Annotated in this window: 62 protein-coding genes (2 of these 62 cut by a window edge); 42 read left to right on the top strand and 20 right to left on the bottom strand. The window is 50.0% G+C overall.

Annotated elements, in window-relative coordinates; translation table 11 throughout:
- From odhB to AC14M5_RS03435, 14 genes are all read right to left on the bottom strand, one after another.
- On the bottom strand, positions 1-234 hold the 5' portion of the coding sequence (gene odhB / locus AC14M5_RS03500; protein WP_484028245.1) for a 2-oxoglutarate dehydrogenase complex dihydrolipoyllysine-residue succinyltransferase. Its footprint begins 1,077 nt before the window's first position; the window shows 234 of its 1,311 coding nt (coding positions 1-234); the start codon lies at positions 232-234; its stop codon lies off the left edge, out of view.
- A gap of 1 nt (position 235) precedes the next feature.
- Positions 236-2,386 (bottom strand): 2-oxoglutarate dehydrogenase E1 component, encoded by a 2,151-nt coding sequence (locus tag AC14M5_RS03495; protein ID WP_484028244.1) that lies wholly within the window; start codon positions 2,384-2,386, stop codon positions 236-238.
- Entirely contained in the window at positions 2,289-3,011 is a 723-nt protein-coding gene (locus AC14M5_RS03490; RefSeq protein WP_484028243.1) for a hypothetical protein, read from the bottom strand. The genes AC14M5_RS03495 and AC14M5_RS03490 overlap by 98 nt, the downstream gene beginning before the upstream one ends.
- A gap of 85 nt (positions 3,012-3,096) precedes the next feature.
- A complete protein-coding gene (locus AC14M5_RS03485) occupies positions 3,097-4,503 on the bottom strand; it encodes an FAD-binding protein (RefSeq protein WP_484028242.1) in 1,407 nt (468 codons plus the stop codon).
- Between the two features lie 11 nt (positions 4,504-4,514).
- A complete protein-coding gene (locus AC14M5_RS03480; protein WP_484028241.1) occupies positions 4,515-5,921 on the bottom strand; it encodes an FAD-binding protein in 1,407 nt (468 codons plus the stop codon).
- A 273-nt stretch (positions 5,922-6,194) separates the two neighbouring features.
- Entirely contained in the window at positions 6,195-7,598 is a 1,404-nt protein-coding gene (locus tag AC14M5_RS03475; protein WP_484028240.1) for an FAD-binding protein, read from the bottom strand.
- 15 nt (positions 7,599-7,613) lie between these two features.
- Complete coding sequence (locus AC14M5_RS03470; RefSeq protein WP_484028239.1) at positions 7,614-9,017, bottom strand: FAD-binding protein; 1,404 nt, start codon at positions 9,015-9,017, stop codon at positions 7,614-7,616.
- A 136-nt stretch (positions 9,018-9,153) separates the two neighbouring features.
- The gene (locus tag AC14M5_RS03465) at positions 9,154-10,134 is read right to left on the bottom strand and encodes an LLM class flavin-dependent oxidoreductase (RefSeq protein WP_484028238.1); all 981 of its coding nucleotides are present in this window, start codon (positions 10,132-10,134) and stop codon (positions 9,154-9,156) included.
- Entirely contained in the window at positions 10,131-11,897 is a 1,767-nt protein-coding gene (locus AC14M5_RS03460; RefSeq protein WP_484028237.1) for a cyclic nucleotide-binding domain-containing protein, read from the bottom strand. Before AC14M5_RS03460 ends, AC14M5_RS03465 begins: the two co-directional genes overlap by 4 nt.
- A complete protein-coding gene (locus AC14M5_RS03455; protein WP_484028236.1) occupies positions 11,890-12,813 on the bottom strand; it encodes a hypothetical protein in 924 nt (307 codons plus the stop codon). Before AC14M5_RS03455 ends, AC14M5_RS03460 begins: the two co-directional genes overlap by 8 nt.
- 186 nt (positions 12,814-12,999) lie before the next feature.
- On the bottom strand, positions 13,000-14,523 hold the full coding sequence (locus AC14M5_RS03450; protein WP_484028235.1) for an aminotransferase class V-fold PLP-dependent enzyme: 1,524 nt from the start codon (positions 14,521-14,523) through the stop codon (positions 13,000-13,002).
- Positions 14,524-14,791: 268 nt separating this feature from the next.
- A complete protein-coding gene (locus tag AC14M5_RS03445; protein ID WP_484028234.1) occupies positions 14,792-14,992 on the bottom strand; it encodes an Os1348 family NHLP clan protein in 201 nt (66 codons plus the stop codon).
- A gap of 80 nt (positions 14,993-15,072) precedes the next feature.
- A complete protein-coding gene (locus tag AC14M5_RS03440; protein WP_484028233.1) occupies positions 15,073-15,873 on the bottom strand; it encodes a phytanoyl-CoA dioxygenase family protein in 801 nt (266 codons plus the stop codon).
- A gap of 334 nt (positions 15,874-16,207) precedes the next feature.
- Positions 16,208-16,840, bottom strand: coding sequence for a uracil-DNA glycosylase (locus tag AC14M5_RS03435; protein WP_484028232.1), 633 nt, complete (start codon positions 16,838-16,840; stop codon positions 16,208-16,210).
- A gap of 481 nt (positions 16,841-17,321) precedes the next feature.
- On the opposite strand from AC14M5_RS03435, the gene AC14M5_RS03430 reads away from it, so the two are divergent.
- The 41 genes from AC14M5_RS03430 to AC14M5_RS03230 all read left to right on the top strand — a co-directional run bounded on the left by AC14M5_RS03430 (position 17,322) and on the right by AC14M5_RS03230 (position 42,531).
- The gene (locus tag AC14M5_RS03430; protein ID WP_484028231.1) at positions 17,322-18,908 is read left to right on the top strand and encodes a PAS domain S-box protein; all 1,587 of its coding nucleotides are present in this window, start codon (positions 17,322-17,324) and stop codon (positions 18,906-18,908) included.
- A 46-nt stretch (positions 18,909-18,954) separates the two neighbouring features.
- Positions 18,955-19,602 (top strand): response regulator, encoded by a 648-nt coding sequence (locus AC14M5_RS03425; protein WP_484028230.1) that lies wholly within the window; start codon positions 18,955-18,957, stop codon positions 19,600-19,602.
- Between the two features lie 183 nt (positions 19,603-19,785).
- Positions 19,786-20,169 (top strand): response regulator, encoded by a 384-nt coding sequence (locus AC14M5_RS03420; RefSeq protein ID WP_484028229.1) that lies wholly within the window; start codon positions 19,786-19,788, stop codon positions 20,167-20,169.
- Between the two features lie 81 nt (positions 20,170-20,250).
- Positions 20,251-20,490, top strand: coding sequence for a CsbD family protein (locus tag AC14M5_RS03415; RefSeq protein WP_484028228.1), 240 nt, complete (start codon positions 20,251-20,253; stop codon positions 20,488-20,490).
- Between the two features lie 94 nt (positions 20,491-20,584).
- A complete protein-coding gene (locus AC14M5_RS03410; RefSeq protein ID WP_484028227.1) occupies positions 20,585-20,842 on the top strand; it encodes a GlsB/YeaQ/YmgE family stress response membrane protein in 258 nt (85 codons plus the stop codon).
- A 244-nt stretch (positions 20,843-21,086) separates the two neighbouring features.
- Positions 21,087-21,500 carry a hypothetical protein gene (locus AC14M5_RS03405; protein ID WP_484028226.1) on the top strand — a complete coding sequence of 138 codons (414 nt, stop codon included), beginning with the start codon at positions 21,087-21,089 and terminating at the stop codon, positions 21,498-21,500.
- Positions 21,501-21,570: 70 nt separating this feature from the next.
- Positions 21,571-21,921, top strand: coding sequence for a YtxH domain-containing protein (locus AC14M5_RS03400; RefSeq protein ID WP_484028225.1), 351 nt, complete (start codon positions 21,571-21,573; stop codon positions 21,919-21,921).
- A gap of 110 nt (positions 21,922-22,031) precedes the next feature.
- Positions 22,032-22,178 (top strand): hypothetical protein, encoded by a 147-nt coding sequence (locus tag AC14M5_RS03395; RefSeq protein ID WP_484028224.1) that lies wholly within the window; start codon positions 22,032-22,034, stop codon positions 22,176-22,178.
- 216 nt (positions 22,179-22,394) lie between these two features.
- On the top strand, positions 22,395-23,045 hold the full coding sequence (locus tag AC14M5_RS03390) for a rhomboid family intramembrane serine protease (RefSeq protein ID WP_484028223.1): 651 nt from the start codon (positions 22,395-22,397) through the stop codon (positions 23,043-23,045).
- 184 nt (positions 23,046-23,229) lie between these two features.
- Complete coding sequence (locus AC14M5_RS03385) at positions 23,230-23,379, top strand: lmo0937 family membrane protein (protein WP_484028222.1); 150 nt, start codon at positions 23,230-23,232, stop codon at positions 23,377-23,379.
- A gap of 83 nt (positions 23,380-23,462) precedes the next feature.
- Positions 23,463-23,741, top strand: a complete 279-nt coding sequence (locus tag AC14M5_RS03380) for a hypothetical protein (protein WP_484028221.1) — start codon at positions 23,463-23,465, stop codon at positions 23,739-23,741.
- A gap of 273 nt (positions 23,742-24,014) precedes the next feature.
- Positions 24,015-24,452, top strand: a complete 438-nt coding sequence (locus AC14M5_RS03375; RefSeq protein ID WP_484028220.1) for a CBS domain-containing protein — start codon at positions 24,015-24,017, stop codon at positions 24,450-24,452.
- 232 nt (positions 24,453-24,684) lie between these two features.
- Complete coding sequence (locus AC14M5_RS03370; protein ID WP_484028219.1) at positions 24,685-26,202, top strand: RNB domain-containing ribonuclease; 1,518 nt, start codon at positions 24,685-24,687, stop codon at positions 26,200-26,202.
- 99 nt (positions 26,203-26,301) lie between these two features.
- Complete coding sequence (locus tag AC14M5_RS03365; protein ID WP_484028218.1) at positions 26,302-27,891, top strand: GAF domain-containing sensor histidine kinase; 1,590 nt, start codon at positions 26,302-26,304, stop codon at positions 27,889-27,891.
- The gene (locus tag AC14M5_RS03360) at positions 27,888-28,547 is read left to right on the top strand and encodes a response regulator (protein WP_484028217.1); all 660 of its coding nucleotides are present in this window, start codon (positions 27,888-27,890) and stop codon (positions 28,545-28,547) included. Before AC14M5_RS03365 ends, AC14M5_RS03360 begins: the two co-directional genes overlap by 4 nt.
- 28 nt (positions 28,548-28,575) lie before the next feature.
- Positions 28,576-28,710: a hypothetical protein gene (locus AC14M5_RS03355; RefSeq protein ID WP_484028216.1), complete on the top strand. Its 135-nt coding sequence runs from the start codon at positions 28,576-28,578 to the stop codon at positions 28,708-28,710.
- Positions 28,703-29,587 carry a hypothetical protein gene (locus AC14M5_RS03350; RefSeq protein ID WP_484028215.1) on the top strand — a complete coding sequence of 295 codons (885 nt, stop codon included), beginning with the start codon at positions 28,703-28,705 and terminating at the stop codon, positions 29,585-29,587. The genes AC14M5_RS03355 and AC14M5_RS03350 overlap by 8 nt, the downstream gene beginning before the upstream one ends.
- A gap of 264 nt (positions 29,588-29,851) precedes the next feature.
- Positions 29,852-31,663 (top strand): hypothetical protein, encoded by a 1,812-nt coding sequence (locus AC14M5_RS03345; RefSeq protein ID WP_484028214.1) that lies wholly within the window; start codon positions 29,852-29,854, stop codon positions 31,661-31,663.
- A gap of 249 nt (positions 31,664-31,912) precedes the next feature.
- Positions 31,913-32,461 (top strand): hypothetical protein, encoded by a 549-nt coding sequence (locus tag AC14M5_RS03340; protein WP_484028213.1) that lies wholly within the window; start codon positions 31,913-31,915, stop codon positions 32,459-32,461.
- 140 nt (positions 32,462-32,601) lie between these two features.
- Positions 32,602-32,928, top strand: a complete 327-nt coding sequence (locus tag AC14M5_RS03335) for a hypothetical protein (RefSeq protein WP_484028212.1) — start codon at positions 32,602-32,604, stop codon at positions 32,926-32,928.
- 36 nt (positions 32,929-32,964) lie between these two features.
- Positions 32,965-33,171, top strand: coding sequence for a dodecin family protein (locus AC14M5_RS03330; RefSeq protein ID WP_484028211.1), 207 nt, complete (start codon positions 32,965-32,967; stop codon positions 33,169-33,171).
- 50 nt (positions 33,172-33,221) lie between these two features.
- Positions 33,222-33,602, top strand: a complete 381-nt coding sequence (locus tag AC14M5_RS03325) for a GlsB/YeaQ/YmgE family stress response membrane protein (protein ID WP_484028210.1) — start codon at positions 33,222-33,224, stop codon at positions 33,600-33,602.
- 80 nt (positions 33,603-33,682) lie between these two features.
- Positions 33,683-34,069: a response regulator gene (locus tag AC14M5_RS03320; RefSeq protein WP_484028209.1), complete on the top strand. Its 387-nt coding sequence runs from the start codon at positions 33,683-33,685 to the stop codon at positions 34,067-34,069.
- Positions 34,070-34,160: 91 nt separating this feature from the next.
- On the top strand, positions 34,161-34,400 hold the full coding sequence (locus AC14M5_RS03315; RefSeq protein WP_484028208.1) for a CsbD family protein: 240 nt from the start codon (positions 34,161-34,163) through the stop codon (positions 34,398-34,400).
- Between the two features lie 68 nt (positions 34,401-34,468).
- Positions 34,469-34,726 (top strand): GlsB/YeaQ/YmgE family stress response membrane protein, encoded by a 258-nt coding sequence (locus AC14M5_RS03310; protein WP_484028207.1) that lies wholly within the window; start codon positions 34,469-34,471, stop codon positions 34,724-34,726.
- A gap of 159 nt (positions 34,727-34,885) precedes the next feature.
- Complete coding sequence (locus tag AC14M5_RS03305; RefSeq protein ID WP_484028206.1) at positions 34,886-35,299, top strand: hypothetical protein; 414 nt, start codon at positions 34,886-34,888, stop codon at positions 35,297-35,299.
- Positions 35,300-35,314: 15 nt separating this feature from the next.
- Entirely contained in the window at positions 35,315-35,485 is a 171-nt protein-coding gene (locus tag AC14M5_RS03300) for a hypothetical protein (RefSeq protein ID WP_484028205.1), read from the top strand.
- A 95-nt stretch (positions 35,486-35,580) separates the two neighbouring features.
- On the top strand, positions 35,581-35,934 hold the full coding sequence (locus AC14M5_RS03295; protein WP_484028204.1) for a YtxH domain-containing protein: 354 nt from the start codon (positions 35,581-35,583) through the stop codon (positions 35,932-35,934).
- A gap of 220 nt (positions 35,935-36,154) precedes the next feature.
- Complete coding sequence (locus AC14M5_RS03290) at positions 36,155-36,307, top strand: hypothetical protein (protein ID WP_484028203.1); 153 nt, start codon at positions 36,155-36,157, stop codon at positions 36,305-36,307.
- Between the two features lie 87 nt (positions 36,308-36,394).
- Complete coding sequence (locus AC14M5_RS03285) at positions 36,395-36,547, top strand: lmo0937 family membrane protein (RefSeq protein WP_484028202.1); 153 nt, start codon at positions 36,395-36,397, stop codon at positions 36,545-36,547.
- 16 nt (positions 36,548-36,563) lie between these two features.
- Complete coding sequence (locus AC14M5_RS03280; RefSeq protein ID WP_484028201.1) at positions 36,564-37,214, top strand: rhomboid family intramembrane serine protease; 651 nt, start codon at positions 36,564-36,566, stop codon at positions 37,212-37,214.
- Between the two features lie 137 nt (positions 37,215-37,351).
- Positions 37,352-38,317 (top strand): hypothetical protein, encoded by a 966-nt coding sequence (locus tag AC14M5_RS03275; RefSeq protein ID WP_484028200.1) that lies wholly within the window; start codon positions 37,352-37,354, stop codon positions 38,315-38,317.
- A gap of 134 nt (positions 38,318-38,451) precedes the next feature.
- Positions 38,452-38,610 (top strand): lmo0937 family membrane protein, encoded by a 159-nt coding sequence (locus AC14M5_RS03270; RefSeq protein ID WP_484028199.1) that lies wholly within the window; start codon positions 38,452-38,454, stop codon positions 38,608-38,610.
- Between the two features lie 177 nt (positions 38,611-38,787).
- On the top strand, positions 38,788-39,225 hold the full coding sequence (locus AC14M5_RS03265; RefSeq protein WP_484028198.1) for a CBS domain-containing protein: 438 nt from the start codon (positions 38,788-38,790) through the stop codon (positions 39,223-39,225).
- Between the two features lie 46 nt (positions 39,226-39,271).
- Positions 39,272-39,580, top strand: a complete 309-nt coding sequence (locus tag AC14M5_RS03260; protein WP_484028197.1) for an HU family DNA-binding protein — start codon at positions 39,272-39,274, stop codon at positions 39,578-39,580.
- A gap of 76 nt (positions 39,581-39,656) precedes the next feature.
- The gene (locus tag AC14M5_RS03255) at positions 39,657-40,367 is read left to right on the top strand and encodes a hypothetical protein (RefSeq protein WP_484028196.1); all 711 of its coding nucleotides are present in this window, start codon (positions 39,657-39,659) and stop codon (positions 40,365-40,367) included.
- Between the two features lie 57 nt (positions 40,368-40,424).
- Entirely contained in the window at positions 40,425-40,616 is a 192-nt protein-coding gene (locus tag AC14M5_RS03250; RefSeq protein ID WP_484028195.1) for a hypothetical protein, read from the top strand.
- On the top strand, positions 40,597-41,256 hold the full coding sequence (locus tag AC14M5_RS03245; protein ID WP_484028194.1) for a hypothetical protein: 660 nt from the start codon (positions 40,597-40,599) through the stop codon (positions 41,254-41,256). Before AC14M5_RS03250 ends, AC14M5_RS03245 begins: the two co-directional genes overlap by 20 nt.
- Positions 41,257-41,329: 73 nt before the next feature.
- Complete coding sequence (locus AC14M5_RS03240) at positions 41,330-41,530, top strand: hypothetical protein (protein ID WP_484028193.1); 201 nt, start codon at positions 41,330-41,332, stop codon at positions 41,528-41,530.
- A gap of 53 nt (positions 41,531-41,583) precedes the next feature.
- Positions 41,584-41,748: a hypothetical protein gene (locus tag AC14M5_RS03235; RefSeq protein ID WP_484028192.1), complete on the top strand. Its 165-nt coding sequence runs from the start codon at positions 41,584-41,586 to the stop codon at positions 41,746-41,748.
- Between the two features lie 36 nt (positions 41,749-41,784).
- Positions 41,785-42,531 carry a hypothetical protein gene (locus AC14M5_RS03230; RefSeq protein WP_484028191.1) on the top strand — a complete coding sequence of 249 codons (747 nt, stop codon included), beginning with the start codon at positions 41,785-41,787 and terminating at the stop codon, positions 42,529-42,531.
- 143 nt (positions 42,532-42,674) lie between these two features.
- On the opposite strand, the gene AC14M5_RS03225 is transcribed toward AC14M5_RS03230, so the two are convergent.
- The 6 genes from AC14M5_RS03225 to AC14M5_RS03200 all read right to left on the bottom strand — a co-directional run bounded on the left by AC14M5_RS03225 (position 42,675) and on the right by AC14M5_RS03200 (position 56,097).
- Positions 42,675-45,716 (bottom strand): HEAT repeat domain-containing protein, encoded by a 3,042-nt coding sequence (locus tag AC14M5_RS03225; protein WP_484028190.1) that lies wholly within the window; start codon positions 45,714-45,716, stop codon positions 42,675-42,677.
- Positions 45,717-45,835: 119 nt separating this feature from the next.
- The gene (locus AC14M5_RS03220) at positions 45,836-46,252 is read right to left on the bottom strand and encodes an ester cyclase (RefSeq protein WP_484028189.1); all 417 of its coding nucleotides are present in this window, start codon (positions 46,250-46,252) and stop codon (positions 45,836-45,838) included.
- 112 nt (positions 46,253-46,364) lie between these two features.
- On the bottom strand, positions 46,365-49,919 hold the full coding sequence (locus AC14M5_RS03215) for an AAA family ATPase (protein WP_484028188.1): 3,555 nt from the start codon (positions 49,917-49,919) through the stop codon (positions 46,365-46,367).
- A gap of 348 nt (positions 49,920-50,267) precedes the next feature.
- Positions 50,268-51,836 (bottom strand): serine/threonine protein kinase, encoded by a 1,569-nt coding sequence (locus AC14M5_RS03210; protein WP_484028187.1) that lies wholly within the window; start codon positions 51,834-51,836, stop codon positions 50,268-50,270.
- 112 nt (positions 51,837-51,948) lie between these two features.
- Positions 51,949-52,896, bottom strand: a complete 948-nt coding sequence (locus tag AC14M5_RS03205; RefSeq protein ID WP_484028186.1) for a hypothetical protein — start codon at positions 52,894-52,896, stop codon at positions 51,949-51,951.
- A gap of 6 nt (positions 52,897-52,902) precedes the next feature.
- The gene (locus AC14M5_RS03200; protein WP_484028185.1) at positions 52,903-56,097 is read right to left on the bottom strand and encodes an FHA domain-containing protein; all 3,195 of its coding nucleotides are present in this window, start codon (positions 56,095-56,097) and stop codon (positions 52,903-52,905) included.
- Between the two features lie 383 nt (positions 56,098-56,480).
- Here AC14M5_RS03200 and AC14M5_RS03195 point away from each other — a divergent pair, with 383 nt between their 5' ends.
- Positions 56,481-57,671, top strand: partial view of an amino acid adenylation domain-containing protein gene (locus AC14M5_RS03195; protein ID WP_484028184.1) — the 5' end (the start) only. The gene runs 8,661 nt beyond the window's last position; the window shows 1,191 of its 9,852 coding nt (coding positions 1-1,191); it begins with the start codon at positions 56,481-56,483; its stop codon lies off the right edge, out of view.

The raw sequence follows: 57,671 nt of genomic DNA, 5'->3' as shown, positions 1-57,671 counted from the left end.
TTCATCGATCATCCCTAGAACATCGCCAACTTTAACATCTCCGCCCTCTGCCACGTTGATCTTCGCGAGCACGCCGGGGCTTTTGGCTCCCACCTCCAGGTTGACTTTGTCGGTCTCCAACTCAACCAATACATCGCCCACTCTTACAGCATCGCCTTCCTTTTTAAGCCAGCGGGAAACTGTGGCATCCAGGACCGACTCGCCCAATTCGGGTACTAGAATTTTTACAGCCATTTCAACCTCTCTCTTTGACCACACTTTTAATGCGCGTCTTCTTTTCGAAATCAAATGCCTGTTCGATCAATTCCTGTTGATTGATCCGATACAAAGTTGTGGAACCTTCCGCGGGACTGGAGCTTTCCGGCCTGCCAATATAATGAAGCGACAGGTCATTTCCGATCAATTCACGCAGGCGCGGGCGCAGATAATTCCAGGCGCCCATGTTCGATGGCTCCTCCTGTACCCACAGCACACGTTCGAAATTTCGATAACCGGTAATCAGTTCCTGTATCTCCTCTTTCGGGAATGGGTAAAGCTGTTCGACCCGTGCAATCGCATCATCTCCGTTTTCCTTACGCTTGTCACTGCTGACCAAGTCAACGTAGATGCGGCCGCTACAGAGGATCAGGTTCTTTACGTCCTTTGCTTTCCCGGGCAGGCCTGAATCATCGATGACAGGTTGCCAGTTTCCTTCGGTCAACTGATCGAAGACCGAGGCGGTGAGTGGATGCCTTAACAATCCTTTGGGAGTAAAGACCACCAGAGGTAGAGGGTCGGTTTTCAAGAGCAGAGCCTGCCTTCGCAGGAGATGAAAATACTGTGCTGCTGTCGAAGGGTAGGCGATGCGTACATTTGTTTCAGCCGCCAATCCAAGGAATCGTTCGATGCGGCCGCTTGAATGGTCTGGTCCCATGCCTTCGTTCCCGTGCGGGAGTAATAAAACCAGTGAAGGCGTGAATCCCCATTTGGCACGGCCCGAGAGTAGGAATTCATCGATCATGATCTGGGCAATGTTGATGAAATCTCCGTATTGCGCTTCCCATAAAACCAATCGCTCCGGTGCCTGGACGTTGTAACCAATCTCAAACCCCACCGCGCCCGCCTCGCTCAATGGGCTATTGACCACTTCAAAAGAAGCTTTTGCTTGAGGCATAGATTGCATCGGAATAAAGCTTTGGTTCGTTTCCACATCATAGAATGCGGCATGACGCTGGCTGAAAGTTCCGCGTACGCTGTCTTCACCGGTCAAGCGGATGGGGATGCCATCTTCGAGGATCGAAGCGAAGGCCAATTCCTCTGCAGCGGCCCAGTCGATCTTTCCATTTTTAGAATCCTCAAAAAGTTTGCGTCTTCTATCGACCGATTTCTCCAGCTTGGGATTGAGATGAAAATTTTCAGGGAACTGCATGAGCGATGAATTGAGTTCTTTCAATCGCTTTAGAGTGATTGCTGTTTTTGATTTTTGTGCTGCACCGCGCGGAGGCGTTCGGGGGATGGGCTCACTGAGTGAACCTTCTTCATCCAGTTTGTCATTCAGGTCTTGCAGGGCTTTTATATGGGTTTCAAACAACTCATCGACTTTTGTTGAATCGATCAGACCCTTCTCCACCAAACGGGAAGCCCAGAGTTTTCTCACCGAAGGGTGATGGTCTATTTTCTGATACATAAGCGGCTGGGTAAAACGCGGTTCATCTCCCTCGTTGTGACCATAACGCCTGTAGCCGATCAGGTTGATCACAAAGTCCTTGTGGAATTTTTGTCGATATGCAAATGCAGTGCGGGCTGCTTCCAGGCAGGCGTGTGGGTCATCTGCATTGACGTGCAGGATGGGTACTTCAAATCCCTTTGCGAGGTCACTGGCGTGCAAACTGCTACGTGACTCGTTTTCTGTCGCGGTATAGCCCAATCTATTATTGGTAATGATATGCAGGCTGCCGCTGGTTGAATAACCTGTCAGACGGGAAAAGTTGAAAGTCTCAGAAACAATTCCCTGTCCGGGAAAAGAGGCATCGCCGTGAATCAGGATCGGAAGCGAAGCGTTGTCAAAATATTTGGGCGCGCCCGGAACATCCACTTTTGTATTGGCGGCTCTTGCCATGCCTTGAATGACCGGGTCGATATGTTCCAAATGACTGGGGTTGGCCGGGATGCGAATGACCAGATCGATCCCTTTGTCCTGGGTGGGCGATTTGTATCCGCCCATGTGGTACTTCACATCCCCGGTCCATCCGAGTTCATCCCAGGTTGTTGCCCGGCCCTTGGGATCCCTGAATTCAGCGAGGATCTGATCATAGGGTTTGTGCAAAACATGCGCCAGCACATTCAAGCGTCCGCGATGTGCCATGCCGATCAGAATGGCGCAGATGCGCGCGCGCTGCCGACTCAACGATTTCATCCAACATGGGGATGAGCAGGTCCACACCTTCGATGGAGAAGCGCGTCTTGCCTGGGTATTGACGATGGAGAAAAAGTTCGAAGGCCTCCACCTGGGTCAGGCGTTCCAATAATTTTTTCTCATCAATCGTTTGTTGAGGATCTCGAAAGCGGCCAGACTCGGCGGCCTGATATAACCAATTCCGTTCTGCCGGGTTGCGGATATGCCCGTAATCGTAACCAATTTTTTGGGAATAAATGGAGCGCAGAGCTGCGATGGCCTGGTATGCGTTCTCTTTAGGATCTTCCCCGGAGATGTTCACAATGCTGGCAGGCAGACCGATCAGAACATCTTCACGCAGTTGATGAAACTCCAAAGAAAGCAGCGGATCATCGTTGGCGGGAGTGCCGAGCGGATCAAGGTCGGCGGCTAAATATCCATGTGAACGAATCGCTTGTGCAAGATTTATCGCCCCCACCAATCCCTGCAGATCGGCCTCCAACAAGCCTGCCGACTTCTTTTGCTCGAAGTATTTGCGGGTTGCCTCGTCAACAGTTTCAGGATGCTCCCGATACTGCTCGTAGAGTTCCAAAACGTATCCGAGGTTGGGGCCATGGAAATCTTTTTCCAATGTCATGCTTTGTCCTATGGCTTGTGTAAGATGCTTTTTTTGTTCGCTAATCCACGCTAATCTGCGCGAATTTAAGATCGAACCGTCCGAGTTAAAAAATGCCTGGGGATGGAGTCAGGATGCGGTCGGGGTCGAAGTGCTGCTTTGCTTCCAAAAATTGCTCCCAGTATGGATCATAATGCTGTTGCCAATCTGCTTGTGTTAGCGGAATCGAGCCAATGGGATAAAGCCTGCCGCCCAATTCCCGCGTGCGCTCATATAACTTGAAGTTCTGATCGATCATTCGTTTCGCGGCATTGGGGTCGGGAATTGTGTTCAGAAGATTCAGCAGGAAAGCCACTGGTTCGTTGGGGAGGCGAAACAAAGGGCGGGTACAAAGCTCAGTATTGAATGGAAAGAATTCGATTGGGAAATCTGTTTCCATCTCTGAAGGGTTGAGCATGGCGAGGATCTCTGTTGCGAATTCGTCGGTGGTGGAATCTGGCATGAAGACATTGAACCAGGGATGGGGAATGTTAATGCGCCCATTGGCCCTCAACTCTGCGATATGCTGCGAACCGAGATCGGCACGCTCGAAAAATGGGAAGATGTTCACGCGTTCAAATCCATGGATGTGATGCAAGCCAGCACATAAAATATTTTTATCGGGTTGCGCTGGGGGGGTGAAATTAAGACCTGCTTGTGTGTAATAAATCCATTTGCCAGAGGAGGATGGTGTGACATAACTTGATATTCTGTCAAAGCGACCTTCAGCCATCACGAAACGCTGGTCTGCCAGCATGGTTGATAAATCTTTATAGAACAATTGCATAAAGAATGTATGAGTCTCGGCTGAAATCAAACGAAGAGTAGCGCGCAGGATGATCGCACATTGACCAAGCCCCGCCAATACAGCTTCGAATAACTGCGGCATATGTGTGGCCGAGCAGGTTTCGATACGGCCCTCACCTGTTACAACTTTCAGTTCCAAAACATTATCCACTTGCGCGCCATAAAGGAAACTTCCGCCATCGATGCCGCCCACAGAAAGTGTGCCGCCCACGGATAGCACGGTGTTATGAGTCAATACGAGAGGTTTCAATCCGCGCTCGAGCGTAGCCGCGAGTACTTCACGCCAGGTCATCCCCGCGCTGACCTCCACCCAATCATCACCGAAAAGTGGAGGCTCATGAAGTGTGTTCATCTTAATCACAATGCCGCCCTCTACTTGTGATTGCCCAAAGGATGTATATCCGCCGCCACGCGGCACGACCTTGATTCCATGTTCGCGCGCGAAGTTGATGATATTGACGATGTCGGAATATGAACCAGGCTCCAGCACAGCGATTGGCAGGTAGTGGCGCAAGTGGCCGAAATCATCTGCAATCAGATAAAGGGATTCTGGATCAACCAGGAGTCTGCCGTCGAGGGGTGGGATGTGCGCCACCGATCCGCCCTTGCCCTCGCTTCTCCATAATCTGTTAGCTGTATCAAATCCAATCGCATTTGCCTCGCCCATGCTTAATCCTCCTAAAAAATACCGGGCCCGGGCGTTAGAACGTTATCAGGATCGAAGCGGCGCTTGGCTTTCTCGAATTGTTCCCAGTGAGGGTTGAAGTGCCCCTGCCAATCCTCGCGGGTCAACGGGATGGCAGTGATGGCATAATGTTTGCTGCCCATCTCTCGTGAATGCTCGAAGAAACGGCGGTTGCGTTCAATCACTTTTTTTGCCTGATCCTGGTTGGAATACGTGCTCATGATATCCAACAAGAAAGCAATCGGTTCATCGGGAAGCCTGAACAGCGGACGTTTGCATAACTCGGTGTAGAACGGATAGAACTCGATTGGAAAATCCGCTTCGAGTTCTCGCGGGTCTATATTGGCGAGCACCTCAGCCCCAAACTCATCCACAGCGGAATCAGGGATGAATGTGTCAAACCAGGGATGAGGGTGATTGATGCGGCCATTGGCTATCAGTTCGGCTAAATGTCCCGAGCCGCGATCTGCACAATCAAAATAGGGATCAACGTAGACCCGTTCAAAGCCGCGATGATGATTCAGTCCGGTTAGTAGTGCTTCCCGATCTGGCTGGGCGGGGGCTGTGAAATTACATCCCAATTGCATGAAGTATTGCCAGCCTCCAGCGGGGGAAGGCAACAGATGCGCAGAGACGCGGTCAAAGCGTCCATCCACGATCAGCCAGCGTTCCTCTGCCAGCATGGTTGGAAGGTCGCGATAAAGCAATTGAAAAAAGAGAGTATGGGTTGGGGCGGGAATCAGTTTTAAAGTTGCGCGCACGATGATGCCGCATTGCCCCTGCCCGGCCAGCATCGCATTGAAAAGCTCGGGCAATTGCGTATCCGAACATCTTTCGAGTTTGCCTTCACCCGTGGCAACCAGCAACTCCAGCACATTATCCACTTGCGACCCATAACGATAACTTCCGCCATCGATACCGCCGACAGATAAAGTGCCGCCAACCGACAAGCCCAAATTATGAGTCAACACCGGCGGTTTCAACCCGTGTTCGAGAGTCACGGCCAGCACCTGACGCCAGGTCATACCCGCACTCACCTCCACCCAATCCTCACCGAAAATTGGAGGTTGATAGAACGCGCCCATTTTGACAACGATGCCTCCCTCCACTAGTGACTGCCCAAAAGTATTGTGCCCTGAACCGCGAGGACCGATCTTAATTCCCTGCTCGCGTGCAAAGCCGATCATTTGGATAATATCCTTGTTCGACCCCGGTTCGAGCACAGCAATCGGCTGGCGATGCCGCAAGTGACCGAAGTCCTCAGCCACCGAGTTGAGCGACGCTTCATCAATAAGCAAAGCCCCGCTCAGTTCTGGAATTTGAACTGCTGACCGCTCCCCGGCCTGGGTCACCCACGATTTGTTTTGCCTATCAAAAGCAAGTGCCATAACATCTTTCATCGCAAGCTCCTTGAAAATAATCAGTTAATCATAATTGCCTTATAAATTTTGGCTGTGCGGCGACTTGAGCAGGAAGAATGAATAATCCCGAAGGGATGGTAGGGTGATAGAAAATTTGAAATGTGAATTCAAATCCCAAAGGGATGACATGATTTTTGTGCAATCATGACACCCCTTCGGGGTTGAACACCATAAATCTCATTGTCTATAATCATTTGACCCCTTCGGGGTCTCAGGATATTTGCATAAGATGAATGAGTAATGAAACACATTCTAAAAAATGCCTGGTCCCGGAGTCAAAATATGATTGGGGTCAAAGCGGCGTTTGGCATTCACGAACTGATCCCAGTGTGGGCCAAAGTGTTCCTGCCAGTCCTGTTTTGAGAAAGGCAATGAGTTGATTGGGTATTGTTTTCCACCCAACTCGCGGCCTCGCTCAAAGAATTGGCGGTAGCGGTCGATCATCTCTTTCGCCTTCTCGTGATCTGGAAGTGTGCCCATTAAATGAAAGAGGAAGACAGAGCGCTGCTCGGGCAGCCTCAGCAGGGGGCGAGTGCAGAGCGATGTATCCAATAAAAAGAATGTGACTGGGAAATCAATGCCTATGTCGGCTGGCATTAGGGTCGCAAAGGTATCAGCCAGGAATTGGTCAATGACGGATTCGGGGAGAAAGATATTCAGCCAGGGATGCGGCAACTGGACCTCGCCGCTGGTTCTTATGTCGGTAAAGTGTGGGTTGCGAACCACGCAGTCATAATAAGAGAGGGTGTATATCTTTTCAAAACCACGGATGTGACGCAACTGCGCTGGAAGCAATTCCTTGCCCGGTGAATCAGGCGGCCTGAAGTTGTGTTCCGCCTGGATGTAATAAGTCCATCTTCCGCTGACGGATGGACGGATACAGCCGGAGATGCGGTCAAATTTTCCGCTGGCAATCAATAAGCGCTGATCGGCCAACATGGTGAAAAGATCTGAGTAAAGTATTTCGAATATGCGGGCTTGAGGCTGAGCGGGGATCAATTTCAATGTGACACGCAGGATAATGCCGCATTGACCCTGCCCGGCAAGGACTGCGTTAAAAAGTTCAGGCAGGTGCGAGGCTGAACATCTCTCTAACTTTCCCTCACCAGTTACGACCTGTAACTCAAGAACGTTATCCACCTGCGCGCCATAGCGAAAGCTTCCACCATCAATACCGCCAAAAGAAAGTGTGCCGCCTACGGTAAGCTCCAAGTCATTGGTTAATACTGGAGGTCTTAGTCCATGCTCAAGCGTGATAGCCAGCACTTCACTCCAACTCATCCCCGCGCTGACCTCAACCCAGTCCGGGCCGAAGATGGGCGGCTGGATAAAGGTGTTCATCTTGATGACGATTCCGCCCTCCACCTGTGATTGACCGTAGACACTAAAGCCCCAGCCACGTGCTCCGATTTTGATTCCCTGCTCGCGTGCAAAGTTAATTATCTTTATTACATCATCGTTCGATTTTGGTTCAAGCACAGCGATGGGTCTGAGATGGCGCAGATGTCCGAAATCATCCGCAGCCTCTTCAAGGGATGCATCGTCGATCAGCAAGCGGCCATCCAATTCTGGGATGCGGATGGTTGACAGCCCGTTCGCCTCCGTGACCCATGACCTGCTCACCGCGTCAAACCCGAATGTGTTCATCTGATTCATTGTTAAGCCTTTTGCTTAGAAAATACCCGGTCCTGGTGACAGGATGAAATCGGGATCGAAGCGTTGTTTGGCGTTCGCGAATTGTTCCCAGTAAGAGTCGTAGTGTTCCTGCCAATCCTCTTTGGTCAATGGCATGGCACTGACGGGGAGGTGTTTACCACCGACCCCACGCGCCTGATCGAAAAACTGACGGTTACGCTTGACCATTTGTTCGGCAGCCTCCTGGGTTGGCATGGTCGTCATCAAATTCCAAAGACAGGCAGCAGGTTCATCGGGCAGCCTCAATAGCGGACGAGTGCATGTTTTGGTATTGATAAAGAAAAACGAGATTGGAAAGTCAATGCCAATTTCGGATGGTCTCATTGTTCCAAACGTATCGGCCAGATATTGATTGGCGCGCGAATCGGGTACGAAAACATCCAGCCAGGGATGAGGCAATTTGATTCGGCCATCAGCTTTCAGGGCGGCCTGACGCGGGTTGTTCGCCACGAAGTCAAAATAAGGCAGGCTGTATATCCGCTCGAAGCCGCGCAGATGATTCAATCCTTTCGGAAGGAAATCTTTATCGGGCATATCATCTGGCGCGCAATTGTGATCGGCTTGAATGTAATAACGCCATCCGCCTGTGGCCGAAGGCATCACGTAAGCGGAGATACGATCAATTCGCCCATCGGCAACCAACAAGCGTTCATCGTTTAACATTGTGATGAGGTCTGGATATAGCAATTCAAAAATGCGCGCGTGAGTATGAGCAGGGATCAGGCGCAGAGTGGCTCGCAGAATCACCGCGCATTGACCAAGCCCGGCAAGAACCGCATTGAAAAGCTCAGGAAGTTGAGTTGCTGAACAAGTCTCCAGCTTTCCTTCGCCAGTGACCACCAATAATTCCAGCACGTTATCCACTTGCGCGCCGTGACGATAACTGCCGCCGTCCATGCCGCCGACTGAAAGCGTGCCACCCACTGAAAGCTCTACATTGTGAGTTAAGACGGGCGGCCTCAAGCCGCGCTCGAGGGTGAGTGCCAGCACATCGCTCCAGGTTAGCCCCGCGCTGACGTTGACCCAATCCGCGCCGAAGATGGGGGGCTGGTGGAAGGCTTCCATTTTGATGACGATGCCGCCATCCGCTTGCGATTGACCAAAGACACTGCTGCCCCGGCCTCGAACGCCGATCTTAATTCCCTGCTCGCGCGCAAAGTTTATGATTCGAATCACATCTTCGCTTGTGCGGGGTTCGAGTACTGCTATTGGCTTGTAGTTACGGATATGACCGAAATCCTGCCCGGCAGCGCTCAGTGATTCTTCATCAACCAGTAGATTGCCATCCAATGAGGGAATGCGAACTGTTGACCCTCCTGCCGCTTCTTTCACCCATGATCGGCTTGCCCGGTCAAACCCAATTGCGACTGCTTGTGTCATGACCAATCTCCTCTAAAACCAAAGTCTTAACGCAAAGACGCCAGGACGCAAAGTAATCTAAGGTTTTGGCGTAAAATTTACGACTTTTTTACAACATCTCGGCGACTTTATGCCGCGCACTCACCGTGTTATTCCATTAATCCGCGAATTCTGGCATCACTTTGTCGGCAAATAGGCGCATGGAAGTCATGATCTTTTCATGAGGGATGCCGCCTGGCCCGAAGATGAACATGAAGTAATCAAGGTGATGTTCATCGCGCAGACATTGAATCCGCTCGATGCACTCTTTGGGTGAACCAATGATGCCCAGCTTATTAATGAACTCTTCAACAGCCAGTTCGTAATTGGCGATTAGTGGCGGTCGGCCCGGGTTATTGTCCACGTACCAGCGTGCGGGGACGCGCATTTCCTCGCGGGCGCGGTTACCATCTTCGTGCAGATACACCATGCGCGCCAGACTCATGGATGGAGAGTCGCTCCCTGAATACTCACTGCGGTACAGTTCAAGGTTTTGTTTCAGGCTATCTCCAGTAAAGGTATGCAGGAGAGGATAACCATTCTGTGCGGCGAAACGGATCATGGCTGGATTTCCAAACGTTGCCACCCATAAAGGCGGATGAGGAGATTGCAACGGCTTTGGAGCGACGCGGATTTTCTCCGCATCAATGAAATTTCCGTGATAGTCGAATTCATCATTCAACCATGCCATCTTCAACAGATCATGCGCCTCATAGAAGCGGGCTTCGCTTTCACTAGATTCCATCCCGAAGGCTTTGTAATTTTGTTTTGCGTGCCCCTTACCGATGCCAAGCTCTAATCGTCCTTCAGATAATTGATCCACCAAAGCGGCTTGTTCAGCGATCGATAGCGGGTTATGGATGGAAAGCACCACCACGCTCGTCCCCAGGCGAATGCGTTTTGTCACTCCTGCCAGGTGAGCTAAAAGTGTCAGCGGGTCCGGGCAAACGCCGAAGTTATTGAAATGCTGTTCGGTGAGCCATACAGAATGAAAGCCAAGCGCCTCCGCCAATTGAACCTGTTCAATCGTCTGGCGGAATATGCGGCCATCTGGTTCGGTACCGTGCCGTGATTGCAACAATCCAATCGCAAATTTCATGGTTTATCATCCTGGCCCCAGGGGCCTGTTTTCAGGAATTGATAAGTCTTTGTACCATCTGTCTCGCGAGTCGCCATGATCTGGTTCATGCGATTAAGTTTCTCTGCCAGGCTGGTAGCCATTTGAACGAGCACTCCCGGGTGACGGAATGCCATGGGCCTGAGGTCTGCTCCCTTGAATACATAACATTCGGAGGGGCGCACAGCTCGAACCGTGGCGGTGGCGGCATCGTTTGTAACAAAAGAGAATTCGCCAAATAAATTCCCGGGCTTGATCAAGCCCACATGCCTGGCCTCGCCCTTGGCCTTTTCCTGAACTGTGATTTCCAGCAACCCATCCACCAGGATAAAAATGTCGGTATTCTTTTCGCCCATCCACAGGATCGGCTCTCCGCTATCCAGTTTCAAACGGTACATGCGATGGATCAGCCAAAGTTGTAGTTCCACGGGCAGCGGGCGCAGCATAGACATGCGCTCCAGAATTTCGAGCCTATCCAGTGTGTTGATAATATCTTCATCGTTACCGCCCGACCTGAAATAATTCCACAACCTCTTATCCGTATCTGTTGGCAATAATTTGTGGGGCTGCAATAACATGGTGCCTGAATCTTTGGAAAGGAATTGAGGAAATAATTTTCTCAGATCAGGAGGGCAGACCAGTTCTAAAAGATTCAGCGGATCAGCCTCATGTTCATTCCACATTTCCAGCAATTGCGTCAGGTCAGATTCAACTTGCCCGCCTGGAACATTCAGGGTTGTAATTTCCATGCGCCTGAGCAAGGCACTGCGATACCGTTTGTAAAAATAACGCCGGCCCAATTCTGGTTTGGCCGGGATGGTTTGATAAGCGCGATATAAGGCCTGTATCTCGACGCGATCCAAAACAGAGGAGGGATCCAGCTCGTCCACCAGCTTAGGCTTGAGTCCCAGTCCCGTAACGGCGAACTCATCTACATAATCGGACTTTTTACTGAGGAAGTCGAAATACATCCAGCCAAAATGACTGTAAATGTAGCGCGCCGCATCCTTTGTATATTGCTCATTCAAGTCATTAATTACCTCGCCCCGCTGTTCGATACGGCTTACCGCAGTATCCGATAATTGTCCGCTGGCGCGCAGGAGATCATCAATATCAATCGAAAAAATAGTCCGTATCATTTCAATGTTATCGAGAGTGCTGTCACCGATCTGGTCGGTCACGTTCAGGGCATGAACGATATCACGGTATGAATCGAGAGCGATATCCTTCATTTCTATTTTCTCGCCCAGCTTCGCTATGGTCTTGGTCAGCACCTCGCGCACCCTCTGCTTTAATTCTGGCGGCATCTTTCGTTTGATGAGCGCCATGGCAAGCTGGTTGGCGAACTGTTCCTCCAGCCAGAGATTCTCCTTCTCGAACTGGTGGTAGCGGTGCCGCAGGGAATGTCCTATTTCATGGGCAACGATGCGGGGCAGCAACAGGTTTAATAATTCCAAAATTTCGGCATCCGACTCGGTGCCAAACATGGATTTTATGAACAGCAAATACAACTTTCCGACACCGCCCTTCAAGCTTGGCAGTGCCAGATAGATTTGACCATCAGTCAGGTTGTAATAACTATTCATGCCCGGAGATCGACGCAGCTCCATGTTTGGGTCTGGTTCGATTCCATATGAGCGCAGCACCTGCAGATATTCCGTGAAATAGCTCTGCGCAGTGGCAAACAGATTCTCAAACGCCAGTTCTTCGGCGGATTCCGGTTGCGCCACGTTTAGGTCAGTCATAGCTATTGCTCCTGCTCAATTGGCGCACCAATTCAAGGGCCGAGCGAAGCGTCTCCCGGCGTGAATAAAGCTCCCGTTCACGAAAATCCAAATAGGAAAAAACTTCCTGCGAAACAAAAGTCATCTTGCGCAAGCCCTGCATCCAACCATTCAACTGCTCAAAGCCCCAATCCAAACCCTCGCGCGCGAGCCAACCGACTACAGGCTCATCAACATTTTTTTGTCTTCCAGCCTCGGATAGAAAATAAGTTACCGCTCCCAAATTGAGATCCTGCTGCCAGTCAAACAGATCTTCGCGGAATAAATGCCAGCAGCCAAATAGATCGATCCACTCATCCCATAAAGAAATTAATTCGGGATGTTGATACTGATAACAGACCGCCGCCACGCTGATCTTGGCCGCGCAAACTTTATGCCCGACCAGACTCGTAAAGGTTCGTTCATCAGTATCTGTGAGGTGACCATCAGCCGCGGTCACATCACAAAACTCAGCCCAGGTATGTTCGAAGTACTCCCAGAACGGATGCCCGACCTTGAAATACTTGTGATATTCATTGTGAAATTGATTGACGAAATACCCCGCTGCGGGAAGCAATTTATATTCCACTGTTGCATGCCCATCCATTACATTATCAACCAGCCGAATATAATAATAAAGACTCGCGTTTGAAAAAATTAGATCGGATTGAAAATTTGCAGTGCATTCACCTTTTAGCTGCCGCTCCAACCACCACGGAAGCAGCATCAATGGAAACGCAACAGGGTGTAAAAAATAATCGGCGGGTTCATTACCCCCGGCCAATGTTTTTATCCAGCTTTGCACATTTGCGCCAACAAGAGGCAAATCCTGTTCAAGGCGCTCGTAAACACGCCCCACACCAATTCTCATTAATTCCTTGAACTCTGGATCATGCACGATAACTGACCTCTTTACTTTCAGGGCTATTGCGCTTGTCCACTAATCCTCGCTAATCTGCACTAATCTTTTTCACAATTTGCGGAGATTGGCGAGGACATCGTGCCCGCAGGGTATTAGCGGATTATTTTTTGAGTAAGCGGGACAAAAGATCCGCTTCTTCACTGACCCTTAGCCTGCTCCTGCTTAGTGCATCTTATCCAACGCCTCAAACGCGCGCTGGATGTCTTCATCCGTGTTATAGCAATGGAAGGAAAGGCGCAAGTGTGGATGACCCTGCCGATCTGGATGTTTGGCGATAAATATATTTTCCTCTGCTTCGATCTTATTCAAATATGCGGTGGTCACTTCCTTATTAAACTTACTCTTGAAAGTGGCGATTGATGCGTGCTCGCCGGGCGTGGTGGTCAATTCGTATCCGCGTGCACGCGCCATCTCCAGTGCATGAGCGGCGAGGTTGGTTGTATGGCGGTCAATCGCCTCGCGAGTCAGCTCGTTGATTAAAGTAATACTTTCGATCACGCCTGCCATCCCAACAAAATTAGGCGTCCCGATCAGGAAGCGCCAGGCTCCGCTGGCCGGGGTCATGTCATATTTGAGATAGTAGGTCCAGTCTGCGGTTGATACTGCCCCAACCACGCGCGGGTTCAGCCTGGAACAGACTTCATTACGTACATACATGAAACCTGCGGTGGGCATGGCCATGATCGATTTGTGCCCGCCTGTGACCAATACATCGATGTTCATTTTCTGCACATCAATGGGGATATGCCCAACTGCCTGGATCGCATCCACCGCGAAGATTATGTTTCGTTCGCGGCAGAACTTGCCGATGCGGGCCAGGTCGGTGCGATGGCCTGAGAAGAACTGAACGGCGCTGGCTGCCACGAGACGAGTTCGCTCATCCACCACATCGCGCAAGGCTTCCAGCGTCAGACCGCCATTGACCGACGGAACCTGTATCACAGCTACACCATCGCGCTGCAAACTCATCCACGGATATACATTGGCGGTATGTTCGAGATCACAAAAGACAATATTATCGCCCGGCTTTGCATCCAAGGATTGGGCGATCAGGTTCAGCCCAACGGAACAACCCTCTACAAACACAATTTCCTGTGTAGATTCGGCGTTCAACAAATTTGCGATTGATGTTTGGAATGCGCCATAGAATTCCAGCGCAAAATCAGCGCTATGCCATTTGGTAGTCGCGATCTTCTCGTCCATCATCCATTTGATTTTGTTGATGGTTCGGACGGGTGTTGGTGCGGTTGCTGCATTATCCAGATTGGTCCGTTGGAGCATCGAGGGGAATTCTGTGTTGCGCAGGGCATCCAGATCATACATATAACCACGAGGAATGCCCGGTTGAATAATGGTCGGGTCAAGCCCGGCTGACCTGGGAACCAATGCCATAAAGGTATAACTGCCAATGATGAATTTTTGTTCAGGCTGGAGGGGAATCCTTCGGTTGGGTGGGATCGGCTTGCCATCGATCAACGTCCCATTCTTGGAATCCATATCCAACAGCCAGAGTCCATCCGGTGCCACCCTCAGACTTGCATGGAATCGGGAAACCTGTTGATCATTGAGATAAATATCGCACTCAGTTGCGCGGCCAATCAGGATGTCCTCCTTGGCAACGTGGAAATCCTTTGCAACGGAATCTTCATTAATGTACTGCAAAATGATATCAGCTTGAGTTGGCATATTTTTTGCTTCCACTAAAGGGTATCGCATAAATTACCACTAGTGCAATGAGCAATCCCCACAATGAGGAGATTGCTTACCCATTCGGGTACGATGTCGCCGCTAAGCCCAAAAGCGCGGCTCGCAACGACATCAGTTCCTTCATAATCGGTTAATCCATCCGGGCGGGCACGCCACAAGATCGGGACTAAGAGTAGGCTTGGGCAAATGGCTAATTGCAACCTCATCCGCAGCATAGAGCCAGCACGCCGCGGAGTGGATATTCTGCTTAGCAGGCGGCTTTGTCGGAATCGTAATTTGCAGCTAATTCGCGAAGTCCTGCTTCATCCATTCCTTTGATGGTATTCAGGACTTCGTCTGATACCATGAAGTTGTGTTTCTTCAATGTGGCTTCTGGGGAAGCGGCAAGTTCTGTAAGGAAAGCCGGATCACTCGTGATCTTCTGGACTAGAGAGTTTAGATCGTTCACAGGTACCTCCTAAAGGTAAGGTGGCGTGCCCGCCGAGAGAGACTAACATAACCAAAAAGTATGGGTGATAAAACTGTATCTTAATGAGGCCAGATCTGGGGGAAGTTTACGGTATTGATCAACTCACCATCTTTCACATTGACCTCATGAGTTTTATGAAGATCATGAGATTCCACGTAGCGGGCCTCCGCTGGAAGATAGCGATGGATGTACCCAACGCGGGGCAGGTTTGAAGTGTTGGGGTAGCTGCAATGAATGACGAGCGAATGGTGGAACGACACATCACCCGGTTCGAGCACCACTGGCTCGCGAGTCACTTTTTCCCTCTGCTCATTACTGATATCACGCTTTAAAAATAACTCCGGGTCTGTATCTTTCATTATATTGGACCCTAATCTATCGATCAACCCCCAGCGATGACTGCCCGGTATCATATACATACATCCGCTTTCTCGCGTGACGCTGCTGATCGCCATCCAGGCTGTGATGATGTTTGGTGTTGAGATGTGCTGCCAATAATCATAATCCTGATGGCAGGGGACAGCGCCGCCGATCTTGGCATCTTTGTAAAAGATTTGATCGTAAAGCAGCCGCACCTCAGGCGTATCCATTAATTGGGAAGCGGCTTCTCCCAACCTGGAGGTATGCAGGAAATCTGCAAATACCGGGTTGGTTTTCCATAAGCCTTGAAATTCAGTAACTTTTGTGCCGTCTGAGAATTTTACAGGTAACTTGCGGCGAATCCCCTCTTCCTGGCCGTTGACAATATTCATCAATGCAATTTTTAATGCATCCACACTTTTCTGATCGATTAATCCTCGAACGATCAGATAACCATTTTCCTGGAAGAAATCAACTTGTCCCTCTGAAAGAACTGCCATAAATACCTCTTTTCCAACAGGAACCCTGTCAAACCAAAAAATAAAAAAGAGATGTCAGTTATGAGGAGCAAAAAGGAAAGCACCCTGAGGGTGCAATAAAATAGCAAGCTGAATTATTGATATTATCTTAGCAAACTGGACGACTAAAGTCAAGATAGGCAAAATAGCACATTGGGGGGATGTTGACCGCAGCGAAAAATAATCCGCTAATACCCTGCGGGCACGATGTCTTCGCCAATACCCAAAGGGCACGATGTCTCCGCGAATTGTGAAGAAGATTAGTGTAATTAGCGAGGATTAGCGGATAAAAGCGAAAGTCTTATAAGTAAACCTATTACGCCTGGCCTGCCATCAACTCATCATATTTCCTGCGGACTTCACGAATATCATCCCACATCAAGGCTTTGGGAGAACCAACCTCGCGTGATGGATTCCTCAGGAGGTAGGATGGATGAAAGATCGGCATACACCAATGCCCCTCGACCAGAGTCCATTGTCCGCGCAGAGAAGTGATGCCCGTCTTTTTGAGGATCGATTGACAAGCTACATTTCCAGTCAAAAGGATCACAAGCGGGTTGATCATTCGAATGATCTCAAACACAAACGGACGGTAATAGTCGATCTCCTGGTCATTGGGTTTTCGAAATTCCTTGCCATCATCCCCCGGCGGCATACGAAATACAGAGTTAGTGATATACACATCCTTTTCAGGATCAAAGTTTCCCGCTTCAAGGATTTTATCAAGCAGTTTCCCCGCAGGCCCCACAAATGGTTTCCCTTGGATATTTTCCTGCGGCCCCGGCGCTTCACCGATGACCAGTAATTTTGCATTCGGGTTTCCGCGGCTGATCACAACCTTCGTGCCCGCCTTCGCCAGCGGATCGTCCTTCATGCCCCTGATTGCGTTGAGAACTTCATCGAGAGAAGTATATTGCTTTGATGTGCTGAACAAATCTGATTGAGACATGATCGGCTTCCTCGCAACAAAAAATAAGTTATCTTATGTACGACTTAATCCATATTGTAACGCCTATGCCAGCTGTGATGATAGGGAATTGAAGAAGCCCGATGCACCGCCCGCCAGGGCAGGTGTGCTCTTGCCCGACACCTGCGCCGCGCGCCAATGCGGTGGCAATCCCCCCCCCCCCATAATTTTGAGATTAGACCTCTTGCAAAAGTCACGTGTAGGTCAGGCTTGCAGCCTGACGCTCTTTTGAAGCATAAGTTTTGGCGGGTTACAAACCCGCCCTACAGATATTTATGCAAGTGCTTAATTGCTTCGCCGCCAAAGAGCAAAAGCGGCGGCTCGCAACACTTGCGCCGCATGCCAGTGCAGGTGTGACGGATACAGTGGAGAAATCTTAATCTAATAATAATAGTCTGTGGCAGTATTGTACATATAATGAATTGAAGGCTTAGCGGTAAATAAAGCGAAAGGATGGTCTCTTATGCGGCAGGATCAACTGGATCAGCAGGAAAAAGTCGCCCATCTTGCGCAGGACCTGAAGGGCTTGGCGGCTGAAGATGGACAGTATCGAAGCATTTTCAATGCTGCCAATGACGGGCTGATTGTCATTGATTTGGAAAAGGATCTCGTAGTTGATGCGAATCCCGCGGCCTGCAATATGCACGCTTACACACGTGAAGAATTCATCGGCCTCCATCTGACAGCATTCATTCACCCCGATAGCCAACTTGAATTTAATGAATACATCCAGGCATTTCAAGCGGGCGCTTTCGAAATACGGACCCAACACATACGCCGTGACGGTTCAATATTTTATGCAGAATGGCACGGGACAGTATTTGCATATCAAGGGCGGCCATGCTTGTTGGGTATCGTTCACGATGTCAGCCAACGCATCAGGACAGAACAGGATCTAAGCCAGCGCGTGGAAACTCTTGCGTATGAGCAAGCCACCTTATTGGATATCTCGTATACCCTGGCATCCACACTGAAACTCCAGCCGGGCCTGATCCTTGACCAATTGCGAAAAATCATTGAGTTTTCAAATGGCGCACTTTTCGGATTGCAGGATTCTACATTGGTCACACTGGCGATGTGCGGGGCACCACAACTGGAAAATTCCCAACCTATCCGTATTAGTTTGAATACCCCGGAAGAAACCCTGGCCATGCTTCTCAATGGACACCAGCCAATCCGCATAGCCGATATATGGAGCGACGATCCGCAGGCGCAATTTCTTCGCTCACTCTTTGACAATGAAGCTGCTGCATTACTCGAAGGAATGCAGTCGTGGATGTGGGCGCCGCTGGCCGTGAGAGGCCGCATCATCGGCGGCGTAGGCTTCACTCACAACACGAAAGACTACTTCACAACTCACCATGCCGAGCTGGCCCTTAGTGTAGCCAATAAGGCCGCGATCACCATGATCAATGCGGAATTATTTGGGCATGCACAGGCGATTGCGATATTAGAAGAACGCCAGCGTTTGGCGCGCAACCTGCATGATGCCGTCAATCAATCACTCTTTTCTGCGGGCCTGATTGCCGAAGTCCTGCCGCGTTTGTGGGAACAGGATCAGCAGGATGCAAGGCAGTCACTCGAAGACCTACGCCGCTTAACTCGTGGCGCACAGGCCGAGATGCGTGCCCTGCTGGCTGAACTACGGCCTTCAACGCTGACTGATTCAGATCTGGGTGACTTGTTAAACCTATTGGGAAATGCGCACTCAGGACGTACCAACCTCCCGGTTGCTGTTACTGTGAAAGGCGAGTTTATTCTCCCCTCTGAAGTGCAAATTGCCTTCTACCGTGTGTGTCAGGAGGCGCTTTATAACATCGCCAAACATGCCAAAGCCAGCCGGGTTGAGATAAACCTAAAGCAGGAAGGCAGCCTGGTCGAATTGCGCATCCGTGATGACGGCCAGGGCTTTGACCCTGCACAAAAATTCTCAGGCCACTACGGCTTGGGCATGATGCGCGAACGAGCTGAAGCCGCAGGAGCACTATTGTCGATCCAAAGCCAGCCTGGTGACGGCACTGAATTGACGATCCGCTGGATTGCTCCTTAATTCGCAGGTCATTTTTGGTAACCATCAGAACCGCCCGGAGAACCTTATGACAAACCCCTCATCCCACCCCATTCGTGTCATGGTTGTTGACGACCACATCATGGTCCGTCAGGGATTGGCTACATTTTTAAAAGTTTTTGATGACCTGCAACTGGTCGGTGAAGCCGGCAGCGGCGAAGATGCCATCCAACTCTGTGCTGAGATACTGCCGGACGTAATACTGATGGATATGGTTTTGCCGATGATAGATGGAGCTACAGCCACGCACACCATTTCGCAAAAACATCCACAGGTTCAGGTGATCGCGCTCACCAGTTTCAAAGAGGGAGACCTGGTCAAAAACGCGTTGGAAGCCGGCGCAATTGGCTATCTACTCAAAGATGTCACTGCGGATGAACTTGCGCGAGCCATCCGCGCCGCGCGCTCCGGCCGCCCCACTCTCTCGCCCGAAGCTGCCCAGGCTTTGGTCGAGACAAATAATAAACCACCCTCGGCTGGCAGCGGACTGACGCAGCGTGAGCGTGAAGTCCTAACCCTGATGATCGATGGATTGAACAATACCCAGATCGCCGCCAAATTGATCGTAAGTCAATCCACTGTCAAATCACACGTCAGTAATATTTTGTCCAAACTGGGTGTTGCCAGCCGCACCGAAGCCGTTGCCCTCGCGCTGCGCAATCACATTATTGCTTAACCCTCCAAGCCTCGCGACTCCACAAAGGCTAAAGCCGCCATCCTTTGCGTAGCATCCTGTGGACGGCGGAAGGAGCGATTTATATTTTTCAGATATTTCTCACGAATGATCCCCCAGGTGATGGAGAAGAAAACTACCCAGACGCAGGATGCGTCTGGGTAGTTTGTATCGTAGGATAAATATATGACTCGCGTATACGTAGCTGATTCCAAACCCGAAGAACTTTCTGCATTTCGCCTTGTGCTGCGAGATTTAAAAATGGATGTAGTTGGGCAGGCCGCTGATTGGCCCACCACCTTCGTACAACTGCCAGCCAGCCATGCAGATATGTTATTGGTGGAATGGGATTTGCTCCCCGACCCGCCTGCTTTGGATGCACTCCGAAAGGCTTGCGCGGGGACGCTGGTCATCATCCTCATCAGCCATCTGGATGCCCGTCAGCAAGCCGCACGCTCCGCCGGCGCCGATGCATTTATCAGCAAAGGCGAAACGCCTGAGCATGTGGCTGAACGCTTACGTGCAGTGGCCCAAAAAGTTCGCTTCGATAACATCGCACGGGCTGAATGAGAGTTTGGAAATCCGGCGCACCAATGCTGCCCCGAGCGCCGGCGTAAACAGGGACAGCTTTTAAATGATCTGGAGGATCCCATGAATAAAGACATATTGGAAGGCAAATGGAAACAAATGCGAGGCGAGGCCAGAGCCTGGTGGGGCAAACTCACTGACGATGACCTGGACCGCGCCGCTGGCAAGTTCGAAGTCCTTGTCGGCTTGCTTCAGGAAAAGTATGGCTATACCCGCCAGCGCGCCGCCGATGAGATCGACAAGCGCGTGACTGAGTATGAAGCCAATATGAAAAAGAAGACTGAACCTACCCCCACTCGATAAGTGGAGGTTACCAGTCCCCTCTTCCAAGAGGGGCATTGGTCATCAGCCAAAGATTGTTGACCGTGTAGTTGATATATCTAAAAAGGAGAAAAAAATGAACATCATCATATATCTCATTGCTGGAGCGATCGTAGGTTGGGTGGCCAGCATCATCATGCATACGGATTGGCAACAGGGCACCTTGCTCGACATCGTCGTAGGTATCGTTGGCTCAATCCTGGCAGGAGTCTTCATCACTCCTCTGCTGGGTATCGGAACCATCAATGATGCGATTACCTTCCCTACCATGCTGGTATCTATAGCCGGTGCCATGCTTTTGCTTTGGATCGTCCGCGCAGTCAACCGCGGATAACAACACTGGCGGCTGTGCCCGGCATTAGCTTCCGGTCAAGCGAACAGGCGAGGTGATCCGCTTACCTGGCGATTCACCCTACGCCATTATCATTCCGAGCGCAGCGAAGATTCTCCATGAAACTTCCTCAAAGCCTCTTCGCTGTCGCTTGGAGCGAGAGCGAGAATGCCTGAAAATGGCTATCCGTCAAAGGCTGATCATAATAATGAATCAAGCCGTGCTCAGAAAGAAAGAGAAGGTAAGAATGCCAAACGAAAATAGAGTATCAGAGGTTAGATCGTTACAAACCGAACCGGGTCGGGAGCAGCGTATATTCACTTTTAAGCTCACCCAACTGGTCTGGCTGTTGTTCGGAATCCTGGAGGTCCTGATTGCGCTCCGCATCCTGCTGAAACTGATTGCTGCCAATCCGGGTAGCCTGATCGTTGCGTTGATCTATGGGTTTACAGACTTGTTCCTGTTCCCCTTTGCAGGGATGACCGCAACACCGGCCGCCGGCGGTATGGTGCTGGAACTTTCCTCGTTGTTTGCAATGGTGATCTATGGCTTGATCGCATGGGCGATTGAAAGAACCGTTTGGGTCATCTTTTACCGCCCGCGCGGCCCGGTGGTCAGCGTTACCGAAACCAGGACCGACGAGCATCACACCAACCGATAAACCCAACGTATCCAATATCAGGATAATCCAACAATTACTCCTCCCACTCGAATGATAAGGAGAAACCATCATGATTAATGAGAATCAAAAACCCAAACACGACAAGAATGTTGCAGGTGTTTTATCTGGATTTCTAATTGGCGGCCTGGCGGGCGCTGTAACAGTGCTCTTGCTCGCGCCCCAATCTGGAAAAGAGACCAGAAGGCAAATCAAGGAAAAAGGCATGGAATTGCGTGACCGTACCACCGAAAAGGTGGAAGAAACCATGGCTCAAGTGCGCTCGAACATAGACAAAATCACGACTGGCGGGCGCGAGAAGATCAACGAATTAAAACAACAAGGCCAGGAACTGGCGGTTGAACAATTGGACCGTGTAGCCGAAGCCGCACAAGCTGGAAAAAAGGCAATCAAAGGTTCTTGAACCCGTTAAATGACATGCATCAACGCAGCAAAAAACTTGAAAGATCAAGGATTCCCCGCGATCTTTGTTGATGACTATTCAATTCAATATTAACCCAAAGGAGAAATAAAATGCGTGGTCTAAAATGGATTTTGCTCGGTATCTTTTTGGTCATCACCGGCCTGGGCCTTCTCGGCGTAGGCCTTGGTGGAGTATTAAGCCTCATTGCGGGTATCTGCGCGCTGATCGCGGGCATCCTGTTCATAATCAACCGATAGCCGCGAATCTTTAAAGCCTTTAAAGCCGCAGCAGAAAACTGCCATCCCAAAACCGATAGGGTGATACCAGAGTCATGCAAGAAGATATTTTCCTGCTTGCATTGTTCATGCTGGCATAACCCTGCGATGACTGCTCGGTTTCCTCAGTTGGTTAATGCTTAATATCCTGATCACCTGTTCATTGAAAACCCAGTCAATATAAAAAGGAGAAAACCCATGTTTCCAATCGGTGATGATAATACAATGCGCAGAACGACCCCACTGGTCACATATACGTTGATCGTTTTGAACGTATTGTTCTTCCTGGTAGAGCTGAACAGCGGCGAGGCTTTTATTGTCAAGTGGGCCTTCGTTCCAAGCCGCTTTCAGGCCGACCCTTCCGGTGAATTTCTGACCCTCTTCACTTCCATGTTCATGCATGCCGGGTGGCTGCATTTGGGAGGCAACATGCTTTACTTGTGGATCTTTGGTGATAATGTGGAAGACCGTTTCGGTCACCAAAAATTCATAGTCTTCTACCTACTCTGCGGGCTTGCGGCAACTTTTGCACAATTCGCATTTAGTCTCGGGTCGAGCATTCCCAATTTAGGGGCATCAGGCGCGATAGCCGGAGTGCTCGGTGCTTACATCGTGATGTTTCCACAGGGAAGGGTGCGCGTGCTACAAGGTCAACGAGTTATCCAAATGCCTGCATTAATGGTCATCGGGCTTTGGATCGTTCTGCAGTTATTCAGCGGCCTCGGTTCGATCACCACAGCCGGAGATACAGGTGGCGTGGCTTACATGGCGCATATCGGTGGCTTTGTCGCAGGCTTGGTGCTGACCTCTGTGTTTAGAGGAAGCAGCGGAATGCGGCTGACAGGTTAAGCGTTGCCATGGATCAGTCATGGATTCCAGAAACTATGATGAACACTATAAGTTGGCACTGCGCTTCTGATTGCATCTCCCCCAAACGGCGGAGATCAACACTCCCCAGCCGGTGGATGTGGCCGGGGAGTGTTGATTGTAGGATTAAGTTGCAAGACCAAGTCACTCAAAAAAGGAGAAAATCATGCTTACCTGGATCATCATAATTTTGCTCATCTTGTGGCTGCTCGGTTATTTTGGCCCGGTTCCGTTCCGGCGCTCGGGCAATGCCATCCATACCTTGCTTGTGATCGTGCTCATTCTTATCATTCTGAGATTATTGGGATTGATCTAAACCCCTGAGTATAAAAACTCTTCTTATTTGTAACCTTGACGGCGAAATGAACTTTCGCGAGAACTTTAGAAAAGGAGATTCCAATGTTAAAACGTATCTTTTTGTTTGCGCTCGTCCTCTCCACCATGGCCCTGGTTGCCTTGGTGCCAATGAATGTGAGCCCTGCTTCTGAAAACACGGCGAAATTACAGGTAACCCTGCCGGTTGTGACTGTTGCAGTGGTAACTTCCACACCTTCAAGCACCATCCCTGTTACCGGCGGCCCGCCGATTTCAACGATCATGATTGTTGGATTGCTGGTCATACTTACCATTGCAGTCATAGTCGGTGGAATGGCCTTGATGAACAATCGTAGTCAATGAACAAACAGCAAACCCAAAAATAATTGGATCAACGCTGTAGTGAAAGTAAGAATCGGCCAGATAGAGGCCGATTCTTCATACTGATATAAAAAAGGACATTCAATTTTGAATACTGTGTTGTAGCTCTATCGCCTGTTTCATCAATAAGTAAATGTTTCAATTGAAACTGCGAATAATAGTACAACCTTAGTTTAGTAAATTTTGCGATACTGTGCAAAGCTGTGTTCGTGATAAGCCCAAAATTTTAAGATCATGGCTTTGAAGGAGAATCCTATGAAAAAGTGTAATGAGATCATGACGAAAGACCCGGTTTGCTGCCTGCCAACTGACATGGTCATAACCGCGGCAAAATTGATGCAAAGCGAGAATATCGGTTCGATACCTGTGATCGAAAACGAGCAGACCAAAAGGCTGGTCGGTATCGTGACTGATCGCGATATAACTTTAAAGGCCGTAGCCGAAAAGCTGGATGCCAAATCCACAAAAGTGGAGGTTGTGATGACGCGTGATGTAGTGACCTGCCACGCTGAGGATAATGTGCAAAAGGCGTTGGATGCGATGGCCGAGCATCAACTGCGGCGTATCCCCATTGTGGATAGCGATAACAAGATCCTTGGGATCATTGCCCAGGCAGATGTGGCAACCCGCGTTAATCAACCTGAAGAAACTGCCGAAGTGGTGAAGGAAATTTCGCGACCCAATGGGAAGTAAATAGTCTCACTCATAGTCAAGATAGTTATTAATTCACCTTACGCACTTAGCCGTGATTCCCTGAGCGGAGCGACACATGCACCGCGTTGCGGATGCAGTGCGGTGAGGGTCTCTACTCCCGAATCAGAGATTCTTCGCTTCGCTCAGAATGACACTGCGTAAGGTGAGTTAATGGAATATAAAGGCTGGTTTAATTTTCGCGTATAAGCTTTGCTCGCGGGAATAACATTCTATGAATAAACATGAAAAACATCATCGTACTCTTTTGCAGGGTATTGCATCCAGGGCAATGATCGAACGAGGCTTGCTCCCTGATTTTTCCGCTGAAGCACTCGCCGAGCTTGGGAAGCTCCACACACCTCAAGCCATAAAGGATGAGCCCGCCGAGAGTTTCCCGGGTATTCGTGACATGCGAAATCTTTTGTGGGCATCCATCGATAACGATGACTCGCGTGATCTCGATCAGTTGACCGTTGCCGATGCTATGCCTGACGGCAAAGCCAGGATCAAAATCGCCATCGCAGATGTGGACGCGTTCGTTAAAGAAGGCTCCGCCATCGATGAACATGCCCGTCACAATACCACCTCGGTGTATACCGCTGCCAGAATATTTCCCATGATTCCTGAAAAACTTTCAACAGACCTTACCTCGCTGAATTTTGATCAGGAACGTCTGGCCCTGGTGGTTGAAATAACAGTTGACGCGGATGGAACTATTCTCGATTCAGAAATTTACAGGGCATATGTCCGCAATCATGCCAAGCTCGCCTATAACAGTATTGCGGCCTGGTTGGATGGGAATGGAGCCATGCCTGAAGCTCTCGCCTCTGTCAACGAACTGGATGAAAACCTGCGCGTTCAGGATCAAGCCGCTCAAAGTATGAAGAGACTTCGCCATGTTCACGGAGCCCTTCGTCTGGAAACGATTGAGGCCAAACCGGTTTTCAAGAATAATGATGAAATTCGCGATCTTGAAAGAGAAGAAAAAAACCGTGCCAAGCAGATCATTGAAGATTTCATGATCGCTGCGAACGGCGTGACCGCCCGCTATCTTTCGGCAGTCAAATTCCCATCCCTTCGGCGGGTGGTCCGCGTTCCAAAAAGATGGGATCGTATTGTCGAAATCGCCCGCGAACATAAGTTTCAACTCCCGGAAATCCCGGATGCAAAAGCTTTGGATGAGTTTCTGGTCAGGGAAAAGGCTGCAGACCCGCTTCGATTCCCCGACCTGTCGTTGGCTGTCATCAAGCTTTTGGGTTCTGGCGAATACATAGCTGAACTACCGGAAGGAAATGAGTCCGGGCATTTTGGCCTTGCGGTCAAAGACTATTCTCACTCAACCGCTCCGAATCGCCGCTATCCCGATCTGATCACCCAGCGTTTACTGAAAGCCGCCCTGGAAGGCAAGCCAGCTCCCTACAGCAAAGAAGAACTGGACCTCCTTGCGGCTCATTGCACAAAAGCCGAAGACGCAGCTAACAAAGTGGAACGACAGGTTGAAAAATCTGCTGCTGCGCTCTTGCTTGAATCCAGGATCGGAGAACAGTTTGATTCGATTGTCACGGGCGCTTCCCCAAAAGGGACCTGGGTCCGCCTGCTCACCATTCCCATTGAGGGTAAGCTGGTAAATGGATTCGAGGGATTGGATGTGGGGGAGCGCGTCCGCGTGCAGTTGATCGATACAAACGTGGAGCGGGGATTTATCGATTTCAAAAGAGTTAGTCGTCTCGCTGATAATAAGAATCTCTGAAATTTCCATACGGCGGCATTTATTTGCGTATTGAAGTAGAATTAATATTGCGTCAATGAAGGTTCATCGACGAATAAAGCGGAAAGAAGCTGGTCTTATATGGCGGAACCGATCAAGTCAAAAAGCAAGGACCCATACCAATCACCGTCTGAAGAAGGCGATTTGGAGTATCGAAACATTTTCGATGCCACCATTGATGGGGTGATTATTACGGATTTGGAAAGCGGTCTGGTGGTGGAGGCAAACCCTGCAGCCTGCGTCATGCACGGCTGCACACGGGAGGAATTCATCGGATTGCCGTTGACAACATTTATACACTCCGACAGCCAGCAGGTTTTCAGTGCGTATGTTCGCGCCTTCCAATCGGATGGCGCGTTCGATACGAGGGCACTCCACATACGCAGGGATGACTCAACTTTTTATGCGGCATGGCGCGGGACGGCCCTCACGCATCAAGGACGGTCATGTTTGCTGGGAATAGTTCGTGATGTCAGCGAACGGATCAAAGCGGAACAGAACCTTAGCCAGCGTGCGGAAACCCGTACTCACGAACAAGCCACATTGCTGGAGATATCACATACCCTGGCATCCACACTGGAGCTTCAACCGGGGTTGATTCTCGATCAATTACGAAAGATCATCAAGTACACACATGGCGGACTATTCGCATTAGGAGACTCTTCACTGATGGCCCTGGCGATGCGCGGAGCGCCGCAATTAGAGCAATCCACACCTATTCGTATTCAGTTGAATGCTCCTGAAGTTCTGGTTTCGTTATTCAATGGACATCAACCGATTCGCATCGCCGATATCTGGAGCGATGATCCAGCGGCGAAATTCCTGCACTCGCTTTTGGATGATGGGGCTGCTGTCTTGATCGAAGGGATGCAGTCATGGATGTGGGTGCCGCTGGCAGTGAAAGGCCGCATTATCGGCGGCATAGGCGTGGCGCATGAGAGGCGGAATTATTTTACGCCTCATCACGCCGACCTGGCTCTTAGTGTAGCCAACCAGGCTGCGATCACCATGATCAATGCAGAACTATATGGGCAGGCCCAGGCGCTCGCCGTATTGGAAGAACGACAACGTCTGGCGCGTAACCTGCACGATGCCGTAAACCAATCCCTTTTTTCCGCGGGTCTGATCGCTGAAGTCCTGCCGCGCTTATGGGAACGGGATCAAGCCGAGGCACGCCGCTCGCTCGAAGACCTGCGTCGCCTGACGCGCGGCGCACTGGCTGAGATGCGCGCACTTCTGGCTGAACTGCGTCCCTCCACATTGACCGATTCAGATCTGGGCGACCTGTTGCGTCAATTAGGGAATGCACTCTCGGGCCGTACCAATCTCTCGGCCTCTGTCACCGTAAAGGGGGAGTGCGTCCTTCCCGCTCAGGTACAGGTAGCCTTCTATCGCATATGTCAGGAAGCGCTCAATAACATTGCCAAACATGCCAAAGCCAGCCTGGTTGAGATTGATCTAAGTCAGAATGGAGCTGTGATCGAATTGCGCGTGCGCGATGATGGCCGGGGCTTTGACCCCAACAAAACCTTTTCAGGCCACTATGGCCTGGACATGATGCGCGAACGCGCCGAAGCCGCAGATGCAGTGCTGTCAATTACAAGCCAACCCGGTCAGGGTACTGAGCTTGCCCTCCGCTGGACAGAAACTGGAAATAAGGTGACCCTATGAAAACGCCCCCGTCCTCATCGCCATCCGAACCGATTCGCATCATGCTGGTCGATGACCACACCATGGTGCGTAGAGGGCTGGCAACATTTTTGAAAGTCTTCGATGATCTGGAACTGGTTGGCGAAGCCGAAAATGGGTCAGCCGCGATTCAACTGTGCGGTGAGACCCTGCCGGATGTGGTGCTCATGGATATGGTCATGCCGGATATGGATGGGGCAACTGCCACACGCGTCATCCGCCAGCAATTCCCTCAAGTACAGGTCATTGCGTTAACCAGTTTTAAAGAAGGGGAGCTTATCAAGAATGCCCTGGAAGCCGGGGCGATCGGATACTTACTCAAGGATGTTTCAGCCGATGAACTGGTTCGCGCCATCCGCTCTGCAAATGCCGGCCGCGCCACGCTCTCCCCTGAAGCTGCCCAGTCACTAGTTGAGACTGCTAATCTGCCGCCGCCTCCCGGCTTGGATCTGACGGAGCGCGAACGCGAAGTTCTAGCCTTGATGATCGAAGGGTTGAACAATACACAGATCGCCGCAAGGTTGACCGTTAGTCCATCCACTATAAAATCTCATGTCAGTAATATCCTGTCCAAGTTGGGTGTTGCCAGCCGCACCGAAGCGGTAACGCTTGCCTTGCGTTATCACATCGTTTCCTGATATTCCAAATCTCCCCCAAGTGGTGGATATGAATCTTCCCCGGCTGACGGATGCGGTTGAGGAGGGTTCGCTGTACGATGAGTTCAATCTCTGGTTCATCCCAGAGATTGATACTTGTTTACATAAATCCCCAACCATCTTGAAGGAGTATGATGATGAATAAGAAGTTAGGTAATACAACGGTTAGACTCGTGGCGGTTATTCAGATCCTGGCACTTACGCTGCTGGCCGCTTGCGGCTCTGGCCTCTCGGCCAACGCCTGCCATGCGACCGGCGACGCCGCGAACCCGTATGAAGAAGTTACTGTCAACACCACGGAATTGGTGGAGGAGCACCTTGGACACCCCAACGACATTTTCCCGGTTCCAGAGGGTGGTTGCCCTACAAGCCTGGTCGAGGTCGTTGATGGCAATGTCGCCATTTGCCATGCCACGGGCAGTGAAACCAACCCTTATGAAGAGATCACTGTCAGCGTTAACGGTTTGAATGGTCACGGCGGGCATGAAGGCGATATCATCCCGGTGCCGGAAGACGGTTGCCCAACAACCGTGACAGTCAGCGATGAGGTACTCACCGTTTGCCATGCCACCGGCGACGCGGTGACCCCGTACGAACCGCTGGTTTTTGACACCGTTGAATTATTGAATGGGCACCTTGCTGCTAATCCGAATGACTTCGCCCCGGTTCCATTAACCGGATGCCCATCAACTTTGCAGGTGGTCACTGATGGCAATGTCACGGTCTGTCATGCCACTGGCGATGCGACGACTCCGTATGAAGCGGTTTCTGTGAGTGTGAATGGACTGGATGGCCACGGCCTGCACGAAGGCGATGTCTTCCCGATTTCAGAGGAGGAAGGCTGCCCTGAAAGCCCAGTGGAAACCAGCAATGGGAAGATCACTATCTGCCATGCCACTTCCAGCAAAAAGAATCCTTATGTCATGATCACGATCAGCGTTAATGGCTTGAACGGTCACGATAAACATGAAGGCGATATCATCCCTGCGCCAGCCGGTGGTTGCCCAACAACTGCACCTTAGCTGTGTGCTTGATCTGAATCCAACTAATAACAAACTCACCTCGAATTAATTTTTTCGGGGTGAGTTTGTTTTAAGGGCCATTGGGACGATTACTGCGAAATACCTCCCCCAACTGGCGGAGACAAAAACTGTCCAGCCGATGGATGTGGTCAGCCAGTGAGCCCTTTAGAATGAAGAGTAAATAATGTATTGCCGTCCCATCCGTGCATTCCACTATTGTGATTCGGAAAACATTCTGCATGAACTTAACTTCGGAGATACAAAATGAATATGCGTGAAGAACCAGACGAAATTTCCAGACGCCCCTTTAACTCGACCACTGCTGTGGCCATAATCGTGATAATCATCGCCGCCGTGGCGCTCTTAATTGGTGCCCTTGTTTTTCTAAGCATCAATAGAAATAACGCAGTTGACCTGATAAGGGTACCGGGTGATTACGCGACGATCCAGGCTGCCATAGACGCCGCGAATCCCGGTCAAATTATCCTGGTGAGCGCCGGTGTGTATAACGAAAACCTGACCCTTAATAAGCCGGTAACACTGGTGGCTGAAACCTTCGACCCGATCAACCCCGCCAACAATCAAACGATCATTGATGGCGGAGGCGGAGCAACAACCATCCTCATCCCTCCTGATTTGACCCAGATGCCTGCCATTCGTGGCTTTGTCATCCGAAATAGCGTGGAGGGTATTCAAGCCTCATCCGAGTTCATTGCTGAATATAATTTTCTCCACTCGGCCACCAGCCTCGTCTCCTACCAAAAAGGTGGAGGTGGATTCAATCGTAACAATATATATTTCAACGCAAGCGGCAATGCCATCCGCCTGGTTGACGTTGACCGGCCTATTTTGATCGAGAATAACCGCATTATGTATAGCGGTGAAGCTGGGGTCGAGATCAGTTTGCAAAACACTAATATCCCGCCTGTCCTGATAGAGATTAATATTTGGAACAATATGATCCTCGGAAACAAGGAGGATGGTATTCAGGTGCTGGACTACGCAAACGATCCTCAGGATACCAATCGCCGCATCGTGATCATGGGCAACCTGATCGCCAATAACAAAAAGGCAGGCCTTGGCCTTATGCCCAACGCGAACACAGTGGAAGACTATTCCGGTGCAGATGTGATTGAAGCCATCCGAGTCTTTAACAATACGTTCTATGGAAACGATTACGGCATCTCCGGCGGAGACAACCTGGTGGCGTTCAACAATATCATTGTCAATTCGGCAAACATCGGAGTGTGGAGAGTACAGGGTCCGGCGGGAGCCAACTCAGTAGTGGCCTATACATTGTTCCATAATAACCGCCTCGACTCAGACCAGAGCACGATGGGTGCGGGCATCCTGACAGGGTTGGATCCGCTTTTCGTGGCCGCGCCAAACCCAGGTCCAGATGGAGCGTGGGAAACAGTGGATGATGATTTTAGCGGCCTGGTGCTCCAGTCTACATCCCCGGCCATCGACAAAGGCATCACACAATATGTTGCAACCAATGGGGAGCCTGTTCCGCCCAGCCCGATCACAGGATTTATAGGCGCTGCGCCTGACCTCGGATGGAGGGAATTTGGAGCTCCGATATTCCCGACACCGACACCGACGCCCATCGCTTCAGCCACGCCTCTAAACACTGCAACACCTGCGACGCTGACAGCTACACCTTCTGCAACATCTACTCTGCCCGTGTCGCCGACACCACTCACAGCATCGCCAACTATTACATCAACACTTACGCCAAGTACACCGGTTCCCTCCGGCACAGCTACTGTATCAGCGCAGGTGACGATAGAAAGCGTGACCCCAAATACCCCCGTGACGGCCAATACGACAGTGGTCCTGACAATTGACGGCTCTGGTTTTCAGAGTGGTGCGGTTGTGACCTTTGAAGGCGGCCTCGGGCTTCCTCAAGAGGTGGTTTCTGTACAAGTAGTTGGATCTGATACGATCCAGGTTACGGTAACTGCCAGAAATGATGGCTCATCCGGCGCACAGGTCTGGGATGTGCGCGTGACAAACCCAGATACTTCATCGGCGGTGCTGGTGGATGCGTTCACTGTAGTTCCTGCACCGTAGTGAAACTCTGCAGTACGAAGGTGAAACTTCAACGTTCGCCTCCCCCAACTGGCGGAGGCGAACACTCTCCGGCTGATGGATGCGGCTGGGAAGAGGTTACCCTATAATGAAAGAAGAAAGTGACTGCACACAATCAGCGTGATTTCCTCCCGAAATATTTCGGGAGAATCACGTGGCTTAAGTTGAGTAATAGTAAGTGAATAGAACGACCTGAAATCCCCTGCAAGGAAAAAAAGAAGGAGTATTTCCATGAATAGTACATATATTATTATCGCCGTTGTGCTGGTATTGGTGGTCATGGGCGTCATAATGGCGCCGAATTTTGCCCGCCGCAAACGTTCTGAGAAGTTGCATGATCAATTTGGCGCCGAGTATGATCACACTGTTCAAGCCCTGGGTGATGAGAAGAAAGCCCATACGGAGCTGGATGAACGGCAGAAGCATGTTAAGACTTTTAATATTCGCCCGCTTTCGATTAGCGAGCATGAGCGTTATCTGGCGGATTGGGCAGCGGTTCAATCCAAATTTGTCGACGAACCGCGCCAGGCAGTGGTGGATGCCGACGGCCTGATCATGGAAGTGATGCAGCTTCGCGGCTATCCGGTATCTGATTTTGAGCAGCGGGCGGCAGATATTTCGGTCAATTATCCTGCTCTGGTGAGTAACTATCGCGCCGCTCGAGAGATCGCAGTCAGAAATGAAAATCACCACGCAGGTACTGAAGATCTAAGACAGGCCATGATCCATTATCGGTCGCTGTTCGAGGAACTCCTCGGAACGGAAGCAATGGCCGTATAAGAGAAATAGAAGAGTTAAACAACGATCAAACAAAATTTGACACCTCCCCCAAATGGCGGAGACGAACACTCCCCAGCCGATGGATGCAGCTGGGGAGTGTTCATTCTATAATGATAAAGAATAAGAATAAGGAGCAAACAATGCCAAAAAAATCAAATTCCGGTATGGCAAACAAGTCAAATAAGGAGCATTCTCCAAAGAAAGACCGCACTCAGAATTCAGGTCCTGGAGCGCGGCCTGATAGTGCGGGCGGTCAACCAAAGAAGAATCATGAAAGCAGACCGAGTCCCGGCCATGGTAATGCGTTCGGCGACGTTGGAAAATCGGCTGGCAGCAGCGACAGTGCGTTCGACAACATTGGGAAGTTGGGTGGCGGCAAGAAATCAAAAGACGGGTGCCTCCCGAAGTTGTTTATGCTGCTCCTGCCGTTGATGGCTGTTGGAGCATATTTTCTCTTCAACTCATAAGATCACCGTAATCATAGAAACAAAAGGAATTATGCCATGTCAGTTGCAAAAGTAAGTGAAATCATTGTATCTTCCCCGACCAGTTTTGATGATGCAGTGAAAGTCGGCGTTGCGCGCGCTCAAAAGACGCTCCGCAATCTTAAGTCTGCTTGGGTTGATGGTCAGCAGATCAAGCTGGATGATAAGGGGCATATCACGGAATACCGGGTTCGGTTGAAGGTCACATTTATTATTGACGACTGATTGGGACATCTTCCATTCAGGCAGCCATACTTTCTATCCAGGAGAAGAATATGATTGACTTCATTATATGGATCATAGTCGGGGCAGTGATCGGCTGGGTGGCCAGCCTCATCATGAAGACCAACAGTCGGCAAGGTCTGATCGCCGATATTATCGTGGGCATCGTGGGTGCGTTCGTGGGAGGCTACTTCCTGAGCCCTCTGTTCAACGTCGAAACGATCAACGAAGGTAACTTTAGCATCCCCGCTCTCTTGGTATCGCTGGGAGGCGCTATCATTTTGCTGGCGATTTCCAAGTTATTTCGCAATGTGGCCGGGTTCCTGGTGATCGTGGTCATTGCGCTGCTGGTCTACATTTATTTCAATTGCTGGGCGATGGAATCGACATCGGCGTTTTGCACCACCATCAGAGCCTTGCCATTCCTGCAATAACCCTCCCCCAAGTGGCGGAGAAGAACACTCCCCATATGCAGGATGCATATGGGGAGTGTTCGCTGTAGGATGAGGGTACTATGACCCGCGTATATATAGCCGATGCAATACCTGATGAACGTTCCGCTCTGCGCCTGGTGCTGCTGGACCTGAAAATGGATGTAGTTGGCGAAGCTGCCGACTGGGCAACTACCCTGGCGCAAGCGCCAATCAATCGCATAGATATGTTGCTGATTGATTGGGACTTGCTCCCCACCAGCTCGCCTACTGATGCGCTGGGTGAACTCCGCAAAGCCTGCCCGGCTGCGCTGGTCATTATCCTCATCAGCCATTTGGATGCGCGTCAACAAGCTGCGCTTTCTGCCGGCGCCGATGCATTTATCAGTAAAGGCGAAACGCCCGAGCGTGTGGCTGAACGATTACGTGCCGTTGCCGCAAGCGTTAATACTCTCATACCGCCAAGTTGATTGAGAGTCTTGAAAACCGGCGCACTCAAAACTGTCTTGAGCGCTGGTGCAACCTGGGACAGTTTTTTCAAATGATCTGGAGGATCTAACTATGAACAAAGACATACTTGAAGGCAAATGGAAACAAATGCGGGGCGAGGCAAAAGCATGGTGGGGCAAACTCACCGATGATGACCTGGACCGAGCCGCAGGCAAGTTCGAAGCCCTTGCCGGCATTCTTCAGGAAAAATATGGCTATTCCCGTGAAAAAGCAGCCGATGAGATCGAAAAGCGCGTCACGGAATTTGAAGACGGCCTGAAAACAAAGACTCAACCCACCGCTGTTAAATAATCAAAGCAGCGTCGCAATGAAACACGGACAACCGTGTATTTGTAATATCCAAAAAGGAGAAGTAAAAAATGAACCTCATCATATACCTAATCGCCGGTGCGATTGTTGGCTATATTGCCAGCAGGATCATGCACACAAATTCACAGCAAGGCACGCTGATCGATATCGTGGTAGGTATCGTTGGCGCGTTCATCGCTGGTTATTTCATCAGCCCACTGCTGGGAGTTGGGACGATCAACGATGCCGTTACCATCCCGACCATGCTGGTAACGCTGGTCGGTTCCGTCATTTTGCTGTGGATCGTCAAAGCGGTCCGCCGCGGCTAATGGCAGCGATGCTGATGTAACGATCAGCATACGAATTGGACAGGCAGGGATGCGCGCATCCCTGCCTGTAAAAATTACTGCTAACACGAAGCATATTTGTGTTAGCGAGGATGAGCCCTATTTTTTGAATCAGGCCCATGCTTGGAAAGAAGCGTCAAAATGTCAAACGAAAATAGGGTATCAGCAGTTAGAACCTCACAAAACGAACCAGAACGAGAGCAGCGCATCTTCAGCTTTAAGGTGACTCAATTGATCTGGCTCATGCTTGGAGTCCTGGAAGCTTTGATCGCGCTTCGCATCGGCCTTAAGTTGATCGGGGCCAACCCCGAAAGCCCGATCGTAGCCCTGATCTATGGGTTTACCTACCTGTTCCTGTTCCCCTTTGAAGGATTGGTCAATTCACCCTCGGCTGGAAACATGGTGCTTGAGCTTTCTTCCATGTTTGCAATGCTGATCTATGGCCTGATGGGATGGGCGGTGGAAAGAACGGTCTGGTTGATCTTTTACCGTCCGCGCGGTCCAGTGGTGGCGGTTACTGAAACCAGCACCAGCGAGAGCCATACCAATCGTTAGTTCAAGGATGCCTGAATGGATAATTCCATCCACCCACAAGAATCGGACAAACAGCAGCCGAGCGGCTTATTAATCAGCCTGAAGATTTTTGATGGCATCTTGCATTGGCTGGCAAGTCTCATTCAGTTGACGGAAGAGGAACAAGAGGATGCTGGCATTTATCTTGGCCGCCCGGACAGCCGGTAAAAGTATGTCAGATACTGTGGGATTTGCGAATACAGTACATAAACCGTGGCCCGCGGTCATCATAAAGATCATAAAATGAATAAGGAGAAAAGAATATGATCAACGAGAATCAGGAAGATAAGCTCCCGACGAATAACATGCTGAGCGTTTTGCTTGGGATGTTGATCGGCGGACTGGCTGGCGCTGTGGCAATGCTCTTGCTGGCTCCGCAATCTGGAGAAGAGACCAGAATGCAGATCAGGGAAAGAGGCATCGAATTGCGTGACCGTACAACTGAGGTGGTGGAAGATACTTTGGCGCAGGTACGTTTAAAAGCGAACAAAGTCACTATCGGAGGACGCCAGAAGGCTGAAGAATTATTGCAACACGGCCAGGCACTGGTGGTTGAACAATTGGATCGTGTATCCGAAGCTGCACAAGCCGGGAAAAGGACAATCCAAAGCTCCTAGCCTGATAACGATCAGCGCTGGCATTCGTGAACCTGAAAGATCAAGGCAATGCGATAAGGCGTCATGATCTTTACAGACGGGAATTTTACATTCGGTATTTACTCTCCTTACGCAACGTCATGCTGGGCGAAGCAACATCCTGCCTGAAGGGTAAGCATCACTACGATTGAAAGTGTGGCTATTTGCGTAAGGCCAAATATTAACTCAAAGGAGAAATAAAATGAATATGGGTAATTTGAAATGGATCTTGCTCGGAGTCTTCCTCGTAATCACCGGTCTGAGCCTTCTTGGTGTGGGCCTTGGTGGAGCATTAAGCATCATTGCCGGAATCTGCGCGCTGATTGCCGGTATATTGTTCATAATCAACCGCTAGCCGCAGCAACTTTCAACGGCACAGCATCCCATTGGGGTGCTGTGCTATTTATTGGGTTTTGCCTCTGCCTCTTAAAAGGAGAATTCCTTGCTCGAGCTCATTATTCTGATCCTGATCGGGCAATGGCTTCTCAGTTTCTTCGGCAATTCAATTTTTCCCGGCATTCTGCACACAGGTGGTTTTATTTATATGCTAGCCGTCATTATTGTTGTTCTTATTACGATTAGATTCGTGTTGTAACCAAGGAGATAATCTCATGTTCCCAATCGGCGATGATAATTCCTCTCGTAGAACGGTTCCGCTGGTCACCTATGCGTTGATCGTTTTGAACGTCCTGTTTTTCCTCGTAGAGTTGAGCGGCGGTGAAGCTTTTATTGTGAAGTGGGCATTTGTTCCCAGCCGATTCCTTGCCAACCCTGCCGGTGATTTTCTGACACTCTTTACTTCCATGTTCATGCATGCCGGGTGGGTGCACCTGGGTGGCAACATGCTTTACTTGTGGATCTTTGGTGACAATGTGGAAGACCGTTTCGGGCATGGGAAATTCACGATCTTCTACCTGCTCTGCGGGCTTGGGGCAACGTTTGCGCAATTGATGTTCAGCATGGGGTCAAACATTCCGAATCTGGGTGCTTCCGGGGCAATTGCTGGCGTGCTTGGTGCTTACATTTTGATGTTCCCACAGGGCAGGATCAGAGTATTACAGGGCCAACAAGTTGTTCAAGTGCCGGCATTGATGGTCATTGGGCTGTGGATCGTTTTGCAGTTGTTTAGCGGCTTCGGTTCAATTACCAGTGCAGGGGATACGGGCGGTGTGGCTTACATGGCGCACATCGGCGGTTTTGTTGCCGGATTTATCCTGACATTTTTGTTTAGAGGAAATACGACACCGCGGTTGAGAAGCTGAATTGCAGCCAGTGTAAATCCTCATTATTAGTCCTCCCCCAAGTGGTGGAGAACAACACTCCCTGGACGATGGATGTAACCGGGGAGTGTTGCTGTGTATGATAAGTTGAAGATTGATGAATTAAAAGGAGTTCGACCATGAAGATAAGAAATGTTCTCGTTCTAAATGCTGGTTTGATATTGCTAATACTGACATCATGCAGCGCGTTACAGCCTGCGACGCCGATGCCCATACACCCAACGCCGACTGCTGTGGTAATACCTGTTACAGGTGTGCAATATCAATATGTTACCAACAAACTTTTGCTGCCTGCAACGCGGGCACAGACACAGACTTTCGCACTTAATGTAGATAACGATCCTCAACAAAATTCTGATAACAAGTTTGGAGAACTGCTCACTTTGTTGACCTCTGCCGCCCCGAACCTTGAATTGCAGCCAACCCTTGATCAGGCAGTGGATACCGGGCAACTGGTCTTGCTGCACATGGTGCAGGCCGATGACTTCTTGAACGACCCGAATGTATCGTGGTCTATATATTTGGGACAAAGGACCGCGGGAGCACCCAGCTTCGATGGTTCTGACAAATTCACACTCGATTCTGCAACGCCTCCCAACTCGCCGATCATTGGTTCGCTGACGAACGGCCGCTTTGTAGGCGGACCGGGCGCGGCGCATATCCGCATGCTCTTGCTGGGTCAGCAGGTGGAGGTGGATTTGATCGGAGTACGACTCGAAGCCGACTTCAGTGCGGGTGGATGTGTTGATGGCAAACTGGGTGGCGGTGTGACTGACGAAGAGTTTCGCGACAGGCTTCTTCCGTCGATTGCTGACGGACTCAATCAAATTATCGCAACAAGCAATACTGCGACCACCCGGCTCCTGCAGGCCTTCGACTCAGATAAAGACGGGCTAATTACCACCCAGGAACTTGAGAACAATCCTGTGTTGATGATTGCAGTCTCCCCCGACCTGGACCTGCTGGACTCATCCGGCAAATTCAATCCGGGCCAGGACGGAGTGAAAGACTCGTATTCAATGGGCTTGGGCTTTACTTGTGTCCCGGCTGCCTTTATTGCGCCAGAGGAAGCATTACTTCCGTAGAATCAGCTCATTTTGCTTCTGACAGTCTCCCCCAAGTGGCGGAGAACAACACACCCTGGCCGACGGATGTGGCTGGGGAGCGTTTGCTGTAGGATTGAGTTGTAGTAATAGATCGCTCAAAAAGGAGAACTCCCATGCTTACCTGGATCATCGTAATTCTGCTCATCCTATGGCTGCTCGGATATTTTGGCCCGAATGTCTTCTCTGGCATTCCGCGCTCGGGCAATGTCGTTCACGTTTTGCTTGTCATCGTGGTTGTTCTTGTCCTCTTGAATGTGCTGGGAATGGTTTAGTTTAGTGCTTTCATGCAACCATCAGGGGCGGTCAGACAGACTGCCTCTGTGTACACATACCAGAAAGGAGATTTCCAATGTTATACACTGTTGTAGTAGTTTTACTAGTACTGTTTTTGATTGGCTATTTGCGATAACGCTAAGGACCTAATCCTGGCAAATTGAAGGAGAATCCGTATGAAGAAGTGCAATGAAGTAATGACGAAAAACCCTGTTTGTTGTCTGCCAAATGACATGGTGGCTGAAGCGGCAGAGTTGATGAAGAGCGAGAACATTGGTTCGATACCTGTGATCGAGAATGAGCAGACCAAAAAATTGGTGGGCATCGTAACCGATCGTGATCTGGCTTTGAAGATCGTGGCCAAAGGGCTTGATGCCAAATCCACGAATGTGGAGGCGGTGATGACGCGCGATGTGGTGACCTGCCACGCTGAGGATAATCTGCAAAAGGCGTTGGACGCGATGGCTGAGCATCAACTGCGACGTATTCCCATCGTTGATGACGATCATAAGGTTGTAGGGATCATTGCCCAGGCAGATGTGGCCACGCGGGTCGATCAACCGGAAGAAACAGCCGAGTTGGTAAAGGAAATCTCGCAAGCCAACGGAAGATAAAATATTTTAGGTCCAAAGAACGAATGATAAATAAAGGAGATATGAAATGCATAACAAAAGATTGACCAAGTCCGAGTTCGTGGCCACCCTGGCCGAGAAAAGCGGCCTGGATATGAAGCAGACCAGGTCAGCTCTCAATACGATGAACGCCATGGTTGCCCAGCAGCTTGGGAAGCAAGGCCCGGGCGAAGTCCTCATCCCCGGCTTGCTTAAGCTGAATGTCGTTGCCAGGCCCGCTACAAAAGAGCATGAAGGTATTAATCCTTTCACCAAAGAGCCGATGACCTTTAAGGCAAAAGCGGCGCGCAAGGTGATAAAGGTGAGGCCTCTCAAATCGCTGAAGGATGCCATATAAGTTCCTGCCAGTTACCTCGGCGTTCTCGTCGGTGCAACTGGCAAGTTCTCATTTTGCTGGATTGGAAAAATTTATTATGAAAGCCATGCGTCATCGTAATCCGTATATTGCTGTAATCTGGGTATTGACCTTGGTATTACTAACCCTGACTGCGTGCAATGGAATGACAGTGACCCCGTCTACATTGGATGATGGATTGTTGTTGCCCATGTCGACGCAGGTAAGCGAACCCTGTGAAGCATGTGCCCAGGCTACCCTTGCAGTGGTGCTGACCCAAGAGAAGAGTAATGCTGATTTTCAGGCGGCAGCCACTGCCGAAATTTTGCGTGCCAATGCGCAGGCAACCTTGAATTCGGCCAATGCAACGTTGAGCGCAGCCCAAACCCAGCAGCAAAACAATACCAATGTGATTGCGGCCCAGATCGCAGCTACCGCTGAAATTGTGCGTGCCAATGCAGAGGCGACCTTGAATTCAGCCGGTTCAACGCAGATCGCCGCACAGACCCAGGCGCAGTACAACTTACTGGTCACAGAGTCGGTGAGAACACAGAGTGCGCTGGCCATGCTAACTCAGCAGAACAAGAACGATGTCGCTGCGGGCACCCAGACAGCCATTGCCAATAATATCGCCACACAAACTCAGGTCGCCGCTGCGACATCACAATGGTATGCAGACCAGGAACGCCAGCGCGATGAACAACGACAGGGACCAATCGCTTTCCTGTTGACATGGTTCCTTCCGGTCTTCTTTGTACTATTTGCGGGTTTGGTTGTTTGGGGATCCTGACGCTGGCTGAATATTCAGCAGGCCAACCAGCGCATCCTTGAAAATACTGTTGAAAAGTTGCAGGCACTCCCAATTGAATCGCCTCATCATCACCATGGCGGTTTGTTGCCATATATTGAAAGTGACGTTATTGATGATGGCTATCAGGTCACCACGCCGGATGATCAGGTGCATCAATGGCTTGATGAAGTTAAAGACGAACTGCTAAACAGTGATGAGAAGGATAAAGATGACAATACAGACAATTGATCCGCGCCATTTCGACCAGAAAGCCCGGCAGATCAGGGTTCAGGTGTCGACAGTTCTGACAAAATGGGGACTGATGCCAAGATTTAAACGCTGGCGATTAACACAGGATCCAGAGACGGGAATGGTCGTACTGTTTGGCATACTTAACAATAGATATATTGCCACGCATACATCGATCCCCTTCAGCAATTATTTCGATCCGCGCTTATTGCATGATCTCGCCAATGTATTGGAAGTGCAGGTAGTGTCCTGCAACAGCGATGGTCTCCGCTATGCCTTTATTTTGGATCGCGGCCAGCTTGGCAGCTTACCGACACATATAGATTTCCCCTTCATTGATAATGGCAAACTTTTGGTCAGGGTTGTTTACGATCATGCCCAACAACCCATCCCGGTTGCGCCTGTAGACGTCGCAATGATCGAGGATCACAAATTCGTACGCCAGGTTGCAGGGGCCTTCTTGAAGGTCTTTGACGATATTAAACTGAGAGACGATGCCGCCCTGCTGCTCTCCGCTCAAAACCCACCCGATATTGTGATCATCGATGAAGTCGAATTCAATAAACGGGTGGCGGAGCATGAAATCAACCGGCAGAAGGTTAAACGTATCAAGGACCTGTTTGATAAGCCTGTTGGATAATTTTAAAAACCATGCCGCACCCAGCCAGGAATAAATTCAACCCAATACTTTCATTCTAAAACAAGGAGAAAAAATGGGACACAAAGGTGTCAGTAAACGCAAACCCAAAAAATCCAAATCATTTTCCAATGACAACGTCAATACCTCTTCCAATATACGCCCGGGCGAGAGCCTGTTGGTGCAGTCACTTGTAAAAGACATTGGGTCCATTCCCAACAGAGGCGGTGCGAACCCGGCTGCTGGATCGAATAAAAAAAACAAAAAAGGAAAGTAGGCATAAGGAAAGTAGGCATTTTGGTATATCGTTCTATGGATTATGGAGGAAAAATGACTATGAAACTGTATTTGCTCTTTATCGCATTGGATTTGCTGACTTTGCTGGCGTATCCGATCTTATTTATGCATGGCAAATTGCGCCAATTTCCAAAAATCAAAGAAAATATCACGCCGACAAATTCCCTGGCTATTGCTTTAGCTGTACCCGGTGAATGACCAATTCGAAAAGTGTGAGCATACGAAAGAAGGATAATGATGCGTATTCAAGAGTTCCAATTTCCAAACCAGCAGGCGCTCTGTGTTTTCCCTGATAAACGTTCGGACCTGGCCCAAGCTGTCTCAGAATTGCGGTTGGAGGATGCTTACCCTGTCATTGTGCTGATTGGCGGTGATATTGAAAAGCAACACGCAGTTGTGACCCTCAAAGCCATCCAAACCATTGCCAGGGTCGCAGAAAACATCAACGCCCTGGTCATTTGCGGAGGAACAGATATGGGGATCATGGCTGAAATCGGCCAAGTGCGCTGGCGTAATGCCTACAACTTTCCTTTAGTTGGCATGGCGCCTGAAGAGCTGGTCACCTGGCCCGGTGGCCCGCGCAGCACAAAGTTTTTGTGGTGGGGAAAACAGCGTTGGCAATTAGAATCTCATCACTCGCATTTCATCCTTGTGCCCGGCAGCCAGTTTGGGGATGAGTCTTCATGGATCGTTGATGCTGCGACCATCCTGTCCAAGCGACATCGATCTGTGACGATCTTGATCAATGGCGGCGAGGTTTCGCGGAAAGATATCGAATTGAGTTTGGAGAATGGACGTCCGGTCATTGCATTGAGACGTACAGGGCGCCTGGCGGATGAATTGGCAAGACAGCCCAACCGACATAAATTAATTAGAGTTGTCCCAGCAGATTCTGAACAACAGATCGTTGAGGCGGTTCAATCGGCGCTTTTGGTTAATCAAAAGAGTGCATTAACCCCATCGTTAATCAATGCATCGTGATGCGCGTATTTGAAAATTGGGAGTTTAATTATTCTCTACCGCTAAGAGCGCGAAGCTCGCAAAGATTAAAAGATTTTTCTTAGCGCACTTTGCGGGCTTCGCGGTTCAAATGTCGGGTAGTAACATCTAAATTGCAGAAGTGTTTACACCACCATCTCGCGCAGTCTGCGTGAGAGACTGCGTAATACAGCAAAAGAGACATTGGGCCTCTCACGCAAAATTCCTTTGAAGGTCTCACCGTCAATAGCCAGCACGCGGACGTCGGTTTGGGTGCGAAGCGTGGCCGAGCGCGGCGCGGATTCTATGATCGCCATCTCACCGAGGAAATCACCTGAACTGCGTTGCGCCAGTACTTGCTCGATTCCATTGGTCGACCTTACAACATGCAAGTGCCCTTCGACGATCACAAACATCATGTTGCCTTCGTCGCCCTGGTGGAAGATGACGGTATTTTGCGGATACCATTCCTCGCGAGCCATCTCCGCCACGAGTTTCAAATCTTCAGGGGAAAGGTCGGCAAAGATGGGAATTTCACGCAACAATAAAATACGCTCCAGGATGGAAACGGTTTTCAGAGTATCCATAGGTTTCTCCTCGCCAAACTGGATCAAGGCTCCAAGCGCGGCCTCACGTAGAAGCGCATCTGAGCCTGATTTTAATTGATGTAATAGTGGGATAAATTCTCGCAAGCCGAGTTCAGAGGTGGAACGAATAGCAAGAACCCGAAGCCAGGGGTTCATATTTTTTAGCAAAATTGCAACTACATCCGATGGGTCGAATGCTGTGGGTTCTTCTTCAAGAAGTGAGACCACACTCTTTGCAAGTTGTTTATCCCCAATCGTATCCAACGCTTCGAGAGCGGCGGCGCGGTTTTCGATATTTGCCCCGTTCATACTTTTGCGGATAAGTTCCATTGTGTACGTATCACCAAACAAGCCGACGGTTTTTATCAGCCGCCCTTCGCAGAGCGAGGCTTGCATACGCAAACAATCGCGCAGGAAGCTGGCTGCACGTCCTGACGATTGAAAACTGGCTGACTGATTCCGCAATGTCCGCGCGCGAATGGTCTCGCGACGGGCATACCCACGCAGCGGAGAAAGCGATCCTGGATTCCCTGGGGCAAGGGCATCGAGGGCGGAATCCACTGCTGAGTTTTCTGTTTCAAAAACTTCGAGCACGAGCGCGCGGCTTTCGTCACTCCGTTGGCGTAATGATTCTGCGGCTATGTTACGGACACTTGCATCGGGGTCCGTCAAATACCTAACCAGTGTCTTGCTAATGGATTCATCTTTCAAACTTCCCAGGGCGGATATGGCGGCGCGGCGAATGGCTACTGATGAATCTTCGAGAGAGTTCATGATCGGTTGAATATTGAAAGAAGGATTCAGATACGGCGCAATTTCACTGATCGTCTCCAAAGCCGAAATGCGGACGCGGGAATCTTCCGAGTTGAGTCGCGGAGTCAAATGTGACGTCGCTTCATCCACTACGCCGAGCCTTGCCAGCGCGACAATGGCTTTTCCCTGCACTGCCAACGACGGGTCGTTCGTCGCGAGTTCGGCAATCGTTGCAGTCAGTTCAAGGGAAGCAGTTATTTCCAATTTTGGGAGGACAGCCAGCACTTTTTCCCTCACCTGTTCTTCGGGATCGGCAAGGAGAAGGATGATCTCTTCGATAGCGGAATTGGCGCGCAAAGCTCCCAGCGAAGAAACTGTTGAGGCACGCACCCCAGGCTCGGGGTCGGAAAGGAGGCGGGTTAGGGTTGGGATGGCAGAGTCGGCTCCCATCCTTCCTAGCATTTCCACAGCGAGTCGGCGCGTGGTCGCTTTTGAATCCTGCAAGGCTCGCATGGCGACATCCAGCACAGCCGCATCACCTTGAAATCCAGTGAATGCAGATTCGTTAACGCTGAATACCTCAAGACGGCCCGCTTGCAATGCGTCCACTAAGGCCTGGGAATATGCCTTGCGCATCCGCCAGATGAAGACGCCGCACACGAAGGCAAGTGCTGTGCCCATCAAAAAAATCTGCTGGACGGTAAGCGCGCGCTCCGCAACGATAAGCAGGATGCCCGAAAGCGCAACGCCAATTTGCGAAGGCACACCGTTGTTGAAGGCCAGCACTTGGCCGCGTTTTTGCGAAGGGACAACGTTGAACAATGCATTCCAAGCCGTGCCCGCGATGCCAGCCAGAATAACCAATTGTGCAAAGCGCGCAATGGAAGCGCCGTTCAAATCATAAAAAGCTGAGAAGACCGCAAAGGAAAAAATATAGGTGAGTGGCATGAGGAACACGCCGTTGATGATGCCGAGGCGGGTATAAATGCGGCTGGCGAGAAACAGCGACACAAGAAATGTGGAAGCGGTGGTGATGCTATTGAATAAACCAAAGAAACCCGCTACACCTGCTTCATCTGAAAACGAGGCCGTGACGACTTTGCTGAATGGAAATGCAATTGCAAAAAATAATACTGAGAACAGGATGGATGAATAAGCGATCAATCTCATCAAGGGGGAAACGCGCACAAAGTCGAAGCCTGCACGCAGGTCGTTCCAGAGATTTGATTTGGTCTTGAAAACTTTTTCCTGGCGAAAATATCCGCTTGCGATGCTGCGGGTGAGGAAAAAAGCAATGCCCAGAAGAACTGCATACAAAAGAAGCAGGTTATCTGTGCCAAGCAGACGGGCAATGACGCCAGTGACTGCATTGCCGATGACACTACCGAGAATCCCCGCACTGGTAAACAATGGAAACAACCGCTTCGCCTGTCGCGCATCACAGACTTCCCCCGCAATATTCCAGACGAAGGTGCCGAGGATCATACTCACGCAGTTGATGGTCAACCATAGCACGGGGTACAGAAGTGGAAATGGAAAAAGGATCGCTGTGCGCTCGAGGATGAGCAATCCAATAAAAATCGCGATCAGCCCCGAAAAGAATTTGCCTTTGTCGAATCGACCGAGCGCGGCGGAGTAGGCGAGGGTAGTAATAAAAGTAAGAGCCCCCAGGAAAAGATACATGTAGGGTAGAAAGTCTACACCGTAGCGAAGGAGAAACAACGCGGAGGCGGCGTTATCACCCATACCTTGCCCCGCTTGAATGCACGCGAAGAGTAGGGCCACCAGAATTACCAGGCGGCCCTCGTCAAGGCGAACTTTCAATAGGGATGCAAGACGATTCAGCATTTTGTTTTATTGGGAATAATGAAATCCATCCGCAGATTTACCCATTCGGGTACGATGTTGCAGATGGCACAGATTATTTCTTTTGATCTGCGTAATCTGCGGATTGTTTCCAATCATGTTCATAAATTCGGCAATGCACCAAGTTGCTGCAAGAGGCTCACTGAATCCTCTTCACCCCAGTGTTCTACAATTTTTCCATTAGCAATTCTGGCAATATAAATCCCTGTAAATGAAACATGCTTTCCAGTTGGGGGCATGCCCATGAAACTTCCGATATTCGTGCCGCTCATGGTGATGCGCGCCGCTACTTTATCGCCCTCGGCAAATAGATCGTCGATGACCGTTTGATAATCGGGGAAGGCCGCCACCATAATCCGATGAGCAGCTTTTGCGCCCTCGATACCCGTTGGGATTCCAGGCATGATCTTGGGTGTGAGCAAATCTTCCGAGACCACTTCAGTCAGGGCACCCAAATCATTGCTGTTGTATATTTCCTGATAACGCCGAACGATTTTTTTGTTCTCTTCGATGGACATTATGATTTTCCTCGTCGAATTCATTGAGTTTTGAATAATCAAGGTCTCACTTGAACCTGTCCTTCGACTGCGCCGCACAAAGGCAAGAGCGTGCGGCTCCGCTCAGGACGAATTAGCGCATCAACTTCTGAACTCGATGCTGATTCAAAAACGATGCGGTGAGCCCAACCTCGTGCAGTGATTCTGCGATCTGTTGAACGATTTTGCGACCTTCTGCGAGACTGTCTTCGGCTTCTTTTTGATTCCCCAATTCAAATTGGACCTTCGCCAAATCTGTTAGGATCACCCAAAGATGAAGCTTGGAATCAGTTTGCTTGGCCAGTGAGCAGGCTTCAGTTAAGGTTTGAAGCGCTTCTTCAAATCGTCCCAATCCAAATAAAGCATTCCCTTTCCAGCGCAATACTTCGGGAATGTCCACACGCGTAAGAGGCATAACTTCATCCAGTAATTCATTTGAAAGTGAAAGCACTTTGTCAAATTCATTTTTTGCCATTGCCAGTTCGATATTCGCCAGGCAGACGAAGATGGTGTAGCGCGCGTAGGGGATCGAAGTGGGTTGAAGCAATGTATCTCCAATAATTTTTTCAGCAGATGTAGTGTCATGCATGAGCAGATGCATTCGCACTCTTGCGGCTTGCGGAAACGATCTCCAGGCAGGTTGTTTGGCATCCGCGATTTGTAAAGCCTGTTCAACCAAGGGCAGACCTTTTTCCATGGCACCACAATAGGCATATACCCAGGCCAGTTCGGCACGCAGGCTGATACTGCTGGCGATCAACCCTGCTTCATCTGCAAGTTGACTGCTCTGTTCAGCCAGTTGAATGCCGCGCCCCAATTGACCATTTTCAAAATAACAAAACGCCATCAACATGCGATCATACGATTGTCCCCACAGGTTATCGATCTTTTCGCAGATCTGCAGCGCCTGTTCACTGTATTCCAGCGATTGTTCGTATTCCCCGGCGTTGAAGTAAGCTTCCGCCTCCGAGCCTAAACTATCTGCCAGCATCACCTGATGATCAAGTGCTTTCCAAAGTTCGCGCGCTTCTCGAATGGAAGCATGAGCTTTTTCAAACTCGCCTCTGCATGTATACAGGCGGCATAAATCATTCAACACAAAAGCCAGTTGCTCGCGGTCGCTTGAAGCGCGCGCCAACGCCAGAGCCACCTCACCGTGTTGAAGCGACTCATCCAGCCGCTTCGAGAACAAGTAGGTAATCATCAGGTTCCAATTAAGTTTTGCCTGAGTGACATGATCCTCGATCTCGCGGGAAATCTCAAGCGCTTCGATTAACATCTGTTCACTGAGTGCTGAGTTATGCAACTTGGAAAAGATGGAATAGATGGTGGCTTTCGCCATGAGCGCTTTAATCTCAGTCGGGCGGTCTGCCTGCTGACGACCAAATGCCTGCATTTCTTCATAAGTTGCCAGGGCTTCTTCAAAGCGCCCGCTCAACTCAAACACTGAGCCTAATTGATTGTAGAGATTGATAATTTGTTCAGGTTCCACTTTCGTACGTTTTGCCACTTCGAGTGCGCGGCTGAAATGAGTTGCAGCTTCCACATTGGCATACAGACGCGCGGCTTTCTCGCCTGCAAGGATGTCATATTTCAGCGAACGAGAATCTTGCGCGGCATAAAAATGATATGCCAGCAACGGCGCAAATTCTTCAATTCGATTCGCGTGAAGCTCTTCAAGCGTTTCTCCGATACGCCGATGGAGTTCCACGCGCTTCTTGATCAGAATTGAGTCATACGCCGCTTCCTGGATCAAAACATGCCTGAACGCATATTCCTCACGAAAAGGTTCGATCAGACTCGTTTCATTTAAATATTGAATCTGCGTATCGAAACTGCCGTTCAAACTAGTCAATTGTTTTAAGACGCGCAGGTCAAATGAACGGCCGATGACTGCCGCATTTTGGAGAACATGTTTTGACAATTCGGGTAAACGATCAATGCGGGCGCCGAGCACACCGCGCAATGTATCTGGAAGAACAACCTTTGCATCTTCGTTCACTGCCCGCCAATGACTGTTCTCACGAATGATTTGTTTTGTTTCGATCAGGGAACGAATTAATTCCTCAATGAAAAACGGATTCCCGTCCGCTCTTTGGACGATCATATCCCGCACGTTTTTTGGCAGGTCTTTCATGCCAAGCAAGTTAGACAGCAGCATATCAGTTTGTTCTTCGTGCAAGGGTTCAAGTGAAATGGAGTGATAACGTGCCGCTGTTTTTTGTTGTATCTTGTTGATCGCATCCCAACTGGCCGCGGTTTTATCGGGCCTCAACATGCAAATGAACAATAGCGGTTGTGTATCGGTCAAATCCGCCAAGCTGAGCAATAAATTCAAAGAGGCCTCATCCGCCCAATGCAGGTCATCAAACACAATTGCAAGCGGGCCCTCCTTTGCCAGGCCGCAGAAGTATCCCCGCACAGCCTCTACCATTCTTTGAACCAGGGCTTCACCCTGATAGCCCAGCACAACCTGCAAACTTTCTTCGCTTTCTACTGCAAGTATGGCTTCTAAAAATGGCATATCCCCGCCAGGTAAAGTGCAGCAATCACAAACATAACGCAATTTATCGCGCACCTCACTTGGAGAATCATTCTCATGCGCCTCAATCGACTGGCGGATGACCTGCCGCCACGAAAAATAGCTGACCGAGCGGGCATAAGATAATGCATCACCTCGCAGCCAGATGAGTTCTGCTCCTTCATTTGACTTTTTCAACTCTGCGATCAAGGTGGATTTTCCAAGCCCCGCTTCGCCAATCACGCTGACAATTGATCCTGCTCCAATTTTCAAATTCTCTAATCTCTGATTGAGCTCAACTAATTGCGATTCCCTCCCCACTAACGGTGATGATAATCCTTCCAGTCCGCGCAAATGACCTGGGCTCTTCTTCAATCCCAGCGGACGGTAAGTTTTGATTGGCGCGGCTTTGCCCTTGACTTCAACTTCTCCCAAGGCTTCAAAGTCAAAAAACGGTGCAACCAGCTTATATGTTTCATCTGAGATTTGAACAGTTCCAGGCACGGCAGTTTGTTCCATGCGCGCCGCGAGATTGATCGCATCGCCTATTGCTGTATATTCCATTCGCAGATCGGAACCGATTGCGCCGACAACGACCAGGCCAGTATTAATTCCGACTCGCAGACCAAATTCAAGTCCATGTTTGAGGCGGATGTCTTCCGCGTATTCTTTAATCCCCTCGAGAATTTCCAACCCCGCTAATACAGCGCGCTGCGGATCATCCTCATGCGCGATGGGAGCGCCAAAGAAAGCCAGGATCGCATCGCCCATTAGTCGCGGCACAGTCCCTTCATATTTATAGATCGGGCGGATCATGTATTCGAAAATGCCGTTCATGATATCCGACCAGGTTTCGGGGTCCACTTTTTCCGCGGCGGCTGTCGACCCTTTGACATCGCAGAACAACATGGTGATGACGCGCCGTTCTCCCACCATCGCATCTTGTGCGCGAGCGGCTTCAAACTTCGTCATCAACTCGCGCGGAATAAATTTATCCAATGCCTGGTTTTTTACTTGAACATTAATTTCCCCACCTGTTGCATGAATAGTCGCTGCGAGAGAGTTTCCGCAATTCATGCAAAATTTTGCTTCGTCCGGGTTACTGGTCTGGCAATTAGGACATTTCACTCAGTCACAACCTCAAGCCAAAACATAAATCTATGGAAAAAAACTGACAAGACTTGTCATATTCTAGCATATATGAAGAACGGCGGCATAAGGTTTCCAGGCTGGGTTACTTATATATAACTTATGTTGCTGCTATACTCTCGTTGTGTCATGCTGAGGGGCGCTCTTCGCCCCGAAGCATCTCTGACGCCATAAACGCAGACCCTTCGGTCGCGACGAACGCGCTCCCTCAGGGTGACACGTTCTTTTTATGTCAAGGTGACAACTTGAGTTATATAACAAACTGGGTATGGATCGTCGCGATCCATACCCAGTTGCTTGAAATTCAATGCAAAAAGTGTGAGAACTTTATGGCAAATCTACACAATTTCCGGTGTTTAGTTGAACTGAGTGATTGGAGTTTGCTATAAGTGCGCACATTTGTGTCGCATTCGACGGACGGTTGGCAATAGTATATTGTGTGAATGGCGGGTCTCCATAGGCACCCCAGGTCAATTTCCATGGACCTGACCCCGGAGAGCCTGCCTGCTCGGGCGGAACGGTGTTGAAGAATATGTGGACGTGCTGTGAGCTGTCATAATTATGAACCTCATAATCCACTGCATAAATATTACCTTCAACTCTAATGGCTGTGATGACTACATATGGCCCTGTAGGGGTGGCAGTCAATGGGATTGGAGTTTCAGTGGCGATCTCGGTAGCGACCGGGATTACAACTGCGAGCTCCGAAGCCGTTGGTACAACAGCCAGGGTAGGTTCAACTGGGTTGGCAGCCGCAAGGATTTGATTCACTACGAAAATCCCGCCAACAATAAGACAAAGCAAACCAATCACCGCCCCGGCAATCATCGGCAGGGCCATGGCCGCTCTCGGCTTTTTTGAGACAGCAGGTGCAGCCGTTGATGAGTATGGGGATGAGTACATGGAACTTGGCGCTGAACTTTCAACCATTGTCCCTCTTGCGGGCATAATAGGTGTATTTTCAACGTAAGTGCCAGCTACGGGTTCTATCGTTGTTCCGCGTGCCTGCTTCATCATTGTCGCATCTTCCATCATGGTGGCCTTGGGCGAAGATGCACCAGCGGAAAGCGCATTTCTTAGTGCAGCGGCCATTTGCGCGGCGGTCTGATAACGATTGTTTGGGTCCTTCGCAAGCGCCTTATTGATGACTGCCACCAGGGCATCCGGCACATCGGGATTAAGTTTCTTCGGGTTGGGCACAGGATCGTTGATGTGCATCATCATCAGGGTCATGGCTGAATCGGCCTCGAAGGGTGGGCGGCCACCGACCATTTCAAATAATGTCACACCGAGGGAATAAATATCCGAGCGACGGTCGGGCTGCTCTCCTTTGATCTGCTCGGGCGACATGTACATTGCCGTCCCGACAACTGCTCCGGTGGCGGTGTGACGCGTACCGCCGACGATCTTGGCAATACCGAAGTCCATGAGAATGAGTTGGCCTGTGATGGTAAGCATCAGGTTGGCTGGTTTGATATCGCGATGAATCATGCCGCGCTGATGGGCGTAATCCACGGCATCGCATATGCTGGCCATGTATTCAATGGCTTTGGCAGGCGAAAGCTTCCGCCCACTATCGTTGAGTCGTTTAATATGATCCTGGATCGTCTCGCCCGGTACGAACTCTAATACCATGTAATACAAATCGTCATCGCGATTGAAATCATGGACTTGAATGATCCCGTGATGACGCAATTGCGCCACCGCTGCGGCTTCCTCTTCAAATCGCTGGACGAAATCGGGGTTACTGGATAAATGAGAGTGGATGACCTTGATTGCAACCACCCGCTTCAGATTTGGATCAGTGGCTTTGTATACTGCCGACATCCCGCCCTGCCCCAGCATTTCCTCAATAACATACCGTTTGCTTATAGTTTTTCCGATTAAGCTAGCCATCGTCTCTCCTAAACATAAAAACATCAATTCGGTTGAGTGTCATTATTACCGTTAAATATAAGGCCGCATCATAACACAATTAACAACATTCACGGTTTTGGCTAAGCGTTGGCTAATCTATCAAGAATAGCCATGCATTATCGAACTTGCATTGTGTGGTGCGACCGGCCTCGCTTAACGCCACCATGGCTGTAAAGCCTTTCAAAAAAACCGTCTCTGCAGAATTGAAGGCCCGCTGGCGGGCAGCATATTCTGCCTTTAAGACTTGGACTGACGCATCGTATTCGGCCTTGTTCGCCCGATACACAGCCATGGCCTGTGCGTCATTTTGGTTCGCAGGCTTCTGCGGTTCCGGCGGGAGCGATATGCCGGGCGGCGGCTTGCTTGGGTCTACCTCGGCAACCAATATGCCATTGGTGTATACCCAGAAACGATTGCCGCGCCCAACGAGTGTCAGGCGATTTGTCGCCTCGTTTTCCCAGTTGAAACTCTTATCCTGGGTGCGGGGGTAAAAGTCCTGCCCAGTGACCACATCTCCGTCGTCCATGGTTGCGAAGAGGAAATGTCCTTGGGCCACCCGTGTGATGATGGCTACATATTGATCTAGTGCAAGCTCGTTTCCATTTGACCGCACCACAAATCCGCAACCGGATGTGCTGCCAACTGTATTCCAGGTAATATCGGCAGACATGACGAAATCAGTTGCAAGCGTGCCAATATAATAATTGATGTATTCGAATTGGTGATAACCAGATGCATCCAGTGAAACCGATGGATGCACCCAGGCAAGGCTGCCCTCTGAAGGTTGAACTCCATATTTGGGCAACTCTGCCAGGATTGGAGCAAAGGCTGCCGCAGTTGCAGTTAACGAATCAGAGTCCAAATTTACCGCCGGTGTTGCTTGTTCTCCTTGCCCTGCAGATGCCGTACCAGTGCCACGGACCTGGTCGCTGATGGCCTGGAGGGTGGCTTCCTTCGAAGGATCGCCGCCTTCTACACCACAGGCCAGCGAAGCCACAATTAGCACAAGTGGCAGGATTACAATTCGAGTTTTTTTCATTTGAGCCTACACCACATCTTTACGTTTTTGAAGGTATAGAATTGCCCCAAACAATATCATGACGATCAAAAACTGTACAAACCATGTTAATGTAACCTTGGTGTAATAAGCCAATGTGTCATTCTTATTAACATAGGCAAAGCCTGACCCGTTGTAGAAGGTCCTCACAACACCTTCTGCACCAAAACTTGCCACCTCCAATTGAGCTTTCGCCGTTTGGTACTCGGCCAGTTCGCTGGTGTATTGGTCAACCTGCGTCCTCCAAATTTCCGCCTCGGCTTCCCATAGCTTAAGCTTGGCAAAGAATTCCGCCATGGCGACATTATCCGATTGGTTCTGGGGTTCCACAGGGCGGGCAGGTTCTGGAGGAGGTGGGGTGGGTTCAACTGGTAGGGGTTGATCGACCAGGGGTATGTGAAATTTTCCCAAGCCAGGTTGATTGCAAGACTCCTGCTTTAGTGCATTGACACCCAAACACTTGCAATTATTCGCCACCTTGTCTTCCAGTGACATAGCATCTCGCACATCAGGAGGCAAGGCCCAACATATATCCGCCGCCACATCGGACCCGGGGCCTGTGATGGCAATCAAAGATTCGAAAGCCCAACGCGTTGAAAAGGGTGCGCTCACAAAGCTTGGCACTGGAATCAACGCTCCAGCCAGAACAATTTGAGGCAGCATCAAGATAATAACAATTAACGGAGCCGAACTTGCATTCGGCGCAAGCGCTGAAGCGAATAGTCCCAGCATCATGCCCGCGAAGGTAGCCAGGGTCATGGTGATATATATTTGGAAGAATTCGAGCACGCCGCCCGGCATGTTGAACGCAAGATAATGCACCACGGTGTAGGCCACCGCCTGGTAGAGGGCCAGTAAGGCGGCCACCCATATTTTCGATAACACGTAAGGCATGATTTTAAGATTGACCAATCGCTCGCGTTTGTAAATGTCCTGTTCCTTCACGATCTCGCGCATTTGCGAAATTCCGCCAACCATAATGCCATAAATGGTCAGCAGGAAAAGAGTGATCATGACCTGGGACATGTCACCTACATAGAAATCAAAAATATTTCTGCCCATCACAAAGGAAAGGATCACATCCAGCATACTTACAACTGGCGCCGTTGCCAGCATCAAGCCCAAGGCAAAGCGGTCACGGGTCAATATTTTTATATTGCGCGCTGAAAGGATCATGAACTGTCTTAATGAGGAAACCTGCCGCGTATTGGCTGCTTTGGTCAGCACTCTTTCAGGTTCAAGCACAGTCGCAGCCCGTTCCGGGGATGTCTTCCCAGCCAAAGGCTTTGAGACGTACTCCACATGAGCCTGGCTTTCACGATACCGTTTGGCCCAGTCTTCGGCCTTTCCCTTGCTCGGATCATCCAAAATAGCATAGATCTCATCGAACTCGATCTTGCCGGCCCTGCGAGCGCGTTCCGAACGATATTGATCGAAGTATGCCAGCGCTTCATCGGGGGGACCAAACCACGCCAGATAACCGCCTCTGGCTAGGAAGATCACCTTATCAGCCAGCATTACGTTTTTGGTGGCATGGGTAATTAAGATAATGGTACGTCCCTGATCAGCCAGACGCCGCATCAACTGCATGAGGGCAGTTTCTGTGCCGGGGTCCAGACCAGAAGTAGGCTCATCTAGAAAGAATAAGCCTGGTTTGGTGAGCAACTCAACACCAATGGAGACGCGCTTTTGCTGCCCGCCGCTAAGCCCGCTGATTTGAACATCCCTGCGATGTGTGAGGTCAAGGTCTTCGAGAACTTCCATAACGCGCTTGTGCCGTTCTTCCGGTGATGTATCAGCCGGCATACGTAATTGAGCAGCGTAATCAAGCGCTTGATAGATAGTCAACTCCATGTGAATGATATCTTTTTGAGGCACGAACCCGATCTCATTACGGATCGCGTCAAAATGAGTGTAAATATCAATATCGTTGACATAAACTTTCGAGGGAGGGGTGGCTGGGCGATAGCCAGCAACCGCATCCACAAAGGTGGATTTGCCGCCACCGCTTTGCCCCACGACGACGATAAATTCTCTGGGCTTAAATGAGGCGTAGATATTTTGAAGAATATTCAAATCCTTGCGCACCCACTTGTTCAAGCCAATCACATCAACGCGTAATCCATTCCCATCATCGTATCCGGCAAGCTGATCTTTGCCCATCACAAATCGATATTGTCCAATACGAATAGAGTCGTTGGATTTCAGCCATACCGATCCATCGATGCGCTCTCCGTTGACAAATGTACCGTTGGAACTGCGTAGATCCTCCACGCGGTAACGCTGCCCCACTTTTTCGATTTGAGTATGGAAGCGCGATACATTCTGAGACGGGATCACAACGTCATTGCTTGGGTCCCGTCCGATCTGGATGAGTGTCTTGTCGCCGAACACAATATCCCGCTCTACTTGCTGTGCTGCCTCGCTTGGAGCATTGTAGGTCATCGTAACCATTATGCCGGGGTCGAGGCTGCCAATTCTCAGTATGTCGCCGTGACGCAACGTGCGTGAACCGTCAAGAGGTCGTCCCTCAAACAGGACCGGGTTCTTAGCTTCGGGAACCATAACCAACTTGTACCCTCCGCCATTCACCTGCTCAAGCCGCGCATGGCGACTCGAAACGATCTGCGATGGGATCACAATATCATTGCCCTCGACTCGACCGATCGTAATGGTCTGACGGTTTAATGGATAAGTCTGTGTGCTTCCACCTGCAATAGTTACCATTAGTTGACGCGGACCTGAACTAACCGCTAGTATTGGTTCTTCCCCCAATATAGTCTGCATTACATGGGATGGCCTGGCAGGCCCGGAACGTACGGCAGTCTTTGCTGGCATCGAACGTTCTGCTGTTTCCTCCGAGGCCAGAACAGGCGCATGATAAACCAGGTTGATGGTTTGCCCAAGCCGAATCTTATCGCCCGTCTTCAACGAACGCCGCGCAGCCAACTTCTCGCCGTTGACGAAGGTTCCGTTACTGCTTCCCAAATCCTCCAGCGCGTAAGTTTCGCCTTCCAGCATGAGCCTGGCATGGCGGCGCGATACGGCTGAAGCGGGAATGGTTAGATCCGCGCTGTCATCACGGCCAATAATAATTTCTGATTTAACTAGTTCGAATTCTTTGGGGGCGCTGCTACTTTGATCGTTAACCAGGATTAATTTAAAACTGTTTGATTGGGTCACGAGGCTGTTCCTTTTTATAGATGGTCAGCACAGTTCCAAAATATAATTGTGTTGCCCACACCTTTGCGTGAGATTTAACACAAAAATAGATAACTTTGATGAGATTATACCTTTTTGCGGAAATGCATGTCAAGCCAACCATACTAAAGAGCCATTAAATCGAGATGTTGGTAGTATCATTTTTCTCAAGCCAGATTATTGGTTTAATTGGAATCGCTGTGATACTTGCGCCATGCTCAGCTAAACTAAAAAGATTCGGATAGAATTGTTTCCCTACCGATGGGCTATGTGGCCTCCCAGAATAATCGTGGTACTCTTAACTTTGTGTTATAAATTGAAAAAATTTGCTTTACTAGGTGAAGACTCGCTAGGTGAAGACTCTTATGAAGCAATACTCTCAGCTCCCCCCAAATACATCCTATAAAACAAGCACGCTCGTTTCTCTCTTACGATGGAGATCTGAGCAGCATCCCGATAAACTGGCTTTCAGGTTTCTGCCGGAGGATGAATCCGAAAACATCACGATTAACTATGCAGAACTGGATCGCCGTGCGCGCGCTATCGGTGCATGGTTGGAAAGTTTTGGCGCGAAAGGTGAGCGTGCGCTTCTCTTATATCCGCCTGGCCTGGATTATATAGCAGCCTTCATGGGCTGTTTGTATGCCGGCGTGACCGCCGTACCCGCTTATCCTCCACGTCTTAATCGCCCGGTTCCGCGCATCCAGTCTATTGTTGACGATTCGCGTGCAAACTTTGCGCTGACAACCACCGCGATCCTCACTAACATCGAAAAGCGATTCGAACATGCTCCAGATTTGAAAGCGCTGCATTGGTTGAACACCGAGCAGGTACCGGCGGGGTTGGAAGCGGATTGGCGCGATCCCAATGTATCGCCCGACACACTGGCTTTCCTCCAATATACGTCGGGTTCTACCAGTCAGCCAAAAGGAGTGATGCTCAGCCATGGCAACTTGATGCACAACCTGGAAGCCATCAGCCGTGGTTTCCATATTGACTCAACGGTGATGGGCGTTTTCTGGCTTCCAAGTTATCACGATATGGGGCTGGTGGGCGGCATCCTGGAACCTATGTACCTGGGCGGGGCTACTACTTTGATGTCGCCGCCATCTTTCCTGCAACGGCCTGTGCGCTGGTTGGAAGCCATCACGCGCTATCGCGGCAACACCTGCGGCGCACCTAACTTTGCTTACGATCTGTGTGTCGATAAGGTCACACCCGATCAGATGGAAAAGCTGGACTTAAGTTCCTGGACTTTGGCATTTTGCGGAGCCGAACCGATTCGACCTGAGACTTTGGAACGCTTCGCACGTGCCTTTGCCGGGTGCGGCTTTCGAAAGGCTGCTCTCTACCCTTGCTTTGGCATGGCAGAAAGTACATTGATAGTATCCGGGGCAGATGGGCCATCTGAGCCGCGCACTTTCAGCGTGGATCGAAAATCTTTGGAAAGTGACCGCGTGGTTCCCGCACCTGCAAATGATGCAGATGCATTGACCATGGTTAATTGTGGCGCACCAGTGATTAACCAGACGATATTGATTGTTAACCCAACCACA

This window comes from Candidatus Villigracilis sp. (assembly GCF_057083605.1).
The sequence above is the reverse complement of the archived record's forward strand: the minus strand, read 5'-3'. Positions and strand labels throughout refer to the sequence as shown.

Bases quoted from the DNA above. Each gene is read 5' to 3' on its own strand.
- AC14M5_RS03380 (WP_484028221.1), top strand. From the start codon at position 23,463: ATGTTAAAACGTATCTTTTTGTTTGCGCTCGTCCTCTCCACCATGGCC.
- AC14M5_RS03290 (WP_484028203.1), top strand. From the start codon at position 36,155: ATGAATATGGGTAATTTGAAATGGATCTTGCTCGGAGTCTTCCTCGTA.
- AC14M5_RS03365 (WP_484028218.1), top strand. From the start codon at position 26,302: ATGGCGGAACCGATCAAGTCAAAAAGCAAGGACCCATACCAATCACCG.
- AC14M5_RS03360 (WP_484028217.1), top strand. From the start codon at position 27,888: ATGAAAACGCCCCCGTCCTCATCGCCATCCGAACCGATTCGCATCATG.
- AC14M5_RS03470 (WP_484028239.1), bottom strand. From the start codon at position 9,017: ATGACACAAGCAGTCGCAATTGGGTTTGACCGGGCAAGCCGATCATGG.
- AC14M5_RS03400 (WP_484028225.1), top strand. From the start codon at position 21,571: ATGATTAATGAGAATCAAAAACCCAAACACGACAAGAATGTTGCAGGT.
- AC14M5_RS03330 (WP_484028211.1), top strand. From the start codon at position 32,965: ATGTCAGTTGCAAAAGTAAGTGAAATCATTGTATCTTCCCCGACCAGT.
- AC14M5_RS03370 (WP_484028219.1), top strand. From the start codon at position 24,685: ATGAATAAACATGAAAAACATCATCGTACTCTTTTGCAGGGTATTGCA.
- AC14M5_RS03205 (WP_484028186.1), bottom strand. From the start codon at position 52,896: ATGAAAAAAACTCGAATTGTAATCCTGCCACTTGTGCTAATTGTGGCT.
- AC14M5_RS03460 (WP_484028237.1), bottom strand. From the start codon at position 11,897: ATGACTGACCTAAACGTGGCGCAACCGGAATCCGCCGAAGAACTGGCG.
- AC14M5_RS03465 (WP_484028238.1), bottom strand. From the start codon at position 10,134: ATGAAATTTGCGATTGGATTGTTGCAATCACGGCACGGTACCGAACCA.
- AC14M5_RS03335 (WP_484028212.1), top strand. From the start codon at position 32,602: ATGCCAAAAAAATCAAATTCCGGTATGGCAAACAAGTCAAATAAGGAG.
- AC14M5_RS03325 (WP_484028210.1), top strand. From the start codon at position 33,222: ATGATTGACTTCATTATATGGATCATAGTCGGGGCAGTGATCGGCTGG.
- AC14M5_RS03410 (WP_484028227.1), top strand. From the start codon at position 20,585: ATGAACATCATCATATATCTCATTGCTGGAGCGATCGTAGGTTGGGTG.
- AC14M5_RS03320 (WP_484028209.1), top strand. From the start codon at position 33,683: ATGACCCGCGTATATATAGCCGATGCAATACCTGATGAACGTTCCGCT.
- AC14M5_RS03230 (WP_484028191.1), top strand. From the start codon at position 41,785: ATGATGCGTATTCAAGAGTTCCAATTTCCAAACCAGCAGGCGCTCTGT.
- AC14M5_RS03435 (WP_484028232.1), bottom strand. From the start codon at position 16,840: ATGTCTCAATCAGATTTGTTCAGCACATCAAAGCAATATACTTCTCTC.
- AC14M5_RS03475 (WP_484028240.1), bottom strand. From the start codon at position 7,598: ATGAATCAGATGAACACATTCGGGTTTGACGCGGTGAGCAGGTCATGG.
- AC14M5_RS03235 (WP_484028192.1), top strand. From the start codon at position 41,584: ATGACTATGAAACTGTATTTGCTCTTTATCGCATTGGATTTGCTGACT.
- AC14M5_RS03355 (WP_484028216.1), top strand. From the start codon at position 28,576: ATGAATCTTCCCCGGCTGACGGATGCGGTTGAGGAGGGTTCGCTGTAC.
- AC14M5_RS03420 (WP_484028229.1), top strand. From the start codon at position 19,786: ATGACTCGCGTATACGTAGCTGATTCCAAACCCGAAGAACTTTCTGCA.
- AC14M5_RS03245 (WP_484028194.1), top strand. From the start codon at position 40,597: ATGACAATACAGACAATTGATCCGCGCCATTTCGACCAGAAAGCCCGG.
- AC14M5_RS03480 (WP_484028241.1), bottom strand. From the start codon at position 5,921: ATGAAAGATGTTATGGCACTTGCTTTTGATAGGCAAAACAAATCGTGG.
- AC14M5_RS03210 (WP_484028187.1), bottom strand. From the start codon at position 51,836: ATGGCTAGCTTAATCGGAAAAACTATAAGCAAACGGTATGTTATTGAG.
- AC14M5_RS03415 (WP_484028228.1), top strand. From the start codon at position 20,251: ATGAATAAAGACATATTGGAAGGCAAATGGAAACAAATGCGAGGCGAG.
- AC14M5_RS03260 (WP_484028197.1), top strand. From the start codon at position 39,272: ATGCATAACAAAAGATTGACCAAGTCCGAGTTCGTGGCCACCCTGGCC.
- AC14M5_RS03265 (WP_484028198.1), top strand. From the start codon at position 38,788: ATGAAGAAGTGCAATGAAGTAATGACGAAAAACCCTGTTTGTTGTCTG.
- AC14M5_RS03345 (WP_484028214.1), top strand. From the start codon at position 29,852: ATGAATATGCGTGAAGAACCAGACGAAATTTCCAGACGCCCCTTTAAC.
- AC14M5_RS03310 (WP_484028207.1), top strand. From the start codon at position 34,469: ATGAACCTCATCATATACCTAATCGCCGGTGCGATTGTTGGCTATATT.
- AC14M5_RS03440 (WP_484028233.1), bottom strand. From the start codon at position 15,873: ATGGCAGTTCTTTCAGAGGGACAAGTTGATTTCTTCCAGGAAAATGGT.
- AC14M5_RS03225 (WP_484028190.1), bottom strand. From the start codon at position 45,716: ATGCTGAATCGTCTTGCATCCCTATTGAAAGTTCGCCTTGACGAGGGC.
- AC14M5_RS03390 (WP_484028223.1), top strand. From the start codon at position 22,395: ATGTTTCCAATCGGTGATGATAATACAATGCGCAGAACGACCCCACTG.
- AC14M5_RS03385 (WP_484028222.1), top strand. From the start codon at position 23,230: ATGCTTACCTGGATCATCATAATTTTGCTCATCTTGTGGCTGCTCGGT.
- AC14M5_RS03300 (WP_484028205.1), top strand. From the start codon at position 35,315: ATGGATAATTCCATCCACCCACAAGAATCGGACAAACAGCAGCCGAGC.
- AC14M5_RS03275 (WP_484028200.1), top strand. From the start codon at position 37,352: ATGAAGATAAGAAATGTTCTCGTTCTAAATGCTGGTTTGATATTGCTA.
- AC14M5_RS03270 (WP_484028199.1), top strand. From the start codon at position 38,452: ATGCTTACCTGGATCATCGTAATTCTGCTCATCCTATGGCTGCTCGGA.
- AC14M5_RS03340 (WP_484028213.1), top strand. From the start codon at position 31,913: ATGAATAGTACATATATTATTATCGCCGTTGTGCTGGTATTGGTGGTC.
- AC14M5_RS03220 (WP_484028189.1), bottom strand. From the start codon at position 46,252: ATGTCCATCGAAGAGAACAAAAAAATCGTTCGGCGTTATCAGGAAATA.
- AC14M5_RS03305 (WP_484028206.1), top strand. From the start codon at position 34,886: ATGTCAAACGAAAATAGGGTATCAGCAGTTAGAACCTCACAAAACGAA.
- AC14M5_RS03405 (WP_484028226.1), top strand. From the start codon at position 21,087: ATGCCAAACGAAAATAGAGTATCAGAGGTTAGATCGTTACAAACCGAA.
- AC14M5_RS03395 (WP_484028224.1), top strand. From the start codon at position 22,032: ATGCGTGGTCTAAAATGGATTTTGCTCGGTATCTTTTTGGTCATCACC.
- AC14M5_RS03425 (WP_484028230.1), top strand. From the start codon at position 18,955: ATGACAAACCCCTCATCCCACCCCATTCGTGTCATGGTTGTTGACGAC.
- AC14M5_RS03450 (WP_484028235.1), bottom strand. From the start codon at position 14,523: ATGCCAACTCAAGCTGATATCATTTTGCAGTACATTAATGAAGATTCC.
- AC14M5_RS03490 (WP_484028243.1), bottom strand. From the start codon at position 3,011: ATGACATTGGAAAAAGATTTCCATGGCCCCAACCTCGGATACGTTTTG.
- AC14M5_RS03350 (WP_484028215.1), top strand. From the start codon at position 28,703: ATGAATAAGAAGTTAGGTAATACAACGGTTAGACTCGTGGCGGTTATT.
- AC14M5_RS03255 (WP_484028196.1), top strand. From the start codon at position 39,657: ATGAAAGCCATGCGTCATCGTAATCCGTATATTGCTGTAATCTGGGTA.
- AC14M5_RS03295 (WP_484028204.1), top strand. From the start codon at position 35,581: ATGATCAACGAGAATCAGGAAGATAAGCTCCCGACGAATAACATGCTG.
- AC14M5_RS03485 (WP_484028242.1), bottom strand. From the start codon at position 4,503: ATGGGCGAGGCAAATGCGATTGGATTTGATACAGCTAACAGATTATGG.
- AC14M5_RS03280 (WP_484028201.1), top strand. From the start codon at position 36,564: ATGTTCCCAATCGGCGATGATAATTCCTCTCGTAGAACGGTTCCGCTG.
- AC14M5_RS03315 (WP_484028208.1), top strand. From the start codon at position 34,161: ATGAACAAAGACATACTTGAAGGCAAATGGAAACAAATGCGGGGCGAG.
- AC14M5_RS03240 (WP_484028193.1), top strand. From the start codon at position 41,330: ATGGGACACAAAGGTGTCAGTAAACGCAAACCCAAAAAATCCAAATCA.
- AC14M5_RS03430 (WP_484028231.1), top strand. From the start codon at position 17,322: ATGCGGCAGGATCAACTGGATCAGCAGGAAAAAGTCGCCCATCTTGCG.
- AC14M5_RS03375 (WP_484028220.1), top strand. From the start codon at position 24,015: ATGAAAAAGTGTAATGAGATCATGACGAAAGACCCGGTTTGCTGCCTG.